Raw genomic sequence first — 57,671 nt, 5'->3', positions numbered from 1 at the left:
GCTATTGCAAATGTTTTAGCTGAAGAAGGTTATATCGAAAGCGTTAAAGTTGTTGAGGGTGCAAAACCTGAACTGGAAATTACTTTAAAATATTTCCAAAACAAACCAGTTGTAGAAAGTATTCAACGTGTGAGCCGTCCAGGTCTTCGCATTTATAAAGGCAAAGATGAATTACCAAAAGTAATGGGTGGTTTAGGTATTGCTGTTGTTTCTACATCTAAAGGTGTAATGACCGACCGTGCTGCTCGTCAAGCAGGATTGGGCGGTGAAATTATCTGTTACGTAGCATAATAGAGAGGTAGGAAAAATGTCTCGTGTCGCAAAAGCACCTGTTAATATTCCTGCCGGTGTTGAGGTAAAACTTGACGGTCAGCTATTAACAGTTAAAGGTAAAAACGGCGAGTTATCTCGTGAAATTCATAATGCAGTTGAAGTAAAACAAGAAGCTAACGCATTAACTTTTGCACCTCGTGAAGGTGTTGCTAATGCAGATGCACAAGCGGGTACTGCTCGTGCACTTGTTAATGCTATGGTTATCGGTGTTACTGAAGGCTTTACTAAGAAATTGCAATTAGTGGGTGTTGGTTACAGAGCTCAAATGAAAGGTAACGTTGTTGCTTTAAGTTTAGGTTTCTCTCACCCAGTAGAACATGCGCTGCCAGCTGGCGTAACTGGTGAATGTCCATCACAAACAGAAATCGTTCTGAAAAGTGCTGACAAACAGTTAATCGGCCAAGTTGCAGCAGATATTCGTGCATATCGCCGTCCAGAGCCTTATAAAGGCAAAGGTGTACGTTACGCTGATGAAGTAGTACGTACAAAAGAAGCGAAGAAAAAGTAAAGTAAGGTAACACTATGGATAAGAAAGTAGCTCGTATCCGTCGTGCAACCCGTGCACGTCATTTAATGAGAGAGCAAGGTGCAACACGTTTAGTTGTGCATCGCACACCTCGCCATATTTATGCGCAGGTAATTGCACCTAATGGCTCAGAAGTACTAGCAGCAGCTTCAACTGTTGAAAAAGTAATTAAAGAGCAAGTTAAATATACTGGTAATAAAGAAGCGGCAGCAGTAGTTGGTAAACTAGTAGCTGAACGTGCAATTGCCAAAGGTATTCAAGCGGTTGCTTTTGATCGTTCTGGTTTCAAATACCACGGTCGTGTGCAATCATTAGCAGATGCTGCTCGTGAAGCTGGTCTACAGTTCTAATAGAGGAATTTGAGATGTCAAACATCGAAAAACAAGCTGGTGAACTGCAGGAAAAGCTAATCGCGGTTAACCGTGTTTCAAAAACCGTAAAAGGTGGTCGTATTATGAGTTTCACTGCTTTAACAGTAGTGGGCGATGGTAACGGTCGAGTAGGTTTTGGCTACGGTAAAGCACGTGAAGTTCCAGCAGCAATCCAAAAAGCGATGGAAAAAGCTCGTCGCAATATGATTAATGTAGCTTTAAATGAAGGTACATTACAACACCCTGTTAAAGGTTCACACACTGGTTCACGTGTATTTATGCAACCAGCTAGCGAAGGTACTGGTATCATCGCAGGTGGTGCTATGCGTGCAGTATTAGAAGTTGCAGGTGTTCGTAACGTTCTTTCTAAAGCATATGGTTCAACTAACCCAATTAACGTTGTTCGTGCAACAATTGATGCACTTGAGAACATGAAGTCACCTGAAATGGTTGCTGCAAAACGTGGCAAAACAGTTGAAGAAATTTTGGGGTAATTGGATATGGCAAAAATTAAAGTAACTCAAACTCGTAGCTCTATCGCTCGTTTACCGAAGCATAAAGCAACGTTAAAGGGCTTAGGTCTTCGTCATATTCGTCATACTGTAGAACTTGAAGATACACCAGCTGTACGTGGTATGATCAATCAAGTATCTTATATGGTTAAAGTGGAGGAATAATCGAATGCGTTTAAATTCTCTTTCTCCAGCTGAAGGCGCTAAGCACAGTGCAAAACGTTTAGGTCGCGGTATTGGTTCAGGTTTAGGCAAAACTGGTGGTCGTGGTCATAAAGGTCAAAAATCTCGTTCAGGCGGACGTGTTCGTCGTGGTTTCGAGGGTGGTCAAATGCCTTTATACCGTCGTTTACCAAAATTTGGTTTTACTTCACTACAATCATTCCGTGTAGCTGAAATTCGTTTAAACGACTTAGCTAAAGTAGATGGCAACGAAGTAACTTTAGAAGCATTAAAAGCAGCTAATATTATTACTAAAGATATTTTATCAGCTAAAGTAATTCTAGCAGGTAAAATTGAGAAAGCAGTAGTAGTTAAAGGATTGCGTGTTACTAAAGGTGCTAAAGCTGCTATTGAAGCTGCTGGCGGTTCTATCGAGGAATAATAGATGGCAAAGCAACCAGGGTACCAAGGTAGTACACAAAAAGGGACTGGCGAGCTTAAATCAAGATTATTATTTGTTTTAGGTGCGTTAATCGTTTTCCGTATCGGTTCTTTTATACCTGTTCCTGGCATTGATGCTTCTGTATTATCCGAATTAATTCGACAACAGCAGGGCACCATCATTGATATGTTTAATATGTTCTCTGGTGGTGCTTTAAGCCGTGCTTCAATATTTGCATTGGGTATTATGCCTTATATTTCTGCGTCAATTATTATTCAATTATTGACAGCAATTCATCCGCCTTTAGCTGAATTAAAGAAAGAAGGTGAGGCTGGGCGTAGAAAAATTAGCAAATATACACGCTATGGCACATTGTTATTAGCATTTATTCAATCAATTGGTATTTCATTAGCCCTACCGAATATGGTACAAGGATTAGTTCCTAATCCAAGTTTATTATTCTATGTAACTTCTGTAATTAGCTTAGTAACTGGAACTATGTTCTTAATGTGGCTAGGTGAGCAAATCACTGAGCGTGGTATCGGAAACGGTATCTCATTGATTATTTTTGCAGGTATTGTTGCAGATCTTCCTGCAACTATAGGGCAAACAATTGAACAAGCTCGCCAAGGTGAGTTATCTTTTATTGTATTATTACTAGTAGCAATAATTGCATTTGCAGTAACTTATTTTGTTGTTTTTGTTGAACGTGGACAAAGAAGAATAGTTGTGAACTATGCAAGTCGCCAACAAGGTAGAATGATGGCACCTGCAAGATCTTCTCATTTACCACTTAAAGTTAATATGGCAGGTGTAATACCAGCAATTTTTGCTTCAAGTATTATTTTATTTCCTGCGAGTATTACTCAGTGGTTTGGTCAAAGTGAGGGGTTTGAATGGTTGTTTAGCCTTTCGCAATTATTACAGCCAGGGCAACCATTGTATATTGTATTATTTACAATGGCCGTGATTTTCTTCGCATTCTTTTATACCGGAATGCAGTATAATCCTCGTGATACAGCGGATAATCTTAAGAAATCAGGTGCGTTTGTACCAGGTTATCGACCAGGCGAACAAACATCGCGTTATATTGATAAAGTAATGACACGTTTAACCTTAATTGGTGCGTTATATATTGCTTTTGTTTGTTTGGTTCCTTTTATCATTACATCATTATGGAAAGTACCTTTCCAATTAGGTGGAACTTCTTTACTGATTGTAGTGGTTGTAATTATGGATTTCATCGCACAGGTTCAGAGCCATTTAATGTCTCAACAATATGATTCTGTGTTGAAGAAAGCTAACTTAAAAGGCTTAGGTCAATAAGCCCTAACAAAGGATAAGCAATGAAAGTTCGTGCTTCAGTAAAAAGAATGTGCCGTAATTGTAAAGTAATCAAGCGTGAAGGTGTGGTTCGTGTAATTTGTAGCGACCCTAAACACAAACAACGTCAAGGTTAATTTTACGCATATTTCTTGCAAAGAACCCGCTGAGCAGTTATACTGCTCAGCTCATTCATCCTGATATACTGTTTGAGTATCCTGAAACGGGCTTTTCAAGATCAGTATATCAATAAACTTAAATAATAGGAGTGCATAGTGGCCCGTATTGCAGGCATTAACATTCCTGATCAAAAACACACTGTAATCGCATTAACTGCAATTTACGGTATCGGTAAAACTCGTGCTAAAGCTATTTGTGCAGCAACGGGTATTGCTGAAGATGTAAAGATCAGAGAATTGTCTGAAGAGCAGATTGAAAAACTGCGTGAAGAAGTTGGTAAATTTACTGTCGAAGGTGATTTACGTCGTGAAGTAACTTTAAGCATCAAACGTCTTTTAGACTTAGGTTGCTACCGTGGTTTACGTCATCGTCGTAGTTTACCTGTACGTGGTCAACGTACTAAGACTAATGCGCGTACCCGTAAAGGTCCACGCAAACCGATCAAAAAATAGTCGGAGTAGATAAATAATGGCTAAAACACCAGTTCGCGCACGTAAGCGCGTTAAAAAACAGATTGCAGATGGCGTAGCTCATATCCACGCATCTTTCAATAACACAATCGTTACTATTACTGACCGTCAAGGTAATGCTCTAGCTTGGGCTACTGCTGGTGGTTCAGGTTTCCGTGGTTCTCGTAAATCAACTCCATTCGCTGCTCAAGTTGCTGCAGAGCGTTGTGCAGAAATGGTTAAAGAATTTGGTTTAAAGAATTTGGAAGTTATGGTTAAAGGTCCGGGTCCTGGTCGTGAATCAACAATCCGTGCATTAAATGCAGCGGGTTTCCGTATCACGAATATTACAGATGTGACTCCGATTCCTCATAACGGTTGTCGTCCACCGAAAAAACGTCGTGTATAATTGACGTTAGAATAATTGGAGAAAGAAAATGGCAAGATATTTGGGTCCTAAGCTCAAGCTAAGCCGTCGTGAAGCTACTGATTTATTTTTAAAATCAGGCGTTCGTGCGATTGAATCAAAATGTAGAAATAGACTTGATGTAGCTCCTGGCCAACACGGTGCTCGCAAGCCTCGTTTATCTGACTACGGTAGTCAGTTACGTGAAAAACAAAAAGTTCGCCGTATTTATGGTATCTTAGAGCGTCAATTCCGTAATTATTATACAGAAGCAAACCGCTTGAAAGGTAATACAGGTGAAAACTTATTAGTATTATTAGAAGGTCGTTTAGATAACGTAGTTTATCGTATGGGTTTTGCTGCAACTCGTGCAGAAGCACGCCAGCTTGTTAGCCATAAATCAATCGTAGTAAACGGTCGTGTAGTAAACATTCCTTCATTCCAAGTTTCTGTTGATGATGTGGTTGCTGTTCGTGAGAAATCTAAAAAACAAGCACGTATTAAAGCATCATTAGAATTAGCAACTCAACGTGAAAAACCAACTTGGTTAGAAGTTGATGCAACTAAAATGGAAGGCGTATTTAAACGCACTCCAGAACGTTCTGATCTATCAGCAGATATTAATGAACATCTGATCGTTGAGCTTTACTCTAAATAATAGTTAGCTTAACCGCAAAGAGAGGAAAAAATGCAGGGTTCTGTGACAGAATTTTTAAAGCCGCACTTAGTGAATATTGAACAAGTTAGTTCAACTCACGCTAAAGTGACATTAGAGCCGTTAGAACGTGGTTTTGGCCATACATTAGGTAACGCACTTCGTCGCATTTTACTTTCATCTATGCCGGGTTGTGCAGTTACTGAAGTTGAAATTGATGGTGTATTACACGAATACAGCAGCAAGGAAGGCGTTCAGGAAGATATTCTTGAGGTTTTATTAAACCTTAAAGGTCTAGCGGTAAAAGTGCAAAATAAAGATGATATTATTTTGACACTAAATAAATCTGGAATTGGCCCTGTAACTGCAGCCGACATCACGCACGATGGCGATGTGGAAATTGTAAATCCAGAGCACGTAATTTGTAATTTAACAGACAAGAATGCCTCAATTAATATGCGCATTCGTGTTCAACGTGGTCGTGGTTATGTACCTGCATCAGCACGTATTCATACTCAAAATGACGATCGTCCAATCGGTCGTTTATTAGTGGATGCACGCTTCAGCCCAGTAGATCGCATTGCTTATAATGTAGAAGCTGCTCGTGTTGAACAACGTACTGATTTAGATAAACTCGTTATTGAGATGGAAACTAATGGTACATTAGATCCAGAAGAAGCTATCCGTCGTGCTGCAACGATTTTAGCAGAGCAACTTGCTGCATTCGTTGATTTGCGTGATGTTCGTCAGCCTGAAGTGAAAGAAGAAAAACCGGAGTTTGATCCTATTCTTCTTCGCCCAGTAGATGACTTAGAGCTGACAGTTCGTTCTGCTAACTGTTTGAAAGCAGAGACAATTCACTATATCGGTGATTTAGTACAACGTACAGAAGTTGAACTTCTTAAAACACCTAACTTAGGTAAGAAATCTCTTACAGAGATTAAAGATGTTCTTGCTTCACGTGGCTTATCACTTGGTATGCGCCTTGAAAACTGGCCACCTGCAAGTATTGCAGAAGACTAGTTTCGGTATAGATTTTCTAAGAAGGAATAGGTTATGCGCCATCGTAAGAGTGGACGTCAATTAAACCGTAACAGCAGCCATCGCCAAGCGATGTTCCGTAATATGGCAAGTTCTCTAGTTGAACACGAAATCATCAAGACAACTTTACCAAAAGCAAAAGAGTTACGTCGTGTAGTTGAGCCGTTAATTACTTTAGCTAAAGCAGACAGCGTTGCAAACCGCCGTTTAGCTTTTGCACGTACACGCAACGTTGATACAGTTGCTAAATTATTCAATGAATTAGGTCCACGTTTTGCACAGCGTGCTGGTGGTTACACCCGTATTTTAAAATGTGGTTTCCGTGCAGGTGATAATGCACCAATGGCATACATTGAGTTAGTAGATCGCCCAGAAGTTGCAACAGAAGCAGCAGCGGAATAATCATCTAATTAAATTTTGAATATAAACCCCGATATTATGTTATCGGGGTTTTATTTTTTATTAAGAATAGGATAAATATGTCATCTTTATTTAAATTTTCATCTGTGGGGATAAAAAAACAGTGGTTTTCGAATGTTCGAGGAGATGTACTATCAAGCTTAGTTGTTGCATTAGCTTTAATTCCAGAAGCAATTGCATTTTCTATTATTGCTGGAGTAGATCCTAAGATCGGTTTATATGCTTCATTTTGTATTGCGGTCGTGATCAGTTTTGTAGGTGGCAGACCTGCGATGATTTCAGCGGCGACGGGAGCGATGGCATTAGTGCTAGCAAGCTTAGTTCGAGATCACGGTTTACAATATATGCTTGCAGCTACTTTGCTGACCGGAGTTATTCAAATTATTGCAGGTTGGTTAAAATTAGGTTCATTAATGAGATTTGTTGCAAGAGCAGTTGTTATTGGCTTTGTAAATGCATTAGCAATTCTGATCTTTATGGCTCAGCTTCCTGAATTACAAAATACAACTTGGCATACTTATGCTCTTGTAGGTGTTGGATTAGCTATTATCTATTTATTTCCCTATGTGCCGGTACTTGGTAAAATCATTCCATCTCCATTAGTGACTATTATTACTTTAACACTCTTTACTGTTTGGCAAGGTGTTGATGTGCGCACAGTTAGTGATATGGGGCAGCTTCCTGATACTTTACCTGTCTTCTTGTTACCTGATATTCCTTTAAATTTAGAAACTTTACTAATTATTCTGCCATATTCATTAAGTCTTGCCGCAGTAGGTTTATTGGAATCATTGATGACTGCTACTATTGTAGATGAGATGACTGAAACAGAGAGCGATAAAAACCGTGAATGTAAAGGGCAGGGTATTGCGAATATCGTAAGTGGTTGTTTTGGAGGAATGGCTGGTTGTGCAATGATTGGCCAATCAGTTATTAATGTAAAATCTGGTGGACGTACGAGGCTATCGACTTTCTTAGCTGGTATATTTTTACTGATTATGGTTGTTTTCTTAAGTGATTTACTAAAAGTAATCCCAATGGCTGCATTAGTTGCAGTTATGATTATGGTCTCTATTGGTACATTTAATTGGCAATCTGTTAAAGAACTTAAAACTCACCCTATTGGTTTTAATGTTGTGATGTTAGTTACTGTAGGGATAGTTGTTTATACTCATAACTTAGCACTTGGTGTATTTGCTGGAGTATTACTTTCGGCATTATTTTTTGCGAATAAGATTGGTCGTTATATGGTCGTTAGAGTATTGCCGACAGGAAGTGAACAAAGTTTAGGTTATGGTGTTGTAGGTCAAGTTTTCTTTGCTTCTGCAGATGATTTTATTGATCAATTTGAGTTTAATAATCCTAAAATTAAATATGTGAGTATCGATCTTACACATACGCATTTTTGGGATGTCACAGCAGTTTCAGCCTTAGATAAAGTCGTATTGAAATATCGTAAAAATGGTGTGAACGTAGATGTTATTGGTCTTAATGAGGCGAGTAAAACGCTAGTCGATCGTTTTGGTATTCACGATAAATCAGAAGATATTGATATTATTAAACATTAATTGTTTAGCTTAAAAAGCGGGCTAATTTTTGTAAAATCTTACTAAAATTAGACCGCTTGATTCTTTATAGTTAAATGATACCTTGCTCTTCTAGCTTACCTAAGAAATAAGGCATCTGTTTTCGCCAAGTTGGCCAATCGTGGTCAATATCAAAACCCCAATAGTCGAACCAAGCACGAATGCCTTTTGCGTTGAAGGCATCTTCTAGGCGATGAGTATCTTCCACGTGTTGTTCTTCCCAAGCTCCTTGCCCTACTGCAACAATATAATGATTTTGGCGATAACGGCCTAAGAACCAGTCATCGTTTTGCCCCCATATATAATCAATAGGTGAGTTGAAATAAACAGCTTTATCTCCATAGAATTCACCAGTAAAGAAGCGTGCGTCATATACACCGCTTAATGCAATAGCAATATCAAATAAGTCTGGATGACGTAATGCAAAGTTCATTGTATGGAATGCCCCCATACTGCAACCAGTGGCAATCATTGTACCGTTCCATTGAGACTCGTGGCGAATGAGAGGCACTAATTCGTGAATGATATAGCGGTCATAAGCATTGTGTGCTAATGCCATATCGTGGCCTGATTTATGTTTTGATAACCAAGATTCAGCATCATAAGAGTCTGGTGTATAGAATTTAATTAAGCCTCGTTCAATAAAGGAGCGACAAGTTTCTATCATTCCGAAGTTACCATATTCATTTTCATTCCCACCCGATGAAGGAAATACAATCACAGGCTTGCCTGCGTGGCCGTAAACATTAAATGACATTTCACGTCCTAATTCTCCACTCCAGTGGCTTCTTTTTTCAAAATGCATTGGATTTACCTCTTATTGTTTTGCGTGTGCGAATTGTACAATTTCACGCATTTGTTCCATTGTTTCTGTGCGAGCCAAAATACCCTGTTCGCCCATTACTTTGGCAAACACGCCTGGTACGGTTTGCACGCTGATAATATTGCCTGCAAATTTTTCGCAAACGGATTCGATAGAATTGACATAGTTTTGGTTTGCTTTACGAGAAATATAGACTACATTCCAAGGATGCTGGATATCAGTATAGAACTTATTTTCTTTCACGATATTTGCATATTCTTTGAATACGTCAAAATCATTAGCATAGTTCCACATATCAATGGTTAAACCACCTGGTGGGCGGCAGTTAATTTCTAATGGTAAAATTTCTTCTTTCTTACCCTTGCCACCTTTTACACGGAAGAATTCAAAGTGGAAGAAACGTTCTTTCACATTAAAAGCTTTCACACATTTTTTGCCTAATTCCACTAATTTTTCAGAAATTTCACGTGGCACATAGTAGAACATATCACCGTCTTTAGAAACGGTATCAAGCACCGCTTCAGAATATTCTAAGCTAGAATAGAAAACGATATTACCCTCGTGGTCGGTTAAACCGTCAAAGGTTACAATATCGCCATCAATAAACTCTTCCATAATATATTCTACAGTTGGGTTTTTATAGCCAAAGAAAGCTTCTAATTCTTCTGCAGTTTTAATTTTATAAGTATCACTTGCTCCAACCCCTGAATTTGGTTTGATGATAACAGGGAATTTCAACTGTTTTGCGAGCTTACGGGCATCTACATCATCTTTAAAAACACGTCCTTGGGCAACTTTTAACCCAGTTTTACGGAACACTTCTTTCATTTGAGCTTTGGTTTTAATCGATAACATATCATCATTTTTGTAACCAAAAATATTAAAGTCAGTACGTAATTTCGCATCTAGTTCAAGCCAATATTCATTGTGGGATTCCACACGATCAATGCGACCATATTTATGAGCAAAATAAGCAACGGCACGATAAACTTGATCATAATCCTCCATATTATCAACACGATAATATTCAGTTAAATTGTTGCGTAATGTTTCACTGAGCTGCTCATATGGTGTATCGGCAATACCTAACGTATTAAACCCAGTTTCACGTAAGCGAACGGCAAAAGTTTCAAAGTTGGTGGGAAAATGAGGGGAGATCATCACGAAATTGAGAGGTTTGGACATAGTGCTTCCTTTAAGTTGTTTGCATAATATTAAAAATAATTACTTGATTGTAGGCTAAATTCATTAAATTTCAAACTATATTCAAAAATATGATGCGACTTATTTTCTTTTTATGCGGCCTATAATCTATAGTCAAAATTAATTAAATGTTGTGATATAGTAATTTTTAATAATCCGACTAATTTAGTTGGATTATTTTTGAGAATTGTTGTTATTTAGGATTTACATTAGGATCTCTATCTATTATTCTAGAGATGTTTTCAGTACTAATTCTGATAAACAAAATAACCTCAATCTATATAATGGAGATTTAATATGGCTGAACAAATCGTTCCTTCAAATGAAGCACTATTAAAAGCAGTACAAGATACATTAGTTATTTCTACTACAGATTTACAAGGCGTTATTACTTATGCCAATGATCTTTTCTGTAAATTAACAGGTTTTTCTCGTGAAGAATTAATTGGCCAACCACACAATATCGTACGTCACCCATCTGTACCAAAAGCCGTATATAAAGATATGTGGGATACAATTCAAGCAGGTAAAATTTGGACTGGTATTGTGCCTAACTGTGGTAAAGGCGGTGTAGTTTATGTTGTTGATACAACAGTGCAACCAATGTTTGATGAAGCTGGCAATATCACTGGCTATATTAGTGTTCGCCGTGTTATCAATGATCTAATGGCTAATTTTGATGCGGTGGAAGCTGCAAAAGAAGTATTCGATGACTTCCACGGCTAATTCATAATATTTCATATTGCGTGTAAATGAATGATTTACACGCATTTTTTTCTACCTTTCTCTTTCGCTTTTTTGAGGGAAACTATGTCTTCAATTAAACATCTTCATATTGCTTATGGTTCAGAATCGGGTAATGCTGAAAAAATCGCTCAACAACTCGCTCAACAAGATTTCCTAACCTCTTATTCCCCAACGCTCTCAACATTAAATGAAACTGATTTAGCAACCTTAAAACAAGATACTTTATTGTTAATTGTAACTAGCTCTTTTGGCGATGGTGAACCACCGGAAAATGCCGACACATTTGCAGAAAAATTAGAAAATTTGACCGCTTGTAACGTGAAATATGCCATTTTTGGACTAGGCGATATTACCTACGATAAATTTTGTGGCTATAGCAAACAATTAGATGCGTTATTACAAGCAAAATCGGTTCAGCCATTAATTGAAAGAGTGGATGCTGACTTAAACTACCAAGAAATCTTTAAACAATGGCTACCCCTCGTTCAGCAGGCATTAACTCATACAAGTGAGCAACCTATTTCGCATCAGCTTTCTGTACAGGTTTATGGCGAAGCATCAGCCTATCAAGCAAAAGTATTAGATATCCAACATTTAGCAAATTCAGAACCGGCGGTTTACCATATTCGCTTATCACTTCAAGATAGTGGTATTTTTTACCAAGCAGGTGATTTAATTTATGTGAAAGTTCAGCAGCCTGACACACTATTAGCAGAGTATGCAAAATGGTTTGATAACCAAGCGGCTATTGAGGTACTTCGCCATAAAGAATTACGCTTATTAAGTAAAAATGTACTACGTGATATTCAAAAAATCTGTGGCAGCAGTGAGTTGAAAGATCTAACAAAAATCTCAAATAAAAAAGCGTTAGAGCAATATCTCTACGGACACGATTTATTAGATGTTTTACGTGATTTTGACCCACAAAAAACCGTAACTCTTGCTGATTTAGAAGGGATTTTATCTAACCTCTCTGCCCGAGCTTACTCTATTAGCTCTTGTGGAAAAACACACCCTGATTATGTCGATTTATGTGTTCGCCGTGTTCATTACGATTTAGACGGGCGAGCGTATCAAGGCACGGCAAGCGATTATTTAGCCAAATTACAAGCGGGCGAATTTGTTTCGATTTTTGCACAAGCAAACCCTAATTTCCGTTTACCAGAAAATTTAAATAAACCCGTAGTAATGATTGGATCTGGCACAGGAATTGCTCCACATATTGCATTTTTGCAAGCGTTAGCTAGCCAATATCAAAGTGTAGAAAGCTACCTATTCTTTGGGGAACGTTATCGTGCTAAAGATTTCTTATATCAAACAGAATTAGAGAATTATTTGGCTAACGGCACATTAACCCAACTATTTACCGCTTTCTCTCGAGATCAGGCAGAAAAGTTTTATGTGCAAGATGCCTTAGCTCAACAAGCAGAACTTGTCTGGAATTTAATTCAACAAGGAGCTTATTTCTACATTTGCGGTAGCAAAGCAATGAGTAAAGAAATTGATGCAACACTTATTAAAATTGCCGATGAAATTGGCGGACAACCTTACGTGGATGATTTTAATAATATTATCGCACAGCTGGTTGCAGAAGGGCGATTAATGCGAGATGTGTATTAATCCTTGATCTTAGAGAAATAAAAGGCACAACTGATTTGTGCCTTTCTTTTGTTTGCAAAATAACATAGAAATTAGACCGCTTACAAATATTTAGCGTTTACCAAAGATTCCGCCTAAGCCGCCAAGACCGCCTAAGCCTCCGCCCATCATTCCTTTCATTCCACGCATCATTTTTGCCATTCCGCCTTTACGCATTTTTTTCATCATACGTTGCATATCATCAAACTGTTTTAGGATTTTGTTTACATCTTGCACTTGTGTGCCAGATCCTAATGCAATACGGCGACGGCGAGAGCCTTTGATAATATCAGGGCGAGCACGCTCTTTTAAAGTCATAGAGTTGATGATCGCTTCCATTTTTACGAACATTTTGTCATCTATTTGGTTTTTAACGTGATCTGGCAGGTTTTTCGCCCCAGGAAGTTTGTCTAGCATCGACATCATTCCGCCCATTTTTTTCATTTCGATCAACTGTTCACGGAAATCCTCAAGGGTAAAATCATCGCCTTTTTTGAATTTTGCCGCCATTTTTTCCGCTTTTTCTTGATCGACTGAGCGTTGTAAGTCTTCAATTAACGACATTACATCGCCCATACCTAAAATACGGGAAGCAACACGGTCTGGGTGGAACGGTTCTAACGCATCGGTTTTCTCGCCCACACCAAGGAATTTAATCGGTTTGCCTGTAATTTGGCGGATAGAGAGTGCCGCACCACCACGGGCATCGCCATCTACTTTTGTTAAAATTACCCCTGTTAGCGGTAATGCTTCGTTGAAAGCTTTAGCTGTATTCGCCGCATCTTGACCTGTCATTGCATCCACAGTGAAAAGCGTTTCAATCGGGTCTAACGTTGCGTGGATTTGCTGAATTTCTTCCATCATCTCGCCATCAACGTGCAAGCGACCTGCGGTATCCACAATCAACACATCAAAGAAATTTAATTTTGCGTGTTTTAAAGCAAGTTCTGCAATTTCTACTGGTTTTTGTGTAGTTTCAGTTGGGAAGAAATCAACTTTTAGGGCTTCCGCTAAAGTCTGAAGCTGTTTAATCGCAGCCGGGCGATAAACGTCGGCAGAAACAACTAATACCTTTTTCTTATGACGTTCTTTTAAGAATTTCGCTAATTTACCCACCGAGGTTGTTTTACCCGCCCCTTGTAAACCTGCCATTAAAATTACTGCTGGCGGTTGGGCTGCAAGGTTAAGTTCTTCATTCGCTTCGCCCATTGCGTTTTCTAATTCGCTTTGAACGATTTTTAAGAACTCTTGCCCAGGGGTTAAACTTTTATTGACCTCAACACCTAAAGCACGCTCTTTTACCTTGTTGATAAATTCACGTACAACAGGCAAAGCAACATCGGCTTCTAAGAGTGCCATACGCACTTCACGCAGGGTATCTTTAATATTATCTTCTGTTAAACGGCCTTTACCTGTGATGTTACGCAGAGTTTTGGAAAGTCTATCGGATAGGTTTTCAAACATATTAGCTTCTCAATTTGCAAAATTTTTTAAAAAAGTAACCGCTTGTTGGCGGAGAATTGGAGGTATTATACAAAAAATCCGCCTTCATTCCTATTGTAGAATCAAGGCGGATAGCTGAATAAAAGTAATGATTACTCTAGTTCTTTCCCTTTAAGTTCAGGAATAAGGAATATGGTTGCTAAAATATCTAATAGATAAATTGCGGCCAACATTGCAATCGCCACTTGGAAGGAATAAATAGCAACGATACTACCGATAACTACAGGGCCAAAGCCACCAACACCACGTCCTAAATTAAAAAGTACGTTTTGAGCAGTTGCTCGAGCTTGGGTAGGGTAGGCTTCAGACATTAATGCACCATAGCCACCCATCATTCCATTTACAAACATACCTAAAATCGCGCCAACCCATAACATTGTTGTTGGATCAGTAAGTTGCGAATAAGTGAAAATACTCACGACTGCCCCAATTTGGAATAAGATGAAACTTGGTTTTCGTCCAATACGGTCTGCTAATTGCCCGAATACCCAGATACCAATCATCATTCCGCAAATAGTCACTGCAGTCCACACACCTGATTTTGTTAAACTAAATCCAAGTTGGTTAGAGAGGAAATTTGGCATCCAGATCATAATGCCGTAATAACCAAAGTTTTGTACAGAGGTTAGCACCACAATACCAAGGCTGACTTTTGTTGTTTTCCAATCTTTTACCAATAATTTAAATGATTGTAGTTTATCATTAGAGGGTTGTTTGGTTTTTTCCACAAATACATCTGGCTCGTGTAGTTTTGCTCGTAGATACCAAGCAACAAAAGCAGGGAAAATACCAACAATAAACATTCCTCGCCAGCCAATAATAGGTAAGAGCAGTGGAGTTAATAAGGCTGCACCTAATACACCAACTTGCCAGCCTAACGCAACATAAGAAGACGCTTTTGCACGATGGCGAGCAGGCCAAGCTTCAGCAGCTAGAGCCATACCGATACCAAACTCACCACCTAAGCCGATTCCTGCGATAGTGCGGTAAATTAAAAGATCCCAGTAGCCTTGAGCAAAGGCACATAATCCAGTGAAGACTGCAAATAATACGATAGTCCAAGTAAGCACTCGCACACGACCATATTTATCGCTAAGTGATCCAAAAATAATACCGCCTGCAACAGCTCCGATTAATGTCCAAGTTACAAGGGAGCCACCTTGAGTTGGCGTTAATCCTAAATCTGCTGAAATAGCAGGAAGCATAAAGCCAAGAATTAAGAGATCGAAGCCGTCCATTGCATAGCCGACAGCAGAGCCGATAAGTGCTTTCCAGCCATAGCTGGTCACTACAGAATTTTTCATTTTGAGTTCCTTTCGCTACTCACGGGTAGCAATTAAAGATAAGAGAAGGGTGCTAATGAATTTAGCGGCTGAAGTTTAGACCTAATAGTAAATGTTTTCAAGCCTTAAAAATAAAAAAACGACATAGGGATTAAACTATGCCGCAAAATTTGACGATATTCGAGGAATCATTATTATTTAATTATTATGTGCGACAATAATACTCCGAATTGTGTATAAAAGTGAAGAAATATTTTAGACTTTATCTAAGAAATTAGAGATAAATCACAAAAAATTTTTTTGAAAGTATGTACTGCCTCGTAGAAAAGTAAAAACCCTGATAATTTCTTATCAGGGTTTCTGAATATGGCTCCTCCTGCGGGACTCGAACCTGCGACATATGGATTAACAGTCCACCGTTCTACCGACTGAACTAAGGAGGAATTGATGGTGCCTCGAGGCGGAATCGAACCACCGACACGGGGATTTTCAATCCCCTGCTCTACCGACTGAGCTATCGAGGCAACTCGTCGTTTGTGTTGTGCATTATGCTGATTTTTTTATGCTTCGTCAAATACAATTATGAGAAATTTAGCATTTTCAATCACATAATACTAAAATTTGAGCAATATTAACTTTAATATACAAAAGCAAAACCCTGATGATTTCTCATCAGGGCTTCTAAATATGGCTCCTCCTGCGGGACTCGAACCTGCGACATATGGATTAACAGTCCACCGTTCTACCGACTGAACTAAGGAGGAATTGATGGTGCCTCGAGGCGGAATCGAACCACCGACACGGGGATTTTCAATCCCCTGCTCTACCGACTGAGCTATCGAGGCAACGTCGTTGCGGGGTGCATTATGCTGATTTCACCACACAACGTCAAACACTTTTTTACAAAATTGAAAAAACAATGATTTGAGTGAGTTTTTTTTATACGTTTCGTCTAAAAACAACTCAAATTTATGCTTAACGAATATTGCGATATTTTTCTCTAGCAACCGTTACTTTTCTTAAATAGTTACGAGCCTGAGATGATGGGTGAGCAGTCGTTAAAATGCGATATACTGCATCTGCCGATAATGTATTTATTCTATGAATAGCGGAATATCTATCAGAATCAAACACTCGTAATACTGCACCAGCACCACTATTGTAAGCAGAGATCATTGCATAACGTTTTGCCAACGGATCGGTAATTCCATCTAAATACTCATCACGCAAAATAGTTAAGTAAAGCGTACCTGCATCAATATTATTTGATGGATTATAGAGATATTCACGGCTTGGCTGACCACTCATTCCTTTACGTACAAAAATATCCCGTCCTGCAGTACGAGGCACAACCTGCATTAGACCAATCGCATTGGCATAACTGACTGCATAAGGGTTAAAGGATGATTCAACTTCCATAATCCCAAGAATTAAACTTGGTTCGATGCCATAACGTTTTGACATTTGACGAACAAGCGGTAAATATTGTCTTGCACGAACTTCAATATGTCCTGCCACCATTTTAATAGAAACATAGGTAACAGTTTGACCATTTTTTAAACGGCGTGTTTGTACTTTGTTTTGGAGCAGATAAGTTGCAAAATCATTTGCAATAGCAATATTGGTAATATCTCGCCCATATTGATCTTGTACCTGACCTCTTAAGAATGGATTTGCACTAATAGGTACATCGCCAGAAGCAAATAAATCGATTCCTCTTGGGTCTGCCCCCATTAATAATGTATGAATAATAGAGTTACGCAGGTGGTTTTGGTTACCAAGTGTTTCAATGGTAATTTCCCCATCTTCAAAAGAGATATGGCTACGGGTATAGAATCTATCGGTATATTTTACGTAGTCTTTTTTACTGGCAACTAAAAGCTCGTTGCTTCCCCAAATATCATCAATATTATTTGAGAACTGCCCAGTCAAAATATCCATTGCATTGGTATCTTTTGAATAATCTACTCGGGTCGATTTTGGCTTTTTGCTACTAGAGGATTTATTACTACCACAAGATGCAAGAAAAGGAATAATTGCCAGTAATGGCAAATACTTAGCATATTTTTTCATTCGATTTTTACCTTTCCTTACTCGACAGGTTTGTAGCCTTCAATTACAACATCTTTACCTTCGAATAAGAAATTTACCATCTCTTGTTCAAGTAATTTACGATGTTCAGGATTCATCATATTAAGCTTTTTCTCATTAACTAACATAGTTTGTTTTTTAATCCATTCTGACCAAGCTTGTTTGCTAATTGAATCAAAAATACGTTTGCCTAATTCGCCTGGATAAAGCTGAAAATCTAAACCTTCGGCATCTTGTTTTAAATGTTCGCAAAATACAGTACGTGCCATAATTTTAATCCTTAAATTGTATTTTTTACGGTAAATGCCAGTTCATCTAAAATGCGTTTAACTGGCGTTGCTAAACCTATCTCATTGTGTTGATGTAAATCATACCAATAATCTGCTTTTGAAGATACAGATGAGAGGTAATTTCCTACATTTTCTGCCGCAACAAGCGGTTGTTTTTCAGCATTTTTTTGCAAATCAGCCTCAACTAAAACTGGTGTAATATCAAGATGAAAATGACTGAATGTGTGCCTAAATGTGATTAACTGCTGCGAAATTTGCAAATTTTTCACTAAATCTGACCGCTTGAGATCATCTAATGTTTTAAATTCTGGAAACGAAAATAAACCACCCCAAATCCCTTTTGCCTCACGCTTTTCTAACAAAACTTTTGAGCCTTGTTTTAACACTAGAAAATAAGTTTGGCGTTCAGGTAATGTTTTTTTCGGTTTCTTAAAGGGGAACTTATCCCAAGCTTGCATCTCATTAGTTTTACACTGTTTTTCTAGCGGGCAAATTGCACATTTCGGCTTAGAGCGGGTACACACCATCGCCCCTAAATCCATCATTGCTTGATTAAAATCCGCCACTTGTGAGCGAGGTGTAACCTGCTCGGTAAGTTGCCATAACTGATTTTCCACCGCTTTCTCGCCAGCCCAACCTTCTAGTGCAAAATAACGGCTTAACACCCGTTTTACATTGCCATCTAAAATCGGGTGTGGGGCATCTAAAACTGAAGATAAAATCGCTCCAGCAGTACTTCGACCGACACCTGATAAACTTAATACATCATCAAAATGGATAGGAAATTCGCCATTAAATTTATCTCGAATCTGTTGAGCTGCTTTATGCAAATTGCGAGCACGAGCGTAATAACCCAATCCCGTCCACAAATGTAGCACTTCATCAACTGACGCATTAGCTAAGTCAGCAACTGTTGGAAATCGTTCCACAAAACGTTCAAAATAAGGAATAACGGTGGCAACTTGCGTTTGTTGTAACATTACTTCCGAGAGCCAAACCTTGTATAAGCTCTTTTGTTGTTGCCAAGGCAGGTGTTTACGTCCGTATTGCTCAAACCATTTAAGCACAGATTTTGCAAAAGGATCGGTAACTAAAGCCTGTGCAAGAGGATATTTAGATAAATTTGCCTGCATAAAAAATCTTGAAATTGAAAAAATAAATCATCATACTGCAAGCGGTTGTTTTTACCAAAAATTTTGCAAAACTAAAGAGTAAAAAAATAATGAAATCTCCAATTCTTGGCTTCCACCATATCGCCCTTATTGTATCTGATTATGAAAAATCAAAATATTTCTATACCCAAATTTTAGGGGCGAAAATTATTGAAGAAACCTATCGAGAGACTCGTGATAGCTATAAGTTAGACCTTCGCTTTGCTGATGGCTCGCAAATTGAATTATTCAGCTTTCCGGTAACACCGCCTCGTTTTACTACACCTGAAACTTGTGGTTTACGCCATTTGGCTTTTAAAGTGGAAAATATTGAACAAGCAATCGCTTTTTTAGAACAAAATAATCTTGCCCACGAAGGAATTAGAATTGATGAAATAACAGGTAAACGCTTTACCTTCTTTCGTGATCCTGATGATCTGCCTCTAGAATTTTATGAGAGCGTCTAACTATGCTTTATTTATTATTAGCGGTTTTAATTTGGGCAAGCTCATTTGTTGTCGGTAAATTAGCTGTAGCAGAATTTGATCCTATCCATATTATGCAAATTCGCCTTACACTTGCCGCAATTATCGCATTGCCATTTGCCAGCCGTATTTATCATAAAATCCCTTCTAATCAACGAATTCAAGTATGGCTTGTGAGTTTCCTTACCATGCCTCTTTGTGTGGTACTGCAGTTTGCAGGCTTAAAATTAACCTCTGCCGCCAGTGCAGTGGCATTATTAGGCTTAAATCCACTTTCAACGGTATTAGTTGGCTACTTCTGCTTTAAAAAACAGGCAACAAAATTAGACTTTGCCCTAAGCCTTCTTGCTTGTGTAGGGATTTTGATTATGGTTTCAGGCAGTGATGATACTGGTGTAGTAAATGTACTCGGATTATTGCTAGTAACCTTAGGGAGTTTAAGCTTTATTGTTGGTATGTATTTAAGCAAAGATATTATGCAGTCTGTCAAAGTGGCTGATTTAACCTATGTAATGCTGGTAAAAGGAGCAGTTTCAGCACTTCCAATCAGTTTATTGTTTTCGTCAACATGGGACTTATCCGCAAATTTATCGGCTTGGTTAAGTGTGATTTACCTTGGCGTTATCTGCACCTTTTTAGCCATGATACTTTGGAATAGGGGTATCAACCAATCATCACCGATTCTTGCCGGTATTCTGCTTGCCCTTGAACCCGTTTTCGGGATTTTAATGGCGGTAATATTTTTATCGGAATCACTCAATTTCATTACTTGGTTAGGTATTATCATTGTGCTTTCTGCCGCACTACTTTCAGTTTTCTTACCCATAGTCAAAAGACACAAGCGGTCAAAATAAGTGGATTTTTTACAATGCTTTTTCCTCATCTTTCACACGGCATTTTAATTCGCCGTTATAAACGATTTCTTGCCGATATTAAATTACCAACTGGCGAACAAATTACCATTCACTGCCCAAATACAGGTGCAATGACAGGTTGTGCGACAGCTGGCGACACCGTTTGGTTTTCGACTTCCGATAACCCGAAACGCAAATATGCTCACACTTGGGAGCTTACCCAAACTCAGGCTGGGGATTTTATCTGCGTAAATACTCAACGAGCCAATCAACTTGTGCAAGAAGCGTTAGAAAATCAGTGGATTCACGAGCTTGCTTGCTATCCCCAAATCTTACCAGAACAGAAATATGGCTCAGAAAATAGCCGTATTGATTTCTTACTAAAAGCAAATGGCTTACCCGACTGTTTTGTGGAAGTAAAATCCACCACACTTTTAACTGAAAACGGGGTTGGAATGTTCCCCGATGCCAAAACTGAACGAGGGCAAAAGCACTTACGAGAGTTGACAACAATCGCTCAACAAGACTTACAAGCGGTCATTTTTTTCGCAATTTTGCATACAGGCATTGAGCAGTTTAAAGTTGCTGAACAAATTGACCCTAAATATGCCGAATTATTTGAAATAGCAATGGTAAATAATGTGCAAACGCTTATTTATAAAATGGATATAATCATAAAAGATGGAAAGCCAATAAGTATGCGGCTAAATAAAAATATAAATTGTAATAATAGCTATAATTAAATTGTTTATTAAAAAATAAAAACTACACTATGCCTAATATTTTTTAGGAGAAATATATGCGTTCAGATAACGGACAAACTTATGGCACAATCAGCCGTATCTTACATTGGTCTATGGCACTTTGTTTTGGTTTTATGCTTTATACAGGACTATTAGATGAAGAATCATTCCGCTCACTATTACCTTATCATAAATCGGTAGGTACCATTTTAATGGTGCTTATTATCCTTCGTGTAATATGGGCAAAAATCAATCGAAAAAACCGCCCTCAGCCAAGCAATATATTTGTTGTTTTGGGGCATTCAGTACTTTATTTACTAATGGTTCTAGTACCACTTACCGCACTTATTCGTCAATACGGTGGTGCAAGAGGCCCTCTAGAAGTTTTTGGTGTTAAAGTGATGGATGATGCAGCACAAAAAATTGAATGGATGACTTCAATAGGTAATTCATTGCACGGCACATTAGCTTGGGCATTATTTGTTTTAGCGGCAGGCCATATCATAATGGCAATTTATCATCAGATTAAAGGTGAAAAGATTTTAAATCGAATGATGCACTGAATTTAAGATAATGGCTTGAAGAAATTCAAGCCATTTTTTGTAAAAGATAAAATAAAAATGACCGCTTGTGCTTGAAAAATCAAGAAGCATTCCCCACATAGTCGAGAGTTTTCTTAAAAAGAAGGATTTAAAATGACAACGATTGTATGCGTACGTAAAGATGGCAAAGTCGCTATCGGTGGTGACGGGCAAGCAACGCTTGGAAATTGCGTTGAAAAAGGCACGGTAAGAAAAGTTCGCCGTTTATACAAAGATAAAGTAATTACAGGCTTTGCCGGTTCAACGGCAGATGCCTTCATTTTACGTGATTTATTTGAGAAAAAATTGGAATTACACCAAGGGCATTTAGTGAAATCGGCGGTGGAGTTAGCCAAAGAGTGGCGTACAGAACGTGCTTTACGTCGCCTAGAAGCAATGATGATTGTCGCCAATGAAAGCGAATTCTTATTAGTTTCAGGTTCTGGTGATGTGATTGAGCCCGAACAAGATGTGCTAGCTATTGGCTCAGGCGGAAATTATGCCAAATCAGCAGCCCTTGCACTGTTAAGAACGGAAAATAATTTATCAGCAAAAGAGATTGTTGCAGAAGCATTAAAAATTGCAGGCGATATCGATATTTACACCAACCACAACCACGTGATTGAAGAAGTTTAAAAATGTTCCCCTTTTTAGAAAAGGGGAGTTAGTTAGAAAGAAATCGTGGCATAAGCCTAAAAATTGCAGGCGATATTTATACTAATCACAACCACGTAATTGAAGAAGTTAAAAAAGTCCCCCTCTTTAGAAAAGAGGGGTTAGGGGAGATTTGATGACAGGATCAAATTTTCGTATGAGCGTAATGTAATTCTGCCAAATCTCCCTCAGCCCTATTTGCTAAAGAGGGGAATGATTTAGAAGGAACAGAATATATGTCAATGACCCCTCGTGAAATTGTATCGGAATTAGATGCACACATTATCGGACAAAATGAAGCTAAACGTGCAGTAGCGATTGCTTTACGTAACCGCTGGAGAAGAATGCAGCTTCCTGAAGATCTCCGCCAAGAAGTTACCCCTAAAAATATTTTAATGATTGGCCCAACAGGTGTGGGTAAAACGGAAATTGCTCGCCGTTTAGCAAAACTAGCGAATGCCCCTTTTATTAAAGTTGAGGCAACAAAATTCACTGAAGTGGGTTATGTTGGTAAAGAAGTTGAGTCTATTATCAAAGACTTAACCGATGTTGCGGCAAAATTAGTAAAATCTCAAGCGGTCGAAAAAAATAAAATGCGTGCACAAGACGCAGCAGAAGATCGCATTTTAGATGTGTTATTGCCACCTGCAAAAGATCAATGGGGCAATGTGCAAGAGTCAGATAACAGCTCAACCCGCCAAGTGTTCCGTAAAAAATTACGTGAAGGTCAGTTAGACGATAAAGAGATCGAAATTGATGTTGCGGCACAAGTAAGCGTTGAAATTATGACTCCACCGGGTATGGAAGAGATGACATCTCAACTTCAATCGCTATTTGAAGGAATGTCGCCAAATAAAACCAAAAAACGCAAAATGAAAATTAAAGATGCGTTAAAAATAATGTTAGATGAAGAGGCGGCAAAATTAGTCAATCCTGAAGAGCTAAAACAGCAAGCGATTGAGGCGGTTGAACAGCACGGTATCGTCTTTATTGATGAGATCGATAAGATCTGTAAAAAGAGCGAACATTCTGGTGGCGATGTTTCTCGTGAAGGGGTTCAGCGTGATTTACTACCTATTATCGAAGGTTCAACCGTAAATACCAAACACGGTATGGTAAAAACCGACCACATTCTATTTATCTGTTCGGGTGCGTTCCAAGTTGCTCGCCCGTCAGATTTACTGCCTGAATTGCAAGGCCGTTTACCGATTCGTGTGGAGTTAAAATCTCTCACTAAAGAAGATTTTGAGCGTATTTTAACCGAGCCTAATGCCTCATTAACTTTACAATATCGTGAGTTAATGAAAACAGAAGGTGTTGATGTTGAATTCACGCAAGACGGTATCAGCAAAATTGCCGAATCAGCCTTCCGTGTAAATGAGAAAACGGAAAATATCGGGGCTCGTCGTTTACACACCGTACTTGAACGTTTAATGGATGGTATTTCTTTTGACGCAAGTGAACGAGCAGGCGAGAAAATCGTTATTGATGAGAAATATGTCTCAGAAGCGTTAAATGACGTGGTAGAGAATGAAGATTTAAGTCGATTTATTTTATAGTTTAGGTTACACAAGCGGTTGTTTTTACGTATAATTTTGCAAAATAACCGCTTTCTATATAATTTTAAAAATGAAGAATCAATATCAATGGCCTACTGCTGAGGCTCTCTACCCAAATCAAGGAAAAAAATCCTACGCAAAAAAGCGTTTACGTTATAACCTCCGCTCTTTATTACATAAAGCTAGAATTAAGAAGTTTACTCAATTTGTCGAGGCTAATCCACTATTAATTCCACTATTAACATCTCGCCCTAATTATAGCTATCCTGTTGCTCATCGTTTTTTAGATAAGCGCTTTTCAGCAAAGCAACGCTTACAAAAGATCTGCGACAATTTATTATTTTTACCACAAAAACTTAATCATCTTCCTCCACTATGGGAAAATGTAATTAGTTTTGGCGAAATAATTCCTGACTTTGAGTTATGGCTAAATATTAATGAACACCAGCCTATGGAGGGTTTCTGGGCATTAGAACTACGTTATAAACCAACACAGCAACTAATTTATTTGCTTACTTTTGGAAAATTAGAAGAAAGCCTCTTAATTGCCGTAATTCAAGGCCCGAACTTTGAAGGGGCAAAAGAATTAGTAAAACAGCTAACCAAAAATTGCCACGGTTTACGTCCTGCTTATTTAATGGTCGAAGCAATGAAAGCATTAACTACGGTTTTAGGTTATCAAAGTTTATTAGGCATTCCACAAAAGTATCAAAATAAATCTCGTTTTGTACAAAGCAAGCGCTATGTTGTAGATTATGATGCAATCTTTGCTGAATCAAATGGCGAACTTGGGAAATATTGGAAATTGCCACTAGAACTTGAAAGTAAGAAATTAGAAGATATCCCAAGCAAAAAACGCTCAATGTATCGTAAACGTTATGAAATGCTAGGGAATTTGAAAGCTGCTATGGAAATGAAGCTATCTAAGTAGAATACGTCTAATAAAAATAAGCGGTCAAAATTTGTAAAATTTTTGCAAATTTTGACCGCTTGTATTTTAGTTAGCACTCATCCATTTATCATAGATTTTTTGGTATTCGCCGTTTTCTTTAATAACTTTTAAAGCGTGATTAAATTGATCAACCAACGCTTGATTTTGGAAGTTAGTTGCAATGCCTAAACCATTACCAAAATAAGTTGGATTCTCAATTTGTTCGCCAACAAAATCTAAACCTTCATTTTTCTTAGCCATTTCTGCAAGCACGGGAACATCGCCAAAAATTGCATCAATACGGCCATTTTGAATATCTAAAATCGCATTCTGATAAGAGGCGTAAGATTTAACTTGGTACTCCTTTTTCTCTTTAGCTAAGTAGTTTTGATAAGTTGTACCATTTTGTACACCAATGGTTTTTACTGTTGAAAAATCTACCCCTTTTTTCTTATCACATTTTCATAACAAATAGTTCTATTTCCTAATTTCTAATTCTTTTCTTTTATAAATAAATTCCTCTATTTTCACTACATTCACAAACAATGAAAAAAGGGAATCTATGAGTCTGAGTATTACGAATTTATCTCTCGGTTATGAAAAAAACAAACAGAAAACGACAATTTTGCAAGAGGTAAGTTTTGAAGTTGATAACGGAACGCTGACCTCGATTTTAGGCTCTAGTGGCGTTGGAAAATCATCTTTATTGCGTGTCGTGGCAGGGCTAGATAAGGCATTAAGTGGAAAGGTGTCATTATTTGGGGAAGATATTCAAAAGCCACATCCAGATGTTGGTTTCGTCTTTCAATCGGCTACCTTATTGCCCTGGCTAACTGTTCGGCAGAATGTCGCATTTGGGCTTGATTTTCAATGTCGAGTACCACTTACCAAAGTAGAAATTCAGCAGAGGGTAGAATCAGCCTTGGAGGAGGTTGGGCTAAGTCACGCTATTGATGCAATGCCCCACGAATTATCAGGAGGGATGGCACAACGAGTGAATTTAGCTAGAGCTTTAGCCCGAAAGCCTAAAGTTATTTTATTGGACGAACCCTTTTCTGCGTTAGACGCGGTTATTCGCACGCAAATGCAAACACTATTACACGATATCGTTCGCCACCATAATGCAGCTGCGGTGATGGTTACGCACGATATTGATGAAGCGTTATTAGTATCTGATGACGTGCTGTTGTTAGGTAGCTCACCTGCTCATATTGTCGGGAAATGGCACCTTAGTGAACCTTTTCCGAGAACAGATTTATTGTGCTTAAATCATATACGGGTAGATATTTTGCAAGCATTACGACAAGCCCAACAGAGAAATCTGCAAGAGCAAACGGTCGATTTTATTATTTAGCAAGGAGAATATATGGATCAACAACGTCGTGATTTTATGAAACTGCTGAGCTTATTTTCTTTAGCTGGTAGTCTGCCATTGCTACAAGCCTGTGAGCAAGTGCAAAAAACAGCTGAAAATCGACCGCTTGTGATTGGTTATTTACCTATTACAGATGCTACACCACTGCTAGTTGCTCACTCTAAAGGCTTATTTGAAAAGCACGGTGTGCAGGTGGAAAAACCAGTAATGTTTCGTAGTTGGGCACAATTAGTGGAAGCTTTTTTAAGTGGCAATGTGAATGTAGTGCATTTGCTCTCCCCAATGAGCTTATGGGCAAAATATGGAGCCAATGCACCTGTTAAAGCTGTGATGTGGAATCATTTGGCAGGTTCGGCTTTAACTGTTCATCCAGAAATTAATAGTATTGCCGAATTATCAGGTAAAACAGTGGCGATTCCTTTTTGGTATTCCATTCATAATATCGTTTTACAACGATTATTACGGGAAAACGGACTAAAAATTACTGAGAAATCGCCAAACAAAGGGGAAGTCCGTTTAAGCGTAATGGCTCCTTCCGATATGGTGGCGGCCTTAGCCAGCCAAGCCATTTCCGGCTTTATTGTGGCGGAACCTTTTAATGCATTAGCCGAAGAAAAAGGTGTGGGAAAAGTGTTACGTTTTAGTGGCGATGTATGGAAAGATCACGCTTGTTGTTTAACTTTAATGCACGAATATGATATTCAAAATCGCCCAGAATGGGTACAAAAAGTGGTAAATGCTTTAACAGAAGCTCAAGCGTTTACTCTTGCTAATCGAGCTGAAACGGCCAAATTATTAGCTCGTAGCAGCGGCTATACACCACACGATCAGAAAGTTCTAGAAAACGTTCTTGCCCCAAGCCAATCTCAATGGGATAAATATGTTGAAACGGGGGCTATTTTAAACCCTCAGTGGCATCAAGATCGCATTGGTTTCCAACCCTATCCTTTTGATTCTTATATGGAAGAGCTGGTTAAAATGTTAAAAGAAACACATATTGCAGGCAATAACGCTTTTTTACAATCACTTGATCCAACACAGGCGGCACAAGCAATTAATGAGCCTAAGTTTGTGCGTAAGGCTATTGAAGAAGGCGGGTGGATTGAAACATTCAATCTTCAAGCAGGTTGGACTCGAACAGAACAAATTAGTGCATAAGGATAATTATGAAACAAAAATATATTTATGGATTAGCAGGTTTATTATTGTTGTTGCTTAGTTGGCAATTAGGTGTTGCAGTGTTAAGTCAAAAATTACCAATGGCATCAATGTTAGCACCTGATAAAACGTGGCAAAGCTTGTTATGGCTGGTTTCTTCGGGAGAAATCTTCCCTCACTTATTAGCTAGTTTGCAACGCATTGCAGTAGGCTTGATAACAGCCTTGTTAATTGGCGTACCACTTGGTTTGCTACTTGGTTTCTCTCGCCATTTAGAAATGCTTTGTACTCCATCATTTCAGTTATTGCGAATGATCTCCCCACTTTCGTGGATGCCTATTGTTGTAATGTTACTTGGTGTAGGCGATTTACCGATCTATTTTCTCTTAGCTTTTGCAACGGTCTGGTCGCTTATTATTTCAACCACTGCAGGTGTAAAAAATATTGATCCTCAATGGTTACAATTAGGCAAGGTAATGTCAGCTTCTCGCCAAGAATTACTTTGCAAAATAGCGGTACCGGCTATTACAGGGCATATTCTCACAGGCTTACGAGTAGCCGTTGGGATTGCGTGGGTGGTGCTAGTGCCTTGTGAAATGTTAGGAGTGAATAGCGGTTTAGGTTATTTTATTTTAGATACACGAGATAGACTTGCTTATTCAGAATTAATGGCTGTTGTCGTTATTATCGGTTTGATTGGCTGGGCATTAGATAGCTTAATTCGTCTCGCTATGGCAAAAGGCGGTAAGTAATAGTGTATTGCAAGCGGTTAAATTTGAAGAAGATTTTGCAAAATTCTTCAGAAATTTAACCGCTTGTTTTTATTCCAAAAAAGCATATTACCTTAATTTATTTTATTTCTTAGATATAACAAAGATGATTAAGATAAACCCAGAACAAACAATTATTAAGAGGTAAACACAATGTCAGTACTTTCAACATCTTTTATCGAATGGCTGCAAGCAAACGCAGAAAGCTTAGATCAATCAAATGAGCGAGCAGATCTACTTATTAGTAAAATTGCAGCAGAAAATCTGTTTAAAGTGGGGGTACCTACAGCACTTGGTGGAAATGGCGGTAATTTAGTTGATGCAATTAAAGCCATTGCAGAGCTAGGCAATCTCTCGCTTTCGGCTGCTTTTGTCTCTTGGGGGCATCGCACTTTCATTGAGCATATTATCGCTTCTAAAAATCCGGTTCCTCGAGACACATATTTAGCGGATTTATTGCAAGGTACTTTAACAGCAGGTACCGGTTTATCTAATGCAATGAAATTTTTATCTGGTATTGAAGAACTAAATGTGTCTATTCGTGAAGAAAATGGCAAACGTTATTTAAATGGCCGCTTACCTTGGGTAACTAATTTACGAGCAGAGCGTTTTGTTGCTAGTTTTGTCGCAGGTTTTGAAGATGAGCGAAACCCTATTGTAATTGCTATTCCTTCTACGGCTGAAGGTCTTACTCGCACCAAAGAACTGGAATTTATTGCTCTGCAGGGAACAAATACGACGGCATTAGTTTTTGAAGATGTCGAGCTAAAAGATGAGTGGATTTTATCTGATAATGCCCCTGAATTTTTGGCAGAAACTCGCCCAGCCTTTTTAGGATTGCAATTTGGTTTACCTTTTGGTTTGGTTGAAAAAAGTTTATCAGAAATTGAAAAAACATTATCGTTCCGTTCTATTCTGGCACCAGAATGGCAAGCTCAAGTTGATGCATTAAATGATATTAAAACCCGTTTATTTAATGGACTAAATGAAGAGGGTTATTTTGTAAAGCATCCGAAAGAATTATTTAAGGTGCGTATTGAGATTGTTGATGTTGTTGCACAAACTATTTTACTTGAATTACAAGCTAGTGGCGGACGTGGATATTTAAAATATGACACTTCAGGTTTTAGCCGCCGTTGGAAAGAAGCTGCATTCTTACCTGTTGTTACACCAAGTGCAGTACAATTAAGATTAGTGCTGGCAAATAGCTAGGATATGATTTTATCGAACTATATAGTTTGGAATTCTACATAAAAGCATTAAACATAAAATAGCCCATTAGTTTTTACCAATGGGCTATTTGTTATCTGATTATTTCTTACGAGAATGTAACCCTTTTTTCTCAAGGTTACGATAGATTAACCATTGTTGTACGATAGTGATTAAGTTTGAAGTTAGCCAGTAAAGTACTAAGCCTGAAGGGAACCATAAGAAGAATACGGTAAAGATAACAGGCATAAACGTCATCACTTTTTGTTGTACTGGATCAGCTACTGGTGTTGGCGACATTTTTTGTAATAAGAACATCGAGCCACCCATTAATAGTGGAAGAATGTAGTATGGGTCTTGTGCTGATAAGTCTTGAATCCACCCAAAGAATGGTGTGTGACGTAATTCTACAGCTTCCATAAAGGTCCAATATAATGCGATGAAAATTGGCATTTGGATAAGAATCGGTAAGCAACCGCCCATTGGGTTTACTTTCTCTTCTTTGTAAAGTTTCATCATCTCTTGGCTCATACGTTGGCGGTCATCACCGAAACGCTCACGCATTTCTGTAATTTTTGGTTGCAACATACGCATTTTAGCCATTGAGGTATATTGTGCTTTAGTTAATGGATAAAGGATTGTTTTTACCACAATCGTTACACCAATAATTGCTAAACCCCAGTTAGTAACTAATGATTGGATAGCTGTTAGTAACCAGAATAATGGTTTAGCGATAAACCACGCCCAACCATAATCTACGGTTAAGTCTAGGTTGTTAGCAGCTTCTGCCATTTCATTTTGGTCTTTAGAACCTGTCCAAAGTTGGCTTTTTAGGTTCGCTTCTGAATTCGGTGCGATAGTGGTTAATGCACCACGGTAACCGATAGTCGCAACACCATTACTGGTGCGAGAGTAAAGATTATTTTCTGCATCTTGATCTGGCACCCAAGCAGAAACGAAGTAGTGTTGTAATACCGCAACCCAGCCTGCTTTAGTATCGACATTTAGGTTGTTTTTTGCCATATCTTCAAAACTATATTTTTTATAGTTTGTTTCAGAAGATGAATAAGCACCACCTGTGTAAGTCGGCATTGTTAAGCTACCAGAGCTTTCTACTAAAGTATGTTTTAATTGACCATATGGTTGAACTTCAATCGTTTCTGATGTGTTATTTTTTACGTTGAAGTTTACACCTACATCGTAGCTACCACGTTTTAAGGTAAAGGTTTTTGTGTAAACTACGCCGTCTTTTTCAAATGTTAAAGGAACAGAAAGTTCATCTTGACCTTCTGCTAATTTGAAACTCTCTGCAGTTACAGCATATTGTGGACGGCCAGCGTTAGTATCAATACCGTTACGACCTACTAAACCACTTTGAGCAACATAGATTGTTTGACCATCTTGTTGTAATAATTTAAATGGTGTGTTTGAGTTTAACTCGGCATTATGTTTAAGTAAGTCTGAACCTACTACGTCACCACCTAAGGTATCAATGGTTAAACGTAACACATCGCTTTCAACGACAATCGTTTTACCTTGTGTCGTTGCATCTGCAATTTGGTTGTTCGCATTTGATGCAGCTGGAACATCACCTGCTTGTTGAGATTGAGCTGCTAATTGAGCCTGCTGAGCTTGCTTTTGAGCTTGAATTTCAGGATCAAAGTCTTGTTTCCATTGAGTAAACATAAGCATTGATACAAGAAGTAAACCCATTAGCAATAAGCCACGATTATTCATTTTGAAGTTCTCTTGTTAGTAACGATAAAAAGAAGGGTATTCTATAATAGGTTAGCTTGTTTTCCAAACGCCTTTTATGAACAAGCGGTCGGATTTTGTCAGAATTTTGCAAAACTTTGATCAAAATAGACCGCTTGTCTTATTATCTTTTTTCTAAAATGCGATTAGTTAAGCGTGAAACGGCACATAAATTGCCTTCTTCATCAAAAATTTCAATTTGCCATACTTGACTACTACTCCCTAAATGCAAAGGTTTTGTTACCCCTGTAACCACACCTTGTTTAATGCTTTTAAGATGAGAAATATTGAGTTCTGTGCCAACGGCAAGATGGTTTTCATCGCAGCTCAAACTAGCACCAGCAGAGCCTAAGGTTTCAGCTAAAGCAGCAGAAATACCACCGTGTAATAGCCCCCAAGGTTGTTGAGTGCGGTGGTCTAAAGTTAAGGTGGCTTCAAGGCTGTCATCAGTAATTTTACTGAATGTAATACCTAAGTGAGCAACTGCTGACTGACTACAAAACGCATTTAGTTGTTCAAGAATTTGCTCAGCAGGTAAGCCTTGGGTCGTTTGTTCATTCCAAATTGTGGTCATTGTGTTTTCCTATGTAGTTAAATAATTTCAAGCAGTGCTTGAACAGGGTGTTTTATGCCTTGTTGTTCAAAGCGTTTAACTTGAGAACGGCAGGAGTAGCCAGTGGCTAAACAGCGTTCAAGCGGTTTTCCATTCATTTTTTGTTGCCAAGATTGAGCATAAATCGCTTTTGACATTTCAAAATGTTTGGTTTCGTGCCCGAATGTACCTGCCATTCCACAGCAACCGACATTTTCATTTACCAAGGTTTCGCCAAAGTGAGCGAAAATAGTTTGCCACTCTTTAGTGGAACTAGGCAGAGCGGTCGATTCGGTACAATGGGCGAATAAATGCCACGGCAAGCGGTCGGGATTTGCTGATTTTTTGCAATTTTCCAGTTTGCCGTTTTTAATCTCATCTCTAAGCCATTCGTGAGCCAGTAATACTTTGAAATCGCCTCGTTTTTCCTTTAACACTTCCTGATATTCTTCACGATAAATCAAGGTTAATGCAGGGTCAATCGCCACCATTGGCAAGCCCAATTTTGCCACGCGGTTTAAAAACTCCGCTTGGTTTTTAGCGGTTTTGGCAAATTTATGCAAAAAGCCTTTCACGTGTTGAGCTTTTCCGCTTGGGTTAAAAGGCAGTACGATTGGCTTAAAGCCTAATTTTTGAATAAGGGCAATAAAATCGGCAACGACTTTTGCATCGTAATAAGAGGTAAAAGGGTCTTGCACAATCAAGAGCGTTTTGCAATTTTCTACAGAAAATTGACCGCTTGCAGATTGTTGTTCAAGGCTTTCTAAGGTTTCGCCTTGATAGCCAATTTCAACCAGTTGATGTTGTAAATTCGGCACCGACAAGGCAGGCAAATACGTCATTCCAATCGTTTTATTCGCCACTTTTTCTGCTAAATTTGAGGTGCTGAAAAAGTTAAAAAACTTCGGCTGTTTTGCCATTATCGGGGCGATAAATTCTAAATTAGAAACCACATAATCTTTTAACGGACGCAAATAGCGACTGTGATAGAGCTCGTTAAATTGCGATCTAAAAGTCGGCACATCAATTTTAATCGGGCATTGGCTGGCACAGGCTTTACAGGCAAGACAAGTGTCCATTGCTGCTTTGACCTCGTGTGAGAAATCGTATTCTTTCTTTTTATAGAAGGAATTTCGCAATTTTGCGACAAAATCGGTCAGTTTTGCTGTTTTCTTTTCTTGATTGAAAATTAAATCATCAGGTTTTACATTTTGCTCGGCTAATAAACGTAGCCATTCACGCACCAATGTGGCTCGCCCTTTTGGCGAATAAAGGCGGTTGCCCGACACTTTCATTGAAGGGCACATTGTGCTATGGACATCAAAATTAAAGCAAAGCCCGTTACCGTTGCAGTTCATCGCTCCTTTAAATTCTTCTCGCACTTGAATCGGAATTTGGCGGTCAAAATCGGCACGCATTTGTGAATCGATGGGGTAAAGTGTTGCCTCACTGTCTAGGGGCGTGCAGATTTTGCCGGGGTTTAAGCGGTTATGTGGGTCGAATAGCTTTTTAATATAGCGTAATTCTTGCCATAGGGTTTCGCCGAAGAAACGTTCGCCATAATAAGAACGCATTCCTTTGCCGTGTTCACCCCAAATTAAGCCACCGTATTTGGCGGTGAGTTCCACCACTTGGTCGGAAATCTGTTTAAAGGTTTCAACCTGTGCTTTGTCGCATAAATCTAAAGCTGGGCGAACGTGCAACACACCGGCATCCACGTGCCCAAACATACCGTAAGGCAAGTTGTGGCTATCTAATAAAGCACGGAATTCGGCAATATAATCGGCTAAATTTTCCGGCGGCACTGCGGTATCTTCCACAAAGGCGATAGGTTTTGCCCAGCCTTTGGCATTCCCCAGCAAGCCAACCGCTTTTTTCCGCATTGCATAGATTTTCTCGATAGAATCTAAATCGGAGCAAGTTTGGTAGCCAATAATCCCTGCCTCATTATTAGCAATTTTTTGATCTAAGCTTTCGCATAATGCTTTAACTTGTGCCTCAATTTGTGCTTTATCGCTCGAGGCATACTCAACAATGTTAATGCCTAGAATCGGGTTATTCGGATCTTCGGTTAATAGATCCGATACGGAATGCCACACTATATCTTGTTTAGCCAGATTTAATACTTTGGAATCCACCGTTTCAACGGATAACGCTTTTGCCGCTAACATAAAAGGGGCTGAGCGTAAGGCGGAATCGAAAGAGTTGTATTTAATATTGATTAAAGTACGATATTTGGGAATCGGCAATAAATTAAGTTTAGCCTCGCAAATAAAAGCAAGCGAGCCTTCAGAGCCTGTTAAAATGCGAGTGAGGTTAAATTCGCTTTCATCATTATTAAATACATTTTTAAGATCGTAACCTGTAATAAAGCGGTTAAGTTGCGGCAGTTCGTTTAATACGGTTGGGCGTAAGCTTTTGCAACGGCTGAAAATTTCACGATGTAAGTTTTTGCCTAAGGTTGAAAGATTTAAATTTTCAATATTTGCAAAAAAATCATCAGATTTAACCGCTTGCGTTTCTAAAATATCGCCGTTAATTAAGACGGATTTAATCGTAAGGATATGATCGGAGGTTTTACCGTATTGGAGGGAACCTTGCCCAGAGGCATCGGTGTTAATCATTCCGCCTAAAGTTGCACGGTTGCTGGTTGAAAGCTCGGGCGAGAAAAACAGCCCGTGCGGTTTTAAAAATTGGTTGAGTTGATCTTTTACTACTCCGACTTGTACTCTTACCCAACGCTCTTCTACATTTAGTTCCAAAATTTGGTTCATATGGCGAGAGAGATCAACAATAATATTATTATTTAGCGATTGCCCGTTTGTTCCCGTTCCGCCGCCACGAGGGGTAAAGGTTAAATGTTGATATTCCGCTTTTTGAGCAAGTTTGGTAAGAATAACAACATCAGAAACGGATTTAGGAAAGAGAATTGCCTGCGGAATTTGCTGGTAAACGCTGTTGTCAGTTGCAAGCGATAAGCGGTCTGCATAGCTTGAAGCAATATCGCCACTAAAATGTTGGCTTATCAGTTCATCTAAATAAGCTTGAGTCGCATTATCTAATTTCGGTACTTTAGAAAGTCTAGGAATCATAATTGTTGGTTTGCAGGTGAATTATATGGGATAATAAGATAAATTTTTCCTATCTTAGCAAGATTTTATATAATTGGGAATGAGTGTTGAATTGTCTAAATTATAATCTATTTTGGTCTATTTGGGTGAAAAATATACTAAAATATACATTTCTATACACTTTGTTCGGAAAAAACGATTGATTTTTACAAAATGAAGCTTGATAATTAAAATATTCTTGCTCGCTATAATTTAAGAACAAGAATGTTACTATAGAGTTCATATTTATATAAAAGTTCTATAGATATAAAATTTAGAATAATTTTTTATATAATGACTCTGACATTAACTCTCTTGCTTCTTAATTGTTGAAGCATAAAGTTAAAGTTTTAATACTGTGTATTAGTATTAAGAATTTATTTTAATCGATGACAATATTTAAGAGGATCATCAAAATGAAAAAAACATTAGTTGCATTAGCAGTATTATCAACTGCAGCTGTAGCACAAGCAGCACCACAAGCAAACACATTCTATGCTGGTGCTAAAGCAGGTTGGGCATCATTCCACGATGGTTTAACTCAGTTTGACCACAAAGATAATGGTCATAATGGTCAGTTTGGTATCAACCGTAACTCTGTAACTTACGGTGTATTTGGTGGTTATCAAATCTTAAACCAAAACAATGTTGGTTTAGCAGTAGAATTAGGTTATGACTACTTTGGTCGTGTTCGTGGTAATGAAGGTGACGATAAAGCAGTTAAACACGTTGCTCACGGTACTCACTTAAGCTTAAAACCAAGCTATGAAGTTGCTCCTAACTTAGATGTTTATGGTAAAGTAGGTGCTGCATTGGTTCGTAACGATTATAAAGGTTACAACAATGGTACTAACGATTATACAGAAAATCGTGCTCACAACTTAAAAACTTCATTATTATTAGGTGCTGGTCTTGAGTATGCAATTACTCCTGAATTAGCTGCACGTGTTGAATATCAATACTTAAACCGTGTTGGTAACTTAGATAAAGCTCGTGGTAAAAAAGATTTACCTTGGTTAAATACTCAATATAGCCCAGATATTCACTCAGTATCTGCTGGTTTATCTTACCGTTTTGGTCAAGGTCCAGCTCCAGTTGAAGCACCAGAAGTTGTTACTAAAAACTTCGCATTCAGCTCAGATGTTTTATTTGATTTTGGTAAATCAAGCTTAAAACCAGCTGCGGCAACATCTTTAGATGCAGCACAAGCAGAAATCAATAACTTAGGTTTAGCAAGCCCTGCAATCCAAGTTAATGGTTACACAGACCGTATCGGTAAAGAAGCTTATAACTTACAACTTTCACAACGTCGTGCAGAAACAGTAGCTAACTACATCGTTTCTAAAGGTGCAAACCCTGCAAACGTAACAGCTGTAGGTTACGGTAAAGCAAACCCTGTAACAGGCAACACTTGTGATGCAGTTAAAGGTCGTAAAGCTTTAATCGCTTGCTTAGCACCAGATCGTCGTGTTGAGATCCAAGTTCAAGGTTCAAAAGAAGTAACTATGTAATATAGTCTCACTTTTTGAGCGAAGAAAATACCCACCTTGAGTGGGTATTTTTATATGGAAAATATAGAGTTTAGAAAGATTACAGATAAGGAATGTTAGGATCTTTTAGATAGATTTATTGTATTTTTTTACTCTATTTGATAGAATAAAAAATGTATAGGCCCTATTTAAATTTTAAACAAATAAGATTTTGTTACCATAAATATGGGAATATGTATTTAAATTAGATAATGCAAAATCATAAGGATTACCAAAATGAAAAAAACATTAATTACATTAGCAGTATTATCAACCGCTGCCGTAGTTCAAGCAGCTCCTCAAGCTAATACATTTTATGTTGGTGCTAAAGCAGGTTGGGCATCGTTCCACGATGGTTTAACTCAGTTTGACCACAAAGATAATGGTCATAATGGTCAGTTTGGTATCAACCGTAACTCTGTAACTTACGGTGTATTTGGTGGTTATCAAATCTTAAACCAAAACAATGTTGGTTTAGCAGTAGAATTAGGTTATGACTACTTCGGTCGTGTTCGTGGTAATGAAGGTGACGATAAAGCAGTTAAACACGTTGCTCACGGTACTCACTTAAGCTTAAAACCAAGCTATGAAGTTGCTCCTAACTTAGACCTTTACGGTAAAGTAGGTGCTGCATTAGTTCGTAGCGATTACAAAGGCTACAATAACGGTTCTAATGTTAACTACGAACGTCACCGTGCTCACAACTTAAAAACTTCATTATTATTAGGTGCTGGTCTTGAGTATGCAATTACTCCTGAATTAGCTGCACGTGTTGAATATCAATACTTAAACCGTGTTGGTAACTTAGATAAAGCTCGTAGCAAAAAAGAATACTTAGGTTGGATCAACTCTCAATATAGCCCTGATATTCACTCAGTATCTGCAGGTTTATCATACCGCTTCGGTCAAGGTCCAGCCCCAGTTGAAGCACCTGAAGTTGTAACTAAAAACTTCGCATTCAGCTCAGATGTTTTATTTGACTTCGGTAAATCAAACTTAAAATCAGCAGCGGCAGCGACATTAGATGCGGCTCAAGCAGAAATCAATAACTTAGGTTTAGCAGATCCTGCAATCCAAGTTAGTGGCTATACAGACCGTATCGGTAAAGAAGCTTATAACTTACAACTTTCACAACGTCGTGCAGAAACAGTAGCTAACTACATCGTTTCTAAAGGTGCAAACCCTGCAAACGTAACAGCTGTAGGTTATGGTAAAGCAAATCCTGTAACAGGCAACACTTGTGATGCAGTTAAAGGTCGTAAAGCTTTAATTGCTTGTTTAGCACCGGATCGTCGTGTTGAAGTTCAAGTTCAAGGTTCAAAACAAGTAACTATGTAATGAGCTAATCTATTTAATAGATTCTAAAGTGGTTTTATAAGGTCCCTAGATTTTATCTAGGGGCTTTTTAGTTGCTATAATAAGATTATGATGTGCTTATGTGATGAAGATAGAGAAAAATAACCCCACTATATTTTGAAAATATAGTGGGGTTATTGGCTATAGCAATCTTATTTATAACAAGATATTAGCTAGTAATAAACCGAAGCCAATGCTAAAAATCATACTGAGTAAGCCTGGTAACATAAAGCTGTGGTTGAAAATAAACTTACCAATGCGAGTTGTACCAGTAGTATCGAAATCGATTGAGGCAATAATTGGGCCGTAATTTGGAATAAAGAAATATCCATTTACCGCTACAAATACCCCAATTAATACTGGTGCAGGGATGCCGATAGCAATAGCAAGTGGGAATAAAGTTGCAACGGTTGCCCCTTGGCTGTTTACTAAAATGGATAGTAAGAATAATGCAAACGCAAATGCCCAAGGTGCGGTTTCAACTAAGCCTGAAACCATAGATTTTACTTCGTCTATATGACCTTGCATTAAAGTATCACCTAACCAAGCAATACCAAAAATTGCAATTACTGCACGCATACCAGCGTGGAAAACAGAACCTTTTGTGATTTCATTGCCATCTGGTTTACAGAAGAAAATAATAAGAGCACCCATTGTTAGCATTACGATTTCAATAGTATGAGCCATACCCATTGGTTTACCGTCAAATGCTGGACGAAGAGATGGCATCGCACCCATTAATACAACTAATAATGCACCAAATAAGAATAAGCCAACAGATAATTTTGCTGTTGGTTTTAGCGGTAATTCAGTTGGGTTTGAAGTAACATTATTTGCTTTAACATATTCGGGATCTTGTAGTAATTTTTGATAATGTGGGTCATCTTTCAACTCTTTACCCATTTTATTGACAAATACGCAAGCAAGACCTAAACCTAATAATGTTGATGGAATAGTTACACTTAATACGTTACCTAGGTTGATGCCTTGTGGCTCAAGGAATGCAACAACAGCTACTACTGCAGCAGCGATTGGGCTTGCTACAATAGCAAATTGTGAAGCAATAACTGCCATTGATAATGGACGTTCTGGTCGAATACCATTATGGCGACTTACTTCAGCAATAACTGGTAAAACAGAATACGCTACGTGACCTGTTCCTGCTAATACAGTAAATGTCCAGGTCACCAATGGTGCGATAAATGTAATATATTTTGGGTTTTTACGTAAGATACGAGTAGCGATTTTGATCATATAGTCTAAACCACCTGCAGCTTGCATTGCTGCAGCAGCTGAAACAACAGCCATAATCATAAACATTACATCAATGGGTAAGCCTGCTGGTTTTAAGCCAAAACCAAAAGACAATATTGCCAAGCCTAAACCACCAAATACCCCTAAACCGATGCCACCAACACGAGCACCGACCAAAATGCATAGTAGCACTATAGCAAATTGGATAAAAAACATAGCAGACATAATTTGCTCCATTCTAATTGTTAAATAACACACTATATTTTGAGAAAATTTATAATTTCTCCCCAAATAATCGGAGGTACTATATCAATAAATAAAACTAATCTCTATAATCTAAATCAAGAAAAACTTTAGTTAGTGAAGGAAAAAATATGCAGTTTTCAAAAATGCACGGACTTGGCAATGATTTTATGGTAGTTGATGGGGTGACGCAGAATGTTTATCTTACAGATGAGCTTATTCGCACTTTATCAGATCGCCATCGGGGAGTGGGGTTCGACCAACTTTTATTAGTTGAACCACCTTATGATCCAGAATTAGATTTTCATTATCGTATATTTAATGCAGATGGAAGTGAGGTTTCGCAATGTGGTAATGGGGCGAGATGTTTTGCCCGTTTTGTTACTCTTAAAGGATTAACGAATAAAAAAGATATTCACGTAAGTACGGCTAAAGGCAAAATGGTATTGAGCCTACAAGATGATGGCAAAGTACGAGTGAATATGGGTGAACCTATCTGGGAGCCGGCTCAAATTCCATTTACTGCCAATAAATTTGAGAAAAATTATATTTTAAGAACAGATTTGCAAACGGTATTGTGTGGCGTTGTCTCAATGGGCAACCCACATTGTGTATTGCAAGTAGATGATGTGGTAACTGCCCCAGTTAATGAGCTTGGGCCTTTGCTAGAGAACCACGAGCGTTTTCCAGAAAGAGCAAATATCAGTTTTATGCAAGTTGTTAATCGTAATCACGTGAAATTACGGGTTTATGAGCGTGGAGCTGGTGAAACTCAAGCTTGTGGCAGCGGTGCTTGTGGTACAGTTGCGGTTGGTATTATGCAAGATGTATTAGATAATAAGGTGCAAGTCGATTTACCAGGCGGTTCGCTTATTATCGAATGGCAAGGAATTGGGCATCCGCTTTATATGACAGGTGATGCAACTCATATTTATGATGGGTTTATTAAACTTTAGACTCTAAAATAGGGGGGAAATTACTATTTGCCCCCCTATTTCGAATACTAATTTATCTCACTCTTTCTATATTCATATCCTGCTTCATTAGTTTCTCCTTTTGGTACAAATTCAAACAAATGCGTAATGCAGTTTGGTGCATCGCTATCTTGATGCGAAACAAAGAGTAACTGGGTTTGGCTATTATTAACAAGCTGTTCGATAAAATGTTTCACTAATTTACGGTTAATACCATCTAATCCTTGTAGTGGTTCATCTAAAATCAGAATAGGCGGGTGTTTAACCATTGCACGGGTAATGAGCAATAAACGTTGTTGCCCCACGAAAGAGAGCGAAAAGGCTTTTTAGCATAGTCTGCTAAATTTAAGCGTTGTAACCACTCCATTGCTTTGAGTTGTAAAGCATTTGGCACTTGCTGATAAACTCCAATGCTGTCAAAAAAGCCTGATAAGATCACATCAATAGCGGCACAATTTACACGGTAATCCATATGTAATTGACTGCTTACATAGCCGATATTTTTCTTAATATCCCAAATTGTTTCCCCTGTACCACGTTGTCTCCCAAATAATCTTACTTTATTGGCATAAGATTGCGGGTGATCGCCGGTGATAATTGAAAGTAGAGTAGATTTACCCGCTCCATTAGGGCCTTTTATCCACCAATTTTGTTTAGAGGCAACTTTCCAAGTAAGATTATCAATAATCTTTTTGTCGCCATATTGAATAGTGACTTCTTCTAGCTCAAAGGGATTGATTGCACTATCAAGTGGAATAAGCGGAGCTGCACTTTCAGGTAAAGGTACATCAATATTCTGTTCTGCAAATTTTAGCTGAGAATAGACCGCTTGTTGCTCAATGTCAGATCGTTTCCCTTGCAAAATAAGCTGTAAATGATCGAGTACGGCAATATGATTGGCTGCATCTGGAATATCATTAAAACGATTAACAATCAGCACTAATGCCATCTTTGATTGTAATTCGTTTACTAACTGCATCCAATATTGCACTGATTGTTGATCTAATCCTTCAAATGGTTCATCTAAAATTAGCAAATCAGGCTCGCTTACAAGCATTTGGCAAAATAGCTCTTTGCGACTTTCGCCTGTTGAAAGTTGGATAAAAGGGCGTTCTAACAAATGGTTAATATTTAACTTTTTAGCATATTCATTACATAAAGCGATTTTATTGCTACCATCTAAAATAACTTGGTGAGCGGTTAAGCCGAAATCATCGGGCGACACACTGTCGTTATTACGATCGTTAAAAATTTGCTCGATAATTTTTTGTTGCTGTTCAAAAGAGAGTAGCTGAATATTCTGGAACCCATTTTTGTATTGTCCAGATTGATGTGTAATTCCTCCTTTCAAAGCGAGAGAAAAAGCAGTTTTGCCACTGCCATTTCCACCCACAACAACCCAAAAATCGTGCTGGCGAATAGTGAGATTATCAACGATTAGTTTGTTACGTTTAGCTAATGGAAAAGTAGCATTTTCGATTGTAAGAGATAAGTGTTGTGTTTGCATCGTTTTATTTTTTCCTTATTCTCTAATTTTATAATTGTTTTCCAATACTAAACCAATCAGCACGCCCGTTCAGGAAATCTTGCACAGACATCGGTTTTTTGCCTGCTGGTTGAAGTTGAGTAATGTTTAATACACCTTCTTGGGTGGCAATTTGGATGCCTGTTTTATCCACATTGACCACTGTACCCGCAGCTTTATCTTGGTGTGGTAATACCGTTGCTTGATGAATTTTAATGCTTTGCTCAACACCTTCTACCTCAAGTGTTAAAAAGCTCATCGGCCATGGGTTGAATGCACGAATATTACGCTCAAGTTGTGCCGCAGATAAGTTCCAGTCTAATTTTGCCTCTTCTTTTGAGAGTTTTTCCGCATAGTTTGAAAGGCTTTCATCTTGTTTTTCTGCTTTAAAGGCTTGGCTTTCTAAACCGTTTAATACTTCTAATAATGCCGGTGGAGCCAGTTCTGCCAATTTCGTATAAAGTGAGGCTGAGGTTTCATCTGGTAAAATTGGGGTAGTAACTTTATGCAACATATCGCCCGTATCTAAGCCAATATCCATTTGCATAATGGTAACACCTGTTTCAGCGTCTCCTGCCCAGATAGCACGTTGAATCGGTGCCGCACCTCGCCAACGAGGAAGTAAAGAACCGTGTACATTTAAGCAACCATATTTCGGTGCATCAAGTACTACTTTTGGCAGAATGAGCCCATAAGCCACTACCACCATTACATCGGCATTTAAGGCTTTTAATTCGGCTTGAGCCTCTTCGTTACGTAAGGATTTCGGTTGGAAAACAGGAATTTGATTTGCTTCAGCAAGTTGTTTAACCGGGCTTGCTTGTAATTTTTTGCCTCGCCCAGCGGGTTTGTCCGGTTGAGTATAAACAGCGATTACATTATGTTCGGAATTTAATAAAGCTTGTAAGTGTTGGGCGGCAAAATCCGGCGTGCCGGCAAAAATAATATTTAGTTTTGACATAGTTTTATTCTTGATATGATGAAGTTAAAAATAAAATTAGCAACAAAACTATTCCTTTACTCATAGGAAATATTGAAATCGTATCAAATCTCCCCAGCCCCTCTTTTCTAAAGAGGGGAGTATGGTTTGGTAATGTGCCATTGCTTTTGGGGTATTAAACCACTAAACCGTAGAAATAAAAAGTCTCTTTAATGTGTTATCATTGTACGGTTTAAATTACGAGAAGAAACAGATGGAATTTTTTATCCCCAAAGCAGAAACAATTTTTGAAGAAGAGATTAAAAAAAGCCGATTTATTACCTATATTCGCCATACCGAAGGAATGGAGCAAGCCAAAGCTTTTTGGCAAGAGATGAAAATGCAACATCCGCACGCACGGCATTGGTGCTGGGCGACGGTAGCCGGTACGCCAAATGATTCCCAACAGTATGGATTTTCGGATGATGGCGAGCCTTCTGGCACCGCTGGAAAACCAATGTTAAATTATCTCCTTGGTTCTGGATTAGGCGAAATTACCGCCGTTGTGGTGCGATATTATGGCGGTATTCAACTTGGTACGGGCGGTTTAGTTAAGGCTTATGGCAATGGTGTTCAGCAGGCATTATTGCAACTTGAGAAAAGTCGCAAAGTTTTACGCAAAAACTACCGCTTGCAGTGTGAATATGAGCAGTTTAATACGATTCAACATCTGATTAGCGAGCGAGATATTGTGATTTTAGATCAGGCTTTTGGCGAGAAAATCGAACTATTGTTAGCCTTTAATCCAATAGAATTTCAGCCCTTTTCCGATGAGCTAACTCAGCGTTTTTCGGGCAAACTTACATTAATTAAAGAAGAAATATAATCTATGCAATTTTTTTCGATTATTCGTATCGTTGGCATTTTGGTAATGTGTTTTTCCTTCACAATGCTTGTGCCGGCGACAGTTGCCTTAATTTACGGCGATGGTGGCGGACGAGCCTTTTTAGAGGCTTTCTTACTGAATTTTGTAGTTGGCACTTTATTGTGGTGGTTTTGCCGAGATAATAAAAATGAACTTCGTTCCCGAGAGGGATTTTTGATTGTAGTGCTTTTCTGGGTGGTACTTGGATTACTCGGGGCGGTGCCTTTTATTATTTTGGAAAATCCAGATCTAAATGTGGCGGAGTCCATTTTTGAATCTTTTTCCGGTTTAACTACAACAGGGGCAACGGTTATTACCGGGCTTGATAAACTCCCCAAAGCAATTTTATTCTATCGCCAATTTTTGCAATGGCTAGGGGGAATGGGGATCATCGTATTAGCGGTGGCTATTATCCCGCTTTTAGGCATTGGTGGAATGCAACTTTACCGTGCAGAAATGCCTGGTCCGCTCAAAGAACAGAAAATGCGTCCTCGTATTGCAGAAACTGCTAAAACGTTATGGATGATCTATTTAAGCCTAACGATATTATGTGCTTTCGCCTTTTGGTTAGCAGGTATGACGCCATTTGATGCGATTTCGCATAGTTTCTCGACTATTTCGATTGGTGGGTTCTCAACCCACGATGCAAGTATCGGCTATTTTAACAGCCCTGCAATTAGCTATATTACTGTGTTTTTCCTCCTGCTTTCCGCTTGTAATTTTGCCTTGCATTTTGCGGTTATCGATAGATTACGGGATCCGCAGCTTAGAAAAAGGGGCAATATTTTTAGTCGCTTATATTGGGGAGATTACGAATTCCGCTTTTTCTTTATGATTCAGTTTGGATTGTTTGCAACTTGTGCTTTGGTATTGATGGGGTATAGTTATTTTGATGATACTGCAATGACAATTGAGCAAGCCTTGTTTCAATCGGTATCTATTTCAACCACAGCAGGTTTTACCACCAATGATTTTAGCCAATGGTCTTCATTCTTGCCGACTTTATTGGTGCTTGCCTCTTTTATTGGTGGTTGTGCCGGCTCAACGGGTGGAGGTTTAAAAGTTATTCGAGTTCTCCTGCTTTATTTGCAAAGTAAACGTGAAATCCACCGCTACATTCACCCGAATGTGATTCAGCCGATTAAATTAGGTAAACACGTATTATCAGAAAGAGTGGTAGATGGCATTTGGGCATTTTTCTCTGCCTATTTCTTTGTGTTTGTGGTGTGCTGGCTCGCCTCTATTGCCTGTGGAATGGAAACCTTTGATGCGTTAAATGCCGTCATTGCAACACTTAACAATTTAGGGCCCGCATTAGGCAGTGTGAGCAGTAACTTTACTCAAGTGCCGGATAGTGCCAAATTAGTGCTGACTTTTGCGATGGTATGCGGACGTTTAGAAGTCTTCACTTTATTGGTTATTTTAAGCCCTGTATTTTGGAAAGATTAAATTAAATGAAAACCTTGATTTTGTATTTTACAACCGACGGTCAAACCAAAAAAATTGCTGAAAAATTAGCAGAAACTATTACCCACGAAGTTGAACTGATTTCCCTTAAAGAACAAGCGGTCGATTTTGCTCAGAAAATTGCAAATGCCGATCAAATTGTTATTGGAGCATCCATTCGCTACGGGCATTTTCATCCGCTGGTTTATCAGTTTATTGAACAACACTATGCCACGCTAAATCAGAAAAAAACGGCATTTTATGGTGTTAATTTAACTGCTCGTAAAGAGAATCGCAAAACACCCGAAACCAACACTTATGTGCGTAAATTTTTAGCTAAAATTAAATGGCAACCAACATATGTGGAAGTGATTGCTGGGGCATTGCTTTATCCACGCTATACATTTTTTGATCGCATTATGATTCAATTAATTATGAAATTAACAAAAGGGGAAACCGATGCTACCCAAGAATATGAATATACCGATTGGCAACAAGTAGAGCGTTTCGGACGCTTATTAAGTGACATTAAAAACTAATAGAATTATTGTCTAAATAGAAAAGTAAATTTTGTTAAATTTTATATCAAATTAAAATATTTAGATTATAATCGCCCCCTATTCTCTGATAAGTATCAGATTAAAAACTCCAACTAATTAAAAGGAAAGCCCTATGAGTATTTTAAAAGAGTTCCGTGAATTTGCGGTAAAAGGTAATGTTGTTGATATGGCTGTCGGTGTGATCATCGGTGGTGCATTTGGTAAAATTGTTTCTTCATTAGTAAGCGATATTGTAATGCCACCAATCGGCTGGCTAATTGGCGGTGTAGATTTCAAAGATCTTGCTATTGAAATTGAACCCGCAAAAGAAGGTGTAGAAGCAGTAATGATCAAATACGGTGCATTTATCCAAAACGTATTTGATTTCTTAATTATTGCGTTAGCGGTATTTGGTATGGTGAAAATGATTAACTCAATGAAAAAAGCACCAGTAGAAGAGCCCGCAGCACCTGCAGAGCCAAGTGCAGAAGAAAAATTATTAACAGAAATTCGTGACTTATTGAAAAAATAATTTTTGAATAGAAATATTAAGAAAAGGGTTGTTTTAAACAACCCTTTTCTTTTGTCCGCTATGCCTTATCTATGCTAGAGATATGAAAAAACCGACTATTGCTAGTCGGCTTTTCATATATCTATTCGATATTACGCTAATTTTTTGATTTGAGCTGCTAATTTAGATTTGTGGTTAGCGGCTTTGTTAGCGTGGATTAAGTTTTTAGACGCCATACGGTCTACAACTTTTTGCATTTCAACGAAAGCTGCTTGAGCTGCTGCTTTATCGCCTGCTGCTACTGCTGCGTATACTTTTTTGATGAATGTACGCATCATTGAGCGTTGGCTTGCGTTGTGTTGGCGGCGTTTTTCAGATTGAACCGCACGTTTTTTTGCTGACTTGATATTAGCCAAGGTCAAACTCCTAAAATATCTGTGTAAAAATTAGATATAAACTTATTTTTAGTTTATATAGCCTATCGATAGTTTTTTAATTCATTTTCAACGAGACACGTGCTTGAAAATAACACCGTTTTACTAAAAGAAAACGATAGGGCGAGATTTTAACAGTTTTTTTCTGATTTTCCTATAACAAACTGCTAAAATTATGATCGATTTTTAGGAACACATTACAAGCGGTTGAATTTTCCATTTATTTTGCAAATTTTTTAGCATATATCACCGCTTGCTTTCCTTATTTGATTAATAAACGAATGTTAATAGAGATATTATGAGCAAAAAACTTTTAAGATCGGGGATCTTGGTGAGCGGTATGACCCTCATTTCACGGGTGTTAGGTTTAATTCGTGATATTGTAGTTGCCACTATTTTAGGCACAGGCGTGAGTGCTGATGTTTTCTTATTTGCGAACCGTATTCCTAATTTCTTACGTCGCTTATTTGCCGAAGGAGCATTCTCTAAAGCCTTTGTGCCGGTACTCGCAGAGTATAATGCTGATAATGATCCAGATAAAACCCGAGAGTTTATTGCTAAAGTGTCTGGTACGTTAGGTGGATTAGTTACGATCGTTACCTTAGTTGCTATGATTGCTTCCCCTGTGGTCGCAGCATTATTCGGTACAGGCTGGTTTTTAGATTGGGTAAATGATGGGCCGAATGCTGAAAAATTCACTCAAGCCTCTTTCTTGCTTAAAATTACGTTCCCTTATTTATGGTTTATCACTTTTGTAGCGTTATCAGGGGCGGTATTAAATACCATCGGTAAATTTGGTGTGATGGCATTTTCGCCAGTATTGCTTAATGTTGCGATTATTGCAGTTGCTTTGTTGGGAATGGACTATTTTGAATCCCCTGATATTGCTCTCGCTTGGGGTGTATTTTTAGGTGGATTGTTACAGTTTTTATTCCAAATTCCTTTTATGAAAAAAGAGGGGTTACTGGTTAAACCTAAATGGGCTTGGAAAGATGAAGGGGTAACAAAGGTTCGTAAATTAATGATTCCTGCCTTATTCGGTGTATCTGTTACTCAACTGAATTTATTATTAAACCAAGTTATCGCTTCGTTTTTAATTACGGGCTCAATTAGTTGGATGTATTATGCCGACCGTTTAATTGAATTTCCATTAGGCTTGTTTGGTATTGCCATTTCAACCGTTGTATTACCAAGCCTTGCTCGCATCGCAAAAAATAAAGAGCTTACCGAATTACAACGAGGAACAGAATTCCAAAACACGATGGATTGGGGGGTAAGAATGGTGTTACTGCTCGGTATTCCTGCAATGATTGGAATGATGATATTGGCTCAGCCCATTATTATGACAATGTTTATGCGTGGTAAATTTGGTTTTGATGATGTACTTGCTACCTCTTACCCATTGTTTGTGATGTGTCTGGGGCTAAATAGCTATATGCTTATTAATGTATTAGCAAATGGTTTCTATGCCAATCAAAACACTAAAACACCAGTAAAAGTTGGAATTATTGCTGCTATTAGTAATATCTGTTTTGGGCTGCTTTTCGCCCCATTCTTTGGTTATATTGGCTTAGCGTTAGCTTCGGCTTGTTCTGCTTTAGTGAATGTAAGCTTACTCTATTTTCATTTATCTAAAAGTGGTTACTACCAAGTTAGCCGTACCACCGTTGTTTTTGTTTTAAAATTATTAATTGCCGCTTGTATTATGGGGGCATTAGTTGCTTATTTCACACCAGAGATAGAAGCGTGGGTAATGATGACATTGTGGCATAAGATCTATTGGTTAGTTTGGCTAATTATATTGGCTGCCGGAAGTTATTTTGCCTCTGTGATTGCATTAGGTATTCGCAAAAAAGATTTTAGATCAGCATAGGAGGTAATATGCAAAAATTAAAGCTGAAAGTACCACCACCGGTGTGGTTTGTTTTCTGTGCTATGCAGATGTGGTTACTTTCACAAGCTTTACCTAACCATTTACCAGATTATCAAAATAAGGGAGTGTGGGTATTAAGTGGAATAGTAGGGGGAGTAGGGCTGGTAATTGCTCTACTTGCACTTATTACAATACATAAGGCGAAAACTACACACAGCCCTTTCCAGCCGGAAAACACTAACCAAATTGTGAATTGGGGCATTTACAGTAAAAGTCGAAACCCAATGTACCTTTCGCTATTACTTGGTTTAATGGCTTGGGCATTGCTATTAGGTTCAATTTTTGCATGGCTAGTTGTACCGTTATTTATGTGGTTAATCACTTACTTTCAAATTAAACCAGAAGAACAAATCCTTTCCAAAAAATTTGGACAATCTTATTTGGATTATTTATCTGAAGTTAGACGTTGGCTGTAATGCAAGCGGTCGAATTTTTAGGAAAATTTGCAATCCAGTCTGCTAAATGAATCAGTTTAATCTTTAGCTTGAATTAATTTCATTTTTTACCTCCTTGTGAGTAGTAATAACTATTGCTATAGTTAAATAAAACTAACTAAAAGAGGTATTACTCTATGAAACCAGAAACTATTGCTCTACATAAAGGCTTTCATGCCGATCCTACAACCAATGCCGTTGCTGTCCCTATTTATCAAACCACAAGCTATGCATTCAATGATACCCAACATGGTGCGGATTTATTTAGCTTAAAAGTGGCAGGGAATATTTATACTCGCTTAATGAACCCAACTACGAATGTATTGGAAGAACGAATGGCTGCATTAGAAGGGGGTATTGGAGCCGTTGCCACAGCAAGTGGTATGGCTGCAATCGCTTATGCAGTGGAGACACTTACTGAAGCTGGCGACAATATTATTTCCTCAAACCGTATTTATGGTGGTTCAGTGACTTACTTTACACAAACATTAAAACGCAGAGGTGTGGAGGTGCGTTTTATTGAACACGCAAACCCAGAGGAAATTTTAAAAGTTGCCGATAGCAAAACAAAATTAGTTTTTTGTGAAAGTATTTGTAACCCGACTATTGATATTGCTGATTTACCAGCATATGCCAACTATGCCCACCAAGTCGGTGTGCCGTTAGTGGTAGATAATACAGTTGCGACACCTTTGATTTGTCGTCCAATTGAATTAGGAGCTGATATTGTTGTTCACTCTTTAACCAAATATGTGGGTGGTCACGGCACAACCATTGGTGGTTGTGTGATTGATGGTGGGAAATTTGATTGGAAAGCACAAGCAGATAAATACCCAATTTTAACTCAGCCAGATCCTTCTTATCACGGTGTTGTTTATGCCGACGCTTTAGGCAGTGCCGCATTTATCGGCTGCGTGCGAGTAGTTGGCTTAAGAAATACTGGGGCTGCGATGACTCCTATTGCGGCATTTATGTTCCAACAAGGGTTAGAAAGCTTATCCGTTCGCTTAGAACGCCACTGCCAAAATGCATTAAAAGTAGCAGAGTTCTTACAAAAACATCCGCAAGTAAGTTGGGTAAATTACCCAGGTTTGGCAGATGCTCCACAACATTCTTTAATTGAGCGTGATTTTGGTGGTAGAGCATCGGGCTTACTCAGTTTCGGGATTAAAGGCGGACGTGAAGCCGGTGCAAAATTTATTGATGCATTAAAATTAGTATTGCGTTTAGTGAATATTGGTGATTCTAAATCACTTGCTTGCCACCCTGCGACTACAACACATAGCCAGATGACAGATGAGGAATTAGAAGCAGCTGGTGTAACAAGCGACTTAATCCGTTTAAGTGTTGGGTTAGAGCATATTGATGATATTCTTGATGATTTAAGCCAAGCGTTTGAAGCTGCAAAATAATAGCTAAAATAAGGCGACAGCAGAGTGTATTGATGTTGTCGCTTTTTTACAAAAACAGTTGCAAATTATCTTTCAAATTTAACCGCTTACTTGCACATCTGTGATTTGTGAGTAGAATGTTTTTCACTATTTACTTAAGAAAAATAACAATGCAAACACAGACTAACGCACCTAAAATGGTTTTACCCATTTTAATTCTAATCTCTTTTTCTCATTTATTGAACGATCTGATTCAAGCGGTAATGGTTTCAATTTATCCAATGTTGAAGCAAAATTATCAGCTAACTTTTGCTCAAATTGGCACAATTTCCTTAATTTATCAGATAACAGCCTCTATTATTCAACCAGGTATTGGGCTTTATACCGATAAATATCCTAAACCTTATTTATTGCCGATAGGAATGTTGGTGACACTCTTTTCGATTTTACTTTTAGCCTTTGCTCCTAATTTTACCTTACTATTAGTGGCGGCTACATTAATGGGAATAGGTTCTGCGACTTTTCACCCTGAAGCATCAAGAGTGGCTCGAATGGCATCGGGCGGAAAATTTGGTACGGCACAATCCCTATTCCAAGTTGGCGGAAATAGCGGTTCGGCATTAGGGCCTTTGGTGGTTGCATTATGTATTGTGCCGTTAGGGCAAAATGCAGTGGTTGGGTTAGTCGCTATTGCCTTAGTTGCCCTGTTTGTTTTATATAAAATCAGCCTTTGGGTAAAGTTTGAAGCAAAGCCGTTAATTGCAATGTCAGGCCATATTCAACAACGATTGCACGGTAAATTATTGGCAAGAGCCTTAATTATTATTGCTGTATTAATGCTGGCAAAATTTATTTATATTGCGAATTTAAGTAACTACTTCACCTTCTATTTAATGGAAAAGTTTCAGGTAGATATTGCTCAAGCCCAACTTTATCTATTTGCTTTTTTAGGTGCTGTTGCAGCAGGGACTTTTGCTGGCGGCCCAATTGGCGATCGTATTGGGCGAAATGCGGTAATTTGGTTCTCTTTTCTCGGTATGGCTCCTTTTGCTTTATATATTCCTTATGCGGATCTATTTTGGACAATCATCTGTGCGATTTTTGCGGGTTTTATTATGTCTTCGGCATTTTCAGCAATGGTGGTGTATGCTCAAGAGGCAGTACCTGGCAGGGTTGGGCTTATTTCAGGCACAATGTTTGGCTTAATGTTTGGTATTGGCGGATTAAGTGCGGCCGCACTTGGATTTTTTGCAGACAAATATGGTTTAGAAACCATTTTTAATCTGTGTGCCTATTTGCCGTTATTAGGGGTTGCCGCACTGTGGTTACCAAAACGAAAAGCTTAAGGCTTAGCGTATTTTGCTTTCGCTCGCATTCCAAGTAAGAAAATAGCGACCCCTACCCACACTAAAGCGTAGCCAACCATTCGTTCTGCGGAGAGTTTTTCATTAAAAATCAGTACTCCGCACAAAAATTGTAAGGTTGGTGAAATATACTGCAACATACCTAAAAGCGACATTGAAATTCGTCTAGCACCCATTGCAAACCACAGTAATGGAATGGTAGTTGCAGCCCCTGAACCGAGTAATACCGTCATTTGCAAGGTGTTTAGCTCGCCAAATACAAGGGTGTGTTGTGTATAGCAAAAAAAGAGATAAGCCAACGCAAAAGGCGACATCAGCAACGTTTCTAAAGCTAAACCTGATAAAGGCTCCATTGGGGCAAGTTTACGGATAAGCCCATAAATGCCAAAGCTACCAGCCAAAATTAATGCAACCCACGGAATTTGCCCTGCAGGAATGGCAAGCCATAAAATACCTGCAATGGCAAACATTAAGGCTAATAATTGAGCTTTATTTAATTTTTCTTTAAGCACAAGCCAGCCAAGAAAGACATTAAAAATGGGGTTGATAAAATAGCCAAGGCTTGCATCTAAAATATGTTCATTGACTATCGCCCATAAATAAACCAACCAATTTAGCCCAATCATAAAAGAGGATAGGAAAAAAATCCCTAACACTTTGGGCTGTTTGAAAGCATTAACCACTGCTCGCCCTTGTTGGAAGAGTAGTAGCAGAAAGATGGCAAACAGAGCAGACCAAACGACTCGTTGAGCGAGAATTTGCTCGGCAGGCATTGCCGATTGATTAATCGGATACCAATAGATGGGAAAGGTTCCCCAGGTCATATAGCACAAGAGGGCATAGTGCCACCCTTGTAATTTGTTTGAAAACTTCATTTTGTTTTCCTAAAAATGAATACAAGCGGTCAAAAAAGAGAACTTTTTGCAAAATTAAGCGTGTTCTATACCAAATGAAATAACTTCTTCAATTTTATCCACACCCATTGCAATCATCAGTAAGCGATCAACCCCTAATGCCACGCCGGAACAGTTTGGGATACCTGCTTTTAATGCGGCTAGAAATCTCACATCTAATTCTTGTGTCGGAAGCCCCATTTTTTCTCGTTGGATATTATCTTGCTCAAAACGGCGGATCTGCTCATCGGCATCGTCTAGCTCGTGGAAACCGTTACAGAGTTCTAATCCTTTGTAATAAAACTCAAAACGTTCAGCTACACGGTGATCTTCCGAACTGATCTGTGCCAGTGCTGCCTGTGCCGAAGGGAAGTGATAAATTGCAGTTGGGCGATCTTTACCAATATTAGCTTCCACAATTTCACTAAATAAGAATTGTAGTAAAGTTTCACGATTTTCATCATCTTCACATTGTAAGCCGTGTTTGCGAGCTTTCTCGACTAATTGTGCTTTGGTCGCAGAGAGCGGATCGAATCCAACATAAGTTTGGAAAACAAACTGATAGCTAAAAGATTCTGCTGGTTCACAATCTAAAATTTGTTGAAGCAAATCGTCCACTTCGTTGATTAAACGGTACATATCAAAATGTGGGCGATACCATTCAAGCATTGTAAATTCAGGGTTATGGTGCTTCCCTCTTTCTTCATTACGGAACACTTTACCAATTTGGAAAATTGGCCCGCTACCCGCTGCTAACAAACGCTTCATATGATATTCAGGGCTTGTCATTAAATGCAGGGTTTTGGCTTCGCTAGAAAAGGGCGAAAGAAACTGTGTGCTAAAGGTAGAAAGATGCACATCGGTTACTGAGAATTCACTTAGAATGGGGGTTTCAACCTCTAGAAGTCCACGATCTGTAAAAAATTTACGGATCTCTACCATCATTTTTGAACGTTGAATAAGATGGGAAATAGATGTGCTTGGTTTCCAGTCGATGTTATCAAGTTGTAAAGTATTCATAAAATTTGACCGCTTGAGAAAATTGAGTGTGTATTTTAACGCAAAACAGGACTTAACCCTAGCAACTAAACTAAATAAAATTAGAATGAATTTTTCATTAACATTTTTGAAACAATGTGAATGTTGTCGCTATTAAGTATGGAAAATATGGTTTTAATTAAGAGCGATTCTCAATACTTTAATATACACAATTACCTTTTTTGAGGTAGATCACAAAATCATACTTTTTATGTTAAAAAATTGTAAAAACGGGTTATTTCATTGCTTAAATAATGGCACAATACAATGACTTTTAATGAATAGGTTTATTTAACTTTCGGAGTGCATTATGCAAAGTGTTAATTTTGATGTGGCAATTATTGGTGCTGGCGGTGGTGGTTTACGTGCCGCTATTGCAGCAGCTGAAGCAAATCCAAATTTGAAAATTGCGTTAATTTCAAAAGTATATCCTATGCGTAGCCATACAGTGGCGGCAGAGGGTGGATCGGCGGCAGTAATTAAAGATACCGATTCTTATGATAATCACTTTAATGATACGGTAGGCGGTGGCGACTGGCTATGTGAACAAGATATCGTAGAGTATTTTGTGGAACATTCACCACTTGAAATGACCCAATTAGAGCGTTGGGGATGTCCTTGGAGCCGTCGTGAAGATGGCGAAGTAAATGTACGTCGTTTCGGTGGAATGAAAATCGAGCGTACTTGGTTTGCGGCGGATAAAACCGGTTTCCACATCTTACATACTTTGTTCCAAACTTCGATTAAATATCCAAATATCGTACGTTTTGATGAGCATTTTGTATTAGATATTTTAACCGACAATGGCGAAGCTCGTGGTTGTGTGGCGATGAATATGATGGAAGGCTCATTAGTCCAAATCAATGCCAATGCTGTTGTGATTGCAACAGGTGGCGGTTGCCGTACTTATCGCTTTAATACCAATGGCGGTATTGTAACAGGTGATGGCTTATCAATGGCATATCGTCACGGTGTTGCTCTACGTGATATGGAATTTGTGCAATATCATCCGACCGGCTTACCAAATACAGGGATCTTGATGACTGAAGGTTGTCGTGGCGAAGGTGGTATCTTAGTAAATAAAGATGGCTACCGTTATCTGCAAGATTATGGTTTAGGGCCAGAAACACCAGTGGGTAAACCTGAAAATAAATATATGGAGTTAGGTCCTCGTGATAAAGTTTCTCAAGCATTCTGGCAAGAGTGGCGTAAAGGCAACACATTAAAAACCGCAAAAGGCGTTGATGTGGTTCACCTTGATTTACGTCATTTAGGGGAAAAACATTTACTTGAGCGTTTACCATTTATTTGTGAATTAGCTCGTGCTTATGAAGGTGTTGATCCTGTTACTGCTCCTATCCCAGTTCGCCCAGTAGTTCACTATACAATGGGTGGTATTGAAGTAGATATGAATGCAGAAACTTCAATCAAAGGCTTATTTGCTGTAGGCGAATGTGCTTCTTCGGGTTTACACGGAGCAAACCGCTTAGGTTCTAACTCTTTAGCAGAATTAGTGGTATTCGGTAAAGTTGCTGGTGAGAATGCAGCTCGTCGTGCATTAGAGGTAACTTCTCGTAACCAAGCTCAAATTGATGCTCAGGCTCAAGATATTGTTGCTCGTTTACACACATTAGCAAATCAAGAAGGTAATGAATCTTGGTCTGATATTCGTAACCAAATGGGCGATGCAATGGAAGAAGGTTGTGGTATTTACCGTACACAAGAAAGTATGGAAGGTACTGTAAACAAAATTCAAGAGCTAAAAGAGCGTTATAAAAATATCAGCATTAAAGATAAATCAAGTGTGTTTAACACCGATCTACTCTACAAAATTGAATTAGGCTTTATCTTAGATGTGGCACAATCTATTGCGTGTTCAGCGGTTGAACGTAAAGAGTCTCGTGGTGCACACCAACGTTTAGACTATGTTGAGCGTGATGATGTGAACTACTTAAAACACACTCAAGCATACTACAATGCTGATGGCACACCAACAATCAAGTATAGCGATGTGAAAATTACAAAATCACAACCAGCTAAACGTGTATATGGTGCAGAAGCAGAAGCCCAAGAAAAAGCAAAAAAAGCAGCTGAAGCTCAAGCAAACCAATAGAGAAGGAGCAATAAAATGGCAAATTTAAAAAAAATGACCATCGAAGTGCTACGCTACAACCCTGAATCAGATAGCGAGCCACATTTAGATAAATATGAAGTGCCTTATGATAGCCAAACTTCCCTATTGGATGCATTAGGCTTCATTAAAGACGAATTAGAGCCTGAGCTTTCATACCGCTGGTCTTGCCGTATGGCAATCTGTGGTTCTTGTGGGATGATGGTAAACGGTAAACCAAAGCTAGCTTGTAAAACATTCTTACGTGATTACAGTGGTTTTATGCGTATCGAGCCTCTTGCTAACTTCCCGATTGAGCGAGATTTAGTGGTAGATCTAAGCCACTTTATTGATAGCATTGAAGCAATTAAACCATATGTTATCGACAATAAAGCACCAGAAGGTGAGCGTACGAAACAAACACCGGCACAATTAGAAAAATATCGTCAATTCTCAATGTGTATTAACTGTGGCTTATGTTATGCAGCATGTCCACAATTTGGCTTAAACCCAGAATTCATTGGACCGGCAGCCATTACGCTTGCACATCGCTATAATCTTGATAACCGTGATAATGGCCGTGAAGAGAGAATGAAATTGCTCAGTAGCAAAAATGGGGTATGGAGCTGTACATTCGTTGGCTATTGTTCAGAAGTTTGTCCGAAACACGTTGGTCCTGCAACCGCAGTGAATCAAGGCAAACTTGAAAGTGCAAAAGATTATGTTATCTCAATGATTAAACCGAGATAGGAGGAAGAAATGTCTGCAACAAAACGTAAACCTTATGTACGTGAAATGAAAGCCACTTGGTGGAAAAAACTCGATTTCTATAAAATGTATATGGTGCGTGAAGCAACCTGTCTTCTTACAGTTTGGTTTTGCATTGTATTGTTTTATGGGGCAATTGCATTAAGCAAAGGAACATTTGCCTCTGACTTTGTAAGCTTTTTACAAAATCCATTAGTGGTGGTTTTAAATATAATTTCTCTTGCAGCAATGCTTTATCACGCAGCTACTTTATTTGTGATGACACCACATGTAATGTCAGTAATGGTAAAAGATAAATATTTACCAGCGACAATCGGTAGAAATATACTTTGGGCTGCAACTGGTATCATCAGCTTAATTGCCTTAGTTTTAGTTTATATTTAATAAGGGGAATAAAATGAGTATTGATCAAAACCCAAAACGTTCTAATGAACCACCTGTATGGCTAATGTTTAGTGCTGGTGGAATGGTAAGTGCATTACTTTTCCCTGTTGTTATTTTCATTATTGGATTATTGCTACCATTTGGTTTAGTTTCACCAGATAATATTATTGCATTTGCCCAAACTTGGATTGGTAAATTAGCTATTTTAGTGTTAGCTATTTTCCCAATGTGGACAGGTATGCATCGATTACATCTTGTATTACACGATTTAAAAATTCACGTACCAGCAAGTGCTTTAATTTTCTATGGCTTATCAGTCTTATATTCAATATTAGTTATTTTTGCAGTAGTACAAATTTAACGGAGATTAAGGGCTATTTTTAATATTGGAATAGCCCTTTTTGTTTTATTTTAGCAAGCGGTTTAATTTAAGAATTCTTTTGCAATTAAAAAACAAGCTTGTTTTGCTTGTAAAATATTCTGTTTGTATTAAATATCTTCAAAAGAAAGATTTTTTACAAATTTTTACAAAAAATACTTGCACGTATTTAAAAAATCTCTATAATGCACCACACACAACGACGCACTGTTGTGAAGCAATTGAAAATACAGTGCGTCGTTCTTTTTTGTTCTTTAACAATTTATCAGACAATCTGTGTGGGCACTTGTTGATTGACTTTGTTTAAAATATTTTTAAAACTTGAAGTCTTAATAGGTGCTTAAACTAGAAATTCATTTTTACTTTTGAAGTAATATGTAAACTTTAGCTAGGCAGTTTATTGAGCGATTA

57 protein-coding genes, 4 tRNA genes and 2 pseudogenes (1 of these 63 running past the window's edge) are annotated in these 57,671 nt (G+C 38.4%); 42 read left to right on the top strand and 21 right to left on the bottom strand.

The features are described 5' to 3' along the window. The 14 genes from rpsH to PTQ27_RS06600 form a co-directional block, all read left to right on the top strand. Nucleotides 1-291 carry the 3' portion of a 30S ribosomal protein S8 gene (rpsH, locus tag PTQ27_RS06665; protein WP_273749417.1) on the top strand. The gene continues 102 nt to the left of window position 1, outside the view, so the window shows 291 of its 393 coding nt (coding positions 103-393); its start codon lies beyond the left edge, outside the window; the stop codon is at nt 289-291. Between the two features lie 16 nt (nt 292-307). Further along, nucleotides 308-841, top strand: coding sequence for a 50S ribosomal protein L6 (gene rplF / locus PTQ27_RS06660; protein ID WP_273749416.1), 534 nt, complete (start codon nt 308-310; stop codon nt 839-841). Nucleotides 842-855: 14 nt separating this feature from the next. Next, nucleotides 856-1,209, top strand: coding sequence for a 50S ribosomal protein L18 (rplR, locus tag PTQ27_RS06655; RefSeq protein ID WP_273749414.1), 354 nt, complete (start codon nt 856-858; stop codon nt 1,207-1,209). A 14-nt stretch (nt 1,210-1,223) separates the two neighbouring features. Beyond that, nucleotides 1,224-1,724, top strand: coding sequence for a 30S ribosomal protein S5 (gene rpsE / locus PTQ27_RS06650; protein WP_005705945.1), 501 nt, complete (start codon nt 1,224-1,226; stop codon nt 1,722-1,724). 6 nt (nt 1,725-1,730) lie between these two features. Beyond that, nucleotides 1,731-1,907 (top strand): 50S ribosomal protein L30, encoded by a 177-nt coding sequence (rpmD, locus tag PTQ27_RS06645; protein ID WP_006250021.1) that lies wholly within the window; start codon nt 1,731-1,733, stop codon nt 1,905-1,907. Between the two features lie 4 nt (nt 1,908-1,911). Continuing rightward, nucleotides 1,912-2,346 carry a 50S ribosomal protein L15 gene (gene rplO / locus PTQ27_RS06640; protein ID WP_273749413.1) on the top strand — a complete coding sequence of 145 codons (435 nt, stop codon included), beginning with the start codon at nt 1,912-1,914 and terminating at the stop codon, nt 2,344-2,346. A 3-nt stretch (nt 2,347-2,349) separates the two neighbouring features. Next, the gene (gene secY, locus PTQ27_RS06635; RefSeq protein ID WP_273749412.1) at nt 2,350-3,672 is read left to right on the top strand and encodes a preprotein translocase subunit SecY; all 1,323 of its coding nucleotides are present in this window, start codon (nt 2,350-2,352) and stop codon (nt 3,670-3,672) included. Nucleotides 3,673-3,692: 20 nt separating this feature from the next. After that, nucleotides 3,693-3,806 carry a 50S ribosomal protein L36 gene (rpmJ, locus tag PTQ27_RS06630; protein ID WP_006250018.1) on the top strand — a complete coding sequence of 38 codons (114 nt, stop codon included), beginning with the start codon at nt 3,693-3,695 and terminating at the stop codon, nt 3,804-3,806. Between the two features lie 138 nt (nt 3,807-3,944). Next, nucleotides 3,945-4,301, top strand: a complete 357-nt coding sequence (gene rpsM, locus PTQ27_RS06625) for a 30S ribosomal protein S13 (RefSeq protein WP_005599322.1) — start codon at nt 3,945-3,947, stop codon at nt 4,299-4,301. A gap of 16 nt (nt 4,302-4,317) precedes the next feature. After that, nucleotides 4,318-4,707 (top strand): 30S ribosomal protein S11, encoded by a 390-nt coding sequence (gene rpsK, locus PTQ27_RS06620; protein ID WP_005705959.1) that lies wholly within the window; start codon nt 4,318-4,320, stop codon nt 4,705-4,707. 28 nt (nt 4,708-4,735) lie between these two features. Continuing rightward, the gene (rpsD, locus tag PTQ27_RS06615; protein ID WP_273749411.1) at nt 4,736-5,362 is read left to right on the top strand and encodes a 30S ribosomal protein S4; all 627 of its coding nucleotides are present in this window, start codon (nt 4,736-4,738) and stop codon (nt 5,360-5,362) included. 30 nt (nt 5,363-5,392) lie between these two features. Continuing rightward, nucleotides 5,393-6,382 (top strand): DNA-directed RNA polymerase subunit alpha, encoded by a 990-nt coding sequence (locus PTQ27_RS06610; RefSeq protein WP_273749410.1) that lies wholly within the window; start codon nt 5,393-5,395, stop codon nt 6,380-6,382. 33 nt (nt 6,383-6,415) lie between these two features. Then, complete coding sequence (gene rplQ, locus PTQ27_RS06605) at nt 6,416-6,802, top strand: 50S ribosomal protein L17 (protein WP_273749409.1); 387 nt, start codon at nt 6,416-6,418, stop codon at nt 6,800-6,802. Nucleotides 6,803-6,879: 77 nt separating this feature from the next. Further along, nucleotides 6,880-8,388 carry a SulP family inorganic anion transporter gene (locus tag PTQ27_RS06600; RefSeq protein WP_273749408.1) on the top strand — a complete coding sequence of 503 codons (1,509 nt, stop codon included), beginning with the start codon at nt 6,880-6,882 and terminating at the stop codon, nt 8,386-8,388. Nucleotides 8,389-8,458: 70 nt separating this feature from the next. On the opposite strand, the gene PTQ27_RS06595 is transcribed toward PTQ27_RS06600, so the two are convergent. Beyond that, nucleotides 8,459-9,211 (bottom strand): esterase family protein, encoded by a 753-nt coding sequence (locus tag PTQ27_RS06595; RefSeq protein WP_273749407.1) that lies wholly within the window; start codon nt 9,209-9,211, stop codon nt 8,459-8,461. Nucleotides 9,212-9,223: 12 nt separating this feature from the next. After that, nucleotides 9,224-10,414, bottom strand: coding sequence for an ATP-grasp domain-containing protein (locus tag PTQ27_RS06590; RefSeq protein WP_273749406.1), 1,191 nt, complete (start codon nt 10,412-10,414; stop codon nt 9,224-9,226). A gap of 315 nt (nt 10,415-10,729) precedes the next feature. On the opposite strand from PTQ27_RS06590, the gene PTQ27_RS06585 reads away from it, so the two are divergent. Next, the gene (locus PTQ27_RS06585; RefSeq protein ID WP_273749405.1) at nt 10,730-11,158 is read left to right on the top strand and encodes a PAS domain-containing protein; all 429 of its coding nucleotides are present in this window, start codon (nt 10,730-10,732) and stop codon (nt 11,156-11,158) included. Nucleotides 11,159-11,242: 84 nt separating this feature from the next. Further along, nucleotides 11,243-12,799: a diflavin oxidoreductase gene (locus tag PTQ27_RS06580; RefSeq protein WP_273749404.1), complete on the top strand. Its 1,557-nt coding sequence runs from the start codon at nt 11,243-11,245 to the stop codon at nt 12,797-12,799. A gap of 90 nt (nt 12,800-12,889) precedes the next feature. Here PTQ27_RS06580 and ffh read toward each other — a convergent pair whose 3' ends face one another. The 9 genes from ffh to mutY all read right to left on the bottom strand — a co-directional run bounded on the left by ffh (nt 12,890) and on the right by mutY (nt 19,117). Beyond that, nucleotides 12,890-14,281: a signal recognition particle protein gene (gene ffh / locus PTQ27_RS06575; protein WP_273749403.1), complete on the bottom strand. Its 1,392-nt coding sequence runs from the start codon at nt 14,279-14,281 to the stop codon at nt 12,890-12,892. Nucleotides 14,282-14,412: 131 nt separating this feature from the next. Further along, on the bottom strand, nt 14,413-15,624 hold the full coding sequence (locus PTQ27_RS06570) for an MFS transporter (RefSeq protein WP_159628914.1): 1,212 nt from the start codon (nt 15,622-15,624) through the stop codon (nt 14,413-14,415). A 346-nt stretch (nt 15,625-15,970) separates the two neighbouring features. Then, nucleotides 15,971-16,046, bottom strand: a tRNA-Asn gene (locus PTQ27_RS06565). Between the two features lie 5 nt (nt 16,047-16,051). After that, a tRNA-Phe gene (locus PTQ27_RS06560) sits at nt 16,052-16,127 on the bottom strand. Nucleotides 16,128-16,291: 164 nt separating this feature from the next. Then, nucleotides 16,292-16,367 (bottom strand) — tRNA-Asn (locus tag PTQ27_RS06555). A gap of 5 nt (nt 16,368-16,372) precedes the next feature. Further along, nucleotides 16,373-16,448 (bottom strand) — tRNA-Phe (locus PTQ27_RS06550). Between the two features lie 130 nt (nt 16,449-16,578). Then, nucleotides 16,579-17,676: a membrane-bound lytic murein transglycosylase MltC gene (gene mltC, locus PTQ27_RS06545; protein WP_273749401.1), complete on the bottom strand. Its 1,098-nt coding sequence runs from the start codon at nt 17,674-17,676 to the stop codon at nt 16,579-16,581. Nucleotides 17,677-17,693: 17 nt separating this feature from the next. Next, complete coding sequence (locus tag PTQ27_RS06540) at nt 17,694-17,963, bottom strand: oxidative damage protection protein (protein WP_273749400.1); 270 nt, start codon at nt 17,961-17,963, stop codon at nt 17,694-17,696. Nucleotides 17,964-17,974: 11 nt separating this feature from the next. Beyond that, on the bottom strand, nt 17,975-19,117 hold the full coding sequence (gene mutY / locus PTQ27_RS06535; RefSeq protein WP_273749399.1) for an A/G-specific adenine glycosylase: 1,143 nt from the start codon (nt 19,115-19,117) through the stop codon (nt 17,975-17,977). An 89-nt stretch (nt 19,118-19,206) separates the two neighbouring features. On the opposite strand from mutY, the gene gloA2 reads away from it, so the two are divergent. From gloA2 to PTQ27_RS06500, 7 genes are all read left to right on the top strand, one after another. Beyond that, on the top strand, nt 19,207-19,602 hold the full coding sequence (gene gloA2, locus PTQ27_RS06530) for an SMU1112c/YaeR family gloxylase I-like metalloprotein (protein WP_273749398.1): 396 nt from the start codon (nt 19,207-19,209) through the stop codon (nt 19,600-19,602). A gap of 2 nt (nt 19,603-19,604) precedes the next feature. Continuing rightward, nucleotides 19,605-20,474 (top strand): DMT family transporter, encoded by an 870-nt coding sequence (locus PTQ27_RS06525; protein ID WP_273749396.1) that lies wholly within the window; start codon nt 19,605-19,607, stop codon nt 20,472-20,474. A gap of 14 nt (nt 20,475-20,488) precedes the next feature. Further along, a complete protein-coding gene (sfsA, locus tag PTQ27_RS06520; RefSeq protein ID WP_273749395.1) occupies nt 20,489-21,217 on the top strand; it encodes a DNA/RNA nuclease SfsA in 729 nt (242 codons plus the stop codon). A 56-nt stretch (nt 21,218-21,273) separates the two neighbouring features. Continuing rightward, nucleotides 21,274-21,780, top strand: coding sequence for a cytochrome b (locus tag PTQ27_RS06515; RefSeq protein ID WP_273749393.1), 507 nt, complete (start codon nt 21,274-21,276; stop codon nt 21,778-21,780). A gap of 132 nt (nt 21,781-21,912) precedes the next feature. Further along, nucleotides 21,913-22,434 carry an ATP-dependent protease subunit HslV gene (gene hslV / locus PTQ27_RS06510; protein ID WP_273749392.1) on the top strand — a complete coding sequence of 174 codons (522 nt, stop codon included), beginning with the start codon at nt 21,913-21,915 and terminating at the stop codon, nt 22,432-22,434. 254 nt (nt 22,435-22,688) lie between these two features. Continuing rightward, nucleotides 22,689-24,011 (top strand): ATP-dependent protease ATPase subunit HslU, encoded by a 1,323-nt coding sequence (hslU, locus tag PTQ27_RS06505; protein ID WP_273749391.1) that lies wholly within the window; start codon nt 22,689-22,691, stop codon nt 24,009-24,011. Between the two features lie 70 nt (nt 24,012-24,081). After that, entirely contained in the window at nt 24,082-24,942 is an 861-nt protein-coding gene (locus PTQ27_RS06500; protein WP_273749389.1) for a VirK/YbjX family protein, read from the top strand. A 66-nt stretch (nt 24,943-25,008) separates the two neighbouring features. Here PTQ27_RS06500 and PTQ27_RS06495 read toward each other — a convergent pair. After that, nucleotides 25,009-25,392: pseudogene (locus PTQ27_RS06495) on the bottom strand (transporter substrate-binding domain-containing protein); the annotation flags it as partial. Nucleotides 25,393-25,504: 112 nt separating this feature from the next. Here PTQ27_RS06495 and PTQ27_RS06490 point away from each other — a divergent pair. From PTQ27_RS06490 to PTQ27_RS06475, 4 genes are all read left to right on the top strand, one after another. Then, the gene (locus PTQ27_RS06490) at nt 25,505-26,296 is read left to right on the top strand and encodes an ABC transporter ATP-binding protein (RefSeq protein WP_273749388.1); all 792 of its coding nucleotides are present in this window, start codon (nt 25,505-25,507) and stop codon (nt 26,294-26,296) included. A gap of 12 nt (nt 26,297-26,308) precedes the next feature. Then, complete coding sequence (locus PTQ27_RS06485) at nt 26,309-27,475, top strand: ABC transporter substrate-binding protein (protein WP_273749386.1); 1,167 nt, start codon at nt 26,309-26,311, stop codon at nt 27,473-27,475. An 8-nt stretch (nt 27,476-27,483) separates the two neighbouring features. After that, complete coding sequence (locus PTQ27_RS06480) at nt 27,484-28,227, top strand: ABC transporter permease (RefSeq protein WP_273749385.1); 744 nt, start codon at nt 27,484-27,486, stop codon at nt 28,225-28,227. A gap of 171 nt (nt 28,228-28,398) precedes the next feature. Next, complete coding sequence (locus PTQ27_RS06475) at nt 28,399-29,457, top strand: acyl-CoA dehydrogenase family protein (protein WP_273749384.1); 1,059 nt, start codon at nt 28,399-28,401, stop codon at nt 29,455-29,457. 99 nt (nt 29,458-29,556) lie between these two features. Here the strand turns inward: PTQ27_RS06475 and yidC are convergent, their stop codons facing one another. The 3 genes from yidC to ydiJ form a co-directional block, all read right to left on the bottom strand. Continuing rightward, a complete protein-coding gene (yidC, locus tag PTQ27_RS06470; RefSeq protein WP_273749383.1) occupies nt 29,557-31,191 on the bottom strand; it encodes a membrane protein insertase YidC in 1,635 nt (544 codons plus the stop codon). Nucleotides 31,192-31,333: 142 nt separating this feature from the next. Next, nucleotides 31,334-31,783, bottom strand: coding sequence for a hotdog fold thioesterase (locus PTQ27_RS06465; RefSeq protein ID WP_273749382.1), 450 nt, complete (start codon nt 31,781-31,783; stop codon nt 31,334-31,336). A gap of 17 nt (nt 31,784-31,800) precedes the next feature. Next, nucleotides 31,801-34,893 carry a D-2-hydroxyglutarate dehydrogenase YdiJ gene (ydiJ, locus tag PTQ27_RS06460; protein ID WP_273749381.1) on the bottom strand — a complete coding sequence of 1,031 codons (3,093 nt, stop codon included), beginning with the start codon at nt 34,891-34,893 and terminating at the stop codon, nt 31,801-31,803. Nucleotides 34,894-35,327: 434 nt separating this feature from the next. Here ydiJ and ompA (PTQ27_RS06455) point away from each other — a divergent pair, with 434 nt between their 5' ends. Both ompA (PTQ27_RS06455) and ompA (PTQ27_RS06450) read left to right on the top strand, forming a co-directional pair. After that, the gene (gene ompA / locus PTQ27_RS06455) at nt 35,328-36,422 is read left to right on the top strand and encodes a porin OmpA (protein ID WP_273749380.1); all 1,095 of its coding nucleotides are present in this window, start codon (nt 35,328-35,330) and stop codon (nt 36,420-36,422) included. Nucleotides 36,423-36,677: 255 nt separating this feature from the next. After that, complete coding sequence (ompA, locus tag PTQ27_RS06450; RefSeq protein WP_273749379.1) at nt 36,678-37,778, top strand: porin OmpA; 1,101 nt, start codon at nt 36,678-36,680, stop codon at nt 37,776-37,778. A gap of 174 nt (nt 37,779-37,952) precedes the next feature. Here the strand turns inward: ompA (PTQ27_RS06450) and PTQ27_RS06445 are convergent, their stop codons facing one another. Further along, the gene (locus tag PTQ27_RS06445; RefSeq protein ID WP_273749378.1) at nt 37,953-39,275 is read right to left on the bottom strand and encodes an anaerobic C4-dicarboxylate transporter; all 1,323 of its coding nucleotides are present in this window, start codon (nt 39,273-39,275) and stop codon (nt 37,953-37,955) included. Nucleotides 39,276-39,424: 149 nt separating this feature from the next. Here PTQ27_RS06445 and dapF point away from each other — a divergent pair, with 149 nt between their 5' ends. Then, nucleotides 39,425-40,249 carry a diaminopimelate epimerase gene (gene dapF / locus PTQ27_RS06440; protein ID WP_273749377.1) on the top strand — a complete coding sequence of 275 codons (825 nt, stop codon included), beginning with the start codon at nt 39,425-39,427 and terminating at the stop codon, nt 40,247-40,249. A gap of 47 nt (nt 40,250-40,296) precedes the next feature. Here the strand turns inward: dapF and modF are convergent. Both modF and fmt read right to left on the bottom strand, forming a co-directional pair. Next, nucleotides 40,297-41,774 (bottom strand): annotated as a pseudogene (gene modF, locus PTQ27_RS06435) (molybdate ABC transporter ATP-binding protein ModF). Between the two features lie 28 nt (nt 41,775-41,802). Further along, complete coding sequence (gene fmt, locus PTQ27_RS06430; RefSeq protein ID WP_273749376.1) at nt 41,803-42,753, bottom strand: methionyl-tRNA formyltransferase; 951 nt, start codon at nt 42,751-42,753, stop codon at nt 41,803-41,805. A gap of 232 nt (nt 42,754-42,985) precedes the next feature. On the opposite strand from fmt, the gene PTQ27_RS06425 reads away from it, so the two are divergent. From PTQ27_RS06425 to mscL, 4 genes are all read left to right on the top strand, one after another. Then, a complete protein-coding gene (locus tag PTQ27_RS06425) occupies nt 42,986-43,597 on the top strand; it encodes a YigZ family protein (RefSeq protein ID WP_273749375.1) in 612 nt (203 codons plus the stop codon). Between the two features lie 3 nt (nt 43,598-43,600). Next, nucleotides 43,601-45,085, top strand: a complete 1,485-nt coding sequence (locus tag PTQ27_RS06420) for a TrkH family potassium uptake protein (RefSeq protein ID WP_273749374.1) — start codon at nt 43,601-43,603, stop codon at nt 45,083-45,085. Between the two features lie 5 nt (nt 45,086-45,090). Beyond that, nucleotides 45,091-45,621, top strand: a complete 531-nt coding sequence (gene hemG / locus PTQ27_RS06415) for a menaquinone-dependent protoporphyrinogen IX dehydrogenase (protein WP_273749373.1) — start codon at nt 45,091-45,093, stop codon at nt 45,619-45,621. Between the two features lie 133 nt (nt 45,622-45,754). Beyond that, nucleotides 45,755-46,153 carry a large-conductance mechanosensitive channel protein MscL gene (mscL, locus tag PTQ27_RS06410; RefSeq protein ID WP_273749372.1) on the top strand — a complete coding sequence of 133 codons (399 nt, stop codon included), beginning with the start codon at nt 45,755-45,757 and terminating at the stop codon, nt 46,151-46,153. A 131-nt stretch (nt 46,154-46,284) separates the two neighbouring features. On the opposite strand, the gene rpsT is transcribed toward mscL, so the two are convergent. Then, nucleotides 46,285-46,548, bottom strand: coding sequence for a 30S ribosomal protein S20 (rpsT, locus tag PTQ27_RS06405; RefSeq protein WP_273749371.1), 264 nt, complete (start codon nt 46,546-46,548; stop codon nt 46,285-46,287). 316 nt (nt 46,549-46,864) lie between these two features. Between rpsT and murJ the strand changes: the two genes are divergently transcribed. The 4 genes from murJ to PTQ27_RS06385 all read left to right on the top strand — a co-directional run bounded on the left by murJ (nt 46,865) and on the right by PTQ27_RS06385 (nt 51,670). Further along, entirely contained in the window at nt 46,865-48,439 is a 1,575-nt protein-coding gene (murJ, locus tag PTQ27_RS06400; protein ID WP_273749370.1) for a murein biosynthesis integral membrane protein MurJ, read from the top strand. An 8-nt stretch (nt 48,440-48,447) separates the two neighbouring features. Then, on the top strand, nt 48,448-48,915 hold the full coding sequence (locus tag PTQ27_RS06395; RefSeq protein ID WP_273749369.1) for a methyltransferase family protein: 468 nt from the start codon (nt 48,448-48,450) through the stop codon (nt 48,913-48,915). A gap of 155 nt (nt 48,916-49,070) precedes the next feature. Beyond that, a complete protein-coding gene (locus PTQ27_RS06390; protein WP_273749368.1) occupies nt 49,071-50,345 on the top strand; it encodes an O-acetylhomoserine aminocarboxypropyltransferase/cysteine synthase family protein in 1,275 nt (424 codons plus the stop codon). A gap of 149 nt (nt 50,346-50,494) precedes the next feature. Next, nucleotides 50,495-51,670, top strand: coding sequence for an MFS transporter (locus tag PTQ27_RS06385; protein WP_273749367.1), 1,176 nt, complete (start codon nt 50,495-50,497; stop codon nt 51,668-51,670). On the opposite strand, the gene rarD is transcribed toward PTQ27_RS06385, so the two are convergent. Then, nucleotides 51,667-52,563 (bottom strand): EamA family transporter RarD, encoded by an 897-nt coding sequence (rarD, locus tag PTQ27_RS06380; RefSeq protein ID WP_273749366.1) that lies wholly within the window; start codon nt 52,561-52,563, stop codon nt 51,667-51,669. The genes PTQ27_RS06385 and rarD overlap by 4 nt on opposite strands. A gap of 54 nt (nt 52,564-52,617) precedes the next feature. Further along, entirely contained in the window at nt 52,618-53,601 is a 984-nt protein-coding gene (epmA, locus tag PTQ27_RS06375; protein WP_273749365.1) for an elongation factor P--(R)-beta-lysine ligase, read from the bottom strand. A 328-nt stretch (nt 53,602-53,929) separates the two neighbouring features. On the opposite strand from epmA, the gene frdA reads away from it, so the two are divergent. From frdA to frdD, 4 genes are read left to right on the top strand one after another with little or no spacing between them, the layout of a single operon-like run. Beyond that, complete coding sequence (gene frdA, locus PTQ27_RS06370; protein ID WP_273749364.1) at nt 53,930-55,732, top strand: fumarate reductase (quinol) flavoprotein subunit; 1,803 nt, start codon at nt 53,930-53,932, stop codon at nt 55,730-55,732. A 15-nt stretch (nt 55,733-55,747) separates the two neighbouring features. Further along, nucleotides 55,748-56,479, top strand: a complete 732-nt coding sequence (locus PTQ27_RS06365) for a succinate dehydrogenase/fumarate reductase iron-sulfur subunit (protein ID WP_273749363.1) — start codon at nt 55,748-55,750, stop codon at nt 56,477-56,479. A gap of 9 nt (nt 56,480-56,488) precedes the next feature. Next, the gene (frdC, locus tag PTQ27_RS06360; RefSeq protein ID WP_273749362.1) at nt 56,489-56,881 is read left to right on the top strand and encodes a fumarate reductase subunit FrdC; all 393 of its coding nucleotides are present in this window, start codon (nt 56,489-56,491) and stop codon (nt 56,879-56,881) included. A 13-nt stretch (nt 56,882-56,894) separates the two neighbouring features. Beyond that, nucleotides 56,895-57,242, top strand: coding sequence for a fumarate reductase subunit FrdD (frdD, locus tag PTQ27_RS06355; RefSeq protein WP_273749361.1), 348 nt, complete (start codon nt 56,895-56,897; stop codon nt 57,240-57,242). Nucleotides 57,243-57,671 lie beyond the last annotated feature (429 nt).

This window comes from Mannheimia cairinae, from assembly GCF_028649535.1.
GTDB lineage: Bacteria > Pseudomonadota > Gammaproteobacteria > Enterobacterales > Pasteurellaceae > Mannheimia > Mannheimia cairinae.
The sequence above is the reverse complement of the archived record's forward strand: the minus strand, read 5'-3'. Positions and strand labels throughout refer to the sequence as shown.

Coding starts and splice junctions, on each gene's coding strand:
- ydiJ (WP_273749381.1), bottom strand. CDS start 34,893: ATGATTCCTAGACTTTCTAAAGTACCGAAATTAGATAATGCGACTCAA.
- PTQ27_RS06580 (WP_273749404.1), top strand. CDS start 11,243: ATGTCTTCAATTAAACATCTTCATATTGCTTATGGTTCAGAATCGGGT.
- rplO (WP_273749413.1), top strand. CDS start 1,912: ATGCGTTTAAATTCTCTTTCTCCAGCTGAAGGCGCTAAGCACAGTGCA.
- rpsE (WP_005705945.1), top strand. CDS start 1,224: ATGTCAAACATCGAAAAACAAGCTGGTGAACTGCAGGAAAAGCTAATC.
- fmt (WP_273749376.1), bottom strand. CDS start 42,753: ATGTCAAAACTAAATATTATTTTTGCCGGCACGCCGGATTTTGCCGCC.
- PTQ27_RS06540 (WP_273749400.1), bottom strand. CDS start 17,963: ATGGCACGTACTGTATTTTGCGAACATTTAAAACAAGATGCCGAAGGT.
- sfsA (WP_273749395.1), top strand. CDS start 20,489: ATGCTTTTTCCTCATCTTTCACACGGCATTTTAATTCGCCGTTATAAA.
- secY (WP_273749412.1), top strand. CDS start 2,350: ATGGCAAAGCAACCAGGGTACCAAGGTAGTACACAAAAAGGGACTGGC.
- dapF (WP_273749377.1), top strand. CDS start 39,425: ATGCAGTTTTCAAAAATGCACGGACTTGGCAATGATTTTATGGTAGTT.
- rplR (WP_273749414.1), top strand. CDS start 856: ATGGATAAGAAAGTAGCTCGTATCCGTCGTGCAACCCGTGCACGTCAT.
- PTQ27_RS06365 (WP_273749363.1), top strand. CDS start 55,748: ATGGCAAATTTAAAAAAAATGACCATCGAAGTGCTACGCTACAACCCT.
- PTQ27_RS06590 (WP_273749406.1), bottom strand. CDS start 10,414: ATGTCCAAACCTCTCAATTTCGTGATGATCTCCCCTCATTTTCCCACC.
- PTQ27_RS06445 (WP_273749378.1), bottom strand. CDS start 39,275: ATGTCTGCTATGTTTTTTATCCAATTTGCTATAGTGCTACTATGCATT.
- hslU (WP_273749391.1), top strand. CDS start 22,689: ATGTCAATGACCCCTCGTGAAATTGTATCGGAATTAGATGCACACATT.
- PTQ27_RS06595 (WP_273749407.1), bottom strand. CDS start 9,211: ATGCATTTTGAAAAAAGAAGCCACTGGAGTGGAGAATTAGGACGTGAA.
- epmA (WP_273749365.1), bottom strand. CDS start 53,601: ATGAATACTTTACAACTTGATAACATCGACTGGAAACCAAGCACATCT.
- rarD (WP_273749366.1), bottom strand. CDS start 52,563: ATGAAGTTTTCAAACAAATTACAAGGGTGGCACTATGCCCTCTTGTGC.
- PTQ27_RS06500 (WP_273749389.1), top strand. CDS start 24,082: ATGAAGAATCAATATCAATGGCCTACTGCTGAGGCTCTCTACCCAAAT.
- yidC (WP_273749383.1), bottom strand. CDS start 31,191: ATGAATAATCGTGGCTTATTGCTAATGGGTTTACTTCTTGTATCAATG.
- mltC (WP_273749401.1), bottom strand. CDS start 17,676: ATGAAAAAATATGCTAAGTATTTGCCATTACTGGCAATTATTCCTTTT.
- rplF (WP_273749416.1), top strand. CDS start 308: ATGTCTCGTGTCGCAAAAGCACCTGTTAATATTCCTGCCGGTGTTGAG.
- PTQ27_RS06475 (WP_273749384.1), top strand. CDS start 28,399: ATGTCAGTACTTTCAACATCTTTTATCGAATGGCTGCAAGCAAACGCA.
- PTQ27_RS06425 (WP_273749375.1), top strand. CDS start 42,986: ATGGAATTTTTTATCCCCAAAGCAGAAACAATTTTTGAAGAAGAGATT.
- mscL (WP_273749372.1), top strand. CDS start 45,755: ATGAGTATTTTAAAAGAGTTCCGTGAATTTGCGGTAAAAGGTAATGTT.
- PTQ27_RS06570 (WP_159628914.1), bottom strand. CDS start 15,624: ATGAAAAATTCTGTAGTGACCAGCTATGGCTGGAAAGCACTTATCGGC.
- mutY (WP_273749399.1), bottom strand. CDS start 19,117: ATGCAGGCAAATTTATCTAAATATCCTCTTGCACAGGCTTTAGTTACC.
- PTQ27_RS06490 (WP_273749388.1), top strand. CDS start 25,505: ATGAGTCTGAGTATTACGAATTTATCTCTCGGTTATGAAAAAAACAAA.
- PTQ27_RS06525 (WP_273749396.1), top strand. CDS start 19,605: ATGCTTTATTTATTATTAGCGGTTTTAATTTGGGCAAGCTCATTTGTT.
- frdD (WP_273749361.1), top strand. CDS start 56,895: ATGAGTATTGATCAAAACCCAAAACGTTCTAATGAACCACCTGTATGG.
- frdA (WP_273749364.1), top strand. CDS start 53,930: ATGCAAAGTGTTAATTTTGATGTGGCAATTATTGGTGCTGGCGGTGGT.
- gloA2 (WP_273749398.1), top strand. CDS start 19,207: ATGAAATCTCCAATTCTTGGCTTCCACCATATCGCCCTTATTGTATCT.
- PTQ27_RS06515 (WP_273749393.1), top strand. CDS start 21,274: ATGCGTTCAGATAACGGACAAACTTATGGCACAATCAGCCGTATCTTA.
- hemG (WP_273749373.1), top strand. CDS start 45,091: ATGAAAACCTTGATTTTGTATTTTACAACCGACGGTCAAACCAAAAAA.
- PTQ27_RS06610 (WP_273749410.1), top strand. CDS start 5,393: ATGCAGGGTTCTGTGACAGAATTTTTAAAGCCGCACTTAGTGAATATT.
- rpmJ (WP_006250018.1), top strand. CDS start 3,693: ATGAAAGTTCGTGCTTCAGTAAAAAGAATGTGCCGTAATTGTAAAGTA.
- PTQ27_RS06585 (WP_273749405.1), top strand. CDS start 10,730: ATGGCTGAACAAATCGTTCCTTCAAATGAAGCACTATTAAAAGCAGTA.
- PTQ27_RS06465 (WP_273749382.1), bottom strand. CDS start 31,783: ATGACCACAATTTGGAATGAACAAACGACCCAAGGCTTACCTGCTGAG.
- rpsK (WP_005705959.1), top strand. CDS start 4,318: ATGGCTAAAACACCAGTTCGCGCACGTAAGCGCGTTAAAAAACAGATT.
- ffh (WP_273749403.1), bottom strand. CDS start 14,281: ATGTTTGAAAACCTATCCGATAGACTTTCCAAAACTCTGCGTAACATC.
- PTQ27_RS06395 (WP_273749369.1), top strand. CDS start 48,448: ATGCAAAAATTAAAGCTGAAAGTACCACCACCGGTGTGGTTTGTTTTC.
- rplQ (WP_273749409.1), top strand. CDS start 6,416: ATGCGCCATCGTAAGAGTGGACGTCAATTAAACCGTAACAGCAGCCAT.
- PTQ27_RS06390 (WP_273749368.1), top strand. CDS start 49,071: ATGAAACCAGAAACTATTGCTCTACATAAAGGCTTTCATGCCGATCCT.
- ompA (WP_273749380.1), top strand. CDS start 35,328: ATGAAAAAAACATTAGTTGCATTAGCAGTATTATCAACTGCAGCTGTA.
- rpsD (WP_273749411.1), top strand. CDS start 4,736: ATGGCAAGATATTTGGGTCCTAAGCTCAAGCTAAGCCGTCGTGAAGCT.
- PTQ27_RS06420 (WP_273749374.1), top strand. CDS start 43,601: ATGCAATTTTTTTCGATTATTCGTATCGTTGGCATTTTGGTAATGTGT.
- frdC (WP_273749362.1), top strand. CDS start 56,489: ATGTCTGCAACAAAACGTAAACCTTATGTACGTGAAATGAAAGCCACT.
- hslV (WP_273749392.1), top strand. CDS start 21,913: ATGACAACGATTGTATGCGTACGTAAAGATGGCAAAGTCGCTATCGGT.
- rpmD (WP_006250021.1), top strand. CDS start 1,731: ATGGCAAAAATTAAAGTAACTCAAACTCGTAGCTCTATCGCTCGTTTA.
- PTQ27_RS06385 (WP_273749367.1), top strand. CDS start 50,495: ATGCAAACACAGACTAACGCACCTAAAATGGTTTTACCCATTTTAATT.
- ompA (WP_273749379.1), top strand. CDS start 36,678: ATGAAAAAAACATTAATTACATTAGCAGTATTATCAACCGCTGCCGTA.
- PTQ27_RS06485 (WP_273749386.1), top strand. CDS start 26,309: ATGGATCAACAACGTCGTGATTTTATGAAACTGCTGAGCTTATTTTCT.
- murJ (WP_273749370.1), top strand. CDS start 46,865: ATGAGCAAAAAACTTTTAAGATCGGGGATCTTGGTGAGCGGTATGACC.
- PTQ27_RS06600 (WP_273749408.1), top strand. CDS start 6,880: ATGTCATCTTTATTTAAATTTTCATCTGTGGGGATAAAAAAACAGTGG.
- PTQ27_RS06480 (WP_273749385.1), top strand. CDS start 27,484: ATGAAACAAAAATATATTTATGGATTAGCAGGTTTATTATTGTTGTTG.